General features: G+C 30.2%; 61 protein-coding genes and 2 tRNA genes (2 of these 63 only partly in view). 49 read left to right on the top strand and 14 right to left on the bottom strand.

Annotated features, from left to right (window positions below):
• From ABNT22_RS10150 to ABNT22_RS10165, 4 genes are all read left to right on the top strand, one after another.
• On the top strand, positions 1-1,285 hold the 3' portion of the coding sequence (locus tag ABNT22_RS10150; protein WP_348727090.1) for a tyrosine-type recombinase/integrase. The gene continues 137 nt to the left of window position 1, outside the view; 1,285 of the gene's 1,422 nt are visible here — the last part of the coding sequence; its start codon lies off the left edge, out of view; its stop codon occupies positions 1,283-1,285.
• Complete coding sequence (locus ABNT22_RS10155; protein ID WP_348716989.1) at positions 1,275-3,356, top strand: hypothetical protein; 2,082 nt, start codon at positions 1,275-1,277, stop codon at positions 3,354-3,356. Before ABNT22_RS10150 ends, ABNT22_RS10155 begins: the two co-directional genes overlap by 11 nt.
• A 1-nt stretch (position 3,357) precedes the next feature.
• On the top strand, positions 3,358-3,753 hold the full coding sequence (locus tag ABNT22_RS10160; protein WP_348716988.1) for a hypothetical protein: 396 nt from the start codon (positions 3,358-3,360) through the stop codon (positions 3,751-3,753).
• 295 nt (positions 3,754-4,048) lie between these two features.
• Positions 4,049-4,339, top strand: a complete 291-nt coding sequence (locus ABNT22_RS10165; protein ID WP_348716986.1) for a hypothetical protein — start codon at positions 4,049-4,051, stop codon at positions 4,337-4,339.
• A gap of 139 nt (positions 4,340-4,478) precedes the next feature.
• On the opposite strand, the gene ABNT22_RS10170 is transcribed toward ABNT22_RS10165, so the two are convergent.
• Positions 4,479-5,447 (bottom strand): succinylglutamate desuccinylase/aspartoacylase family protein, encoded by a 969-nt coding sequence (locus tag ABNT22_RS10170; protein WP_348716985.1) that lies wholly within the window; start codon positions 5,445-5,447, stop codon positions 4,479-4,481.
• Entirely contained in the window at positions 5,447-6,871 is a 1,425-nt protein-coding gene (locus ABNT22_RS10175) for a hypothetical protein (protein WP_348716984.1), read from the bottom strand. The genes ABNT22_RS10170 and ABNT22_RS10175 overlap by 1 nt, the downstream gene beginning before the upstream one ends.
• A gap of 336 nt (positions 6,872-7,207) precedes the next feature.
• Between ABNT22_RS10175 and ABNT22_RS10180 the strand changes: the two genes are divergently transcribed.
• From ABNT22_RS10180 to ABNT22_RS10275, 20 genes are all read left to right on the top strand, one after another.
• Positions 7,208-7,549, top strand: coding sequence for a hypothetical protein (locus ABNT22_RS10180; protein ID WP_348716983.1), 342 nt, complete (start codon positions 7,208-7,210; stop codon positions 7,547-7,549).
• Between the two features lie 55 nt (positions 7,550-7,604).
• The gene (locus tag ABNT22_RS10185; RefSeq protein WP_348716981.1) at positions 7,605-8,096 is read left to right on the top strand and encodes a mechanosensitive ion channel domain-containing protein; all 492 of its coding nucleotides are present in this window, start codon (positions 7,605-7,607) and stop codon (positions 8,094-8,096) included.
• A gap of 408 nt (positions 8,097-8,504) precedes the next feature.
• Positions 8,505-9,896: an arginine decarboxylase gene (locus tag ABNT22_RS10190; protein ID WP_348716979.1), complete on the top strand. Its 1,392-nt coding sequence runs from the start codon at positions 8,505-8,507 to the stop codon at positions 9,894-9,896.
• Between the two features lie 55 nt (positions 9,897-9,951).
• Positions 9,952-10,884 (top strand): agmatinase, encoded by a 933-nt coding sequence (gene speB, locus ABNT22_RS10195; protein WP_348716978.1) that lies wholly within the window; start codon positions 9,952-9,954, stop codon positions 10,882-10,884.
• A gap of 2 nt (positions 10,885-10,886) precedes the next feature.
• Positions 10,887-11,657 (top strand): RMD1 family protein, encoded by a 771-nt coding sequence (locus ABNT22_RS10200; RefSeq protein WP_348716976.1) that lies wholly within the window; start codon positions 10,887-10,889, stop codon positions 11,655-11,657.
• A 2-nt stretch (positions 11,658-11,659) separates the two neighbouring features.
• Complete coding sequence (locus tag ABNT22_RS10205) at positions 11,660-12,628, top strand: deoxyhypusine synthase family protein (protein WP_348716974.1); 969 nt, start codon at positions 11,660-11,662, stop codon at positions 12,626-12,628.
• A 1-nt stretch (position 12,629) separates the two neighbouring features.
• On the top strand, positions 12,630-12,887 hold the full coding sequence (locus tag ABNT22_RS10210; RefSeq protein WP_348716973.1) for a hypothetical protein: 258 nt from the start codon (positions 12,630-12,632) through the stop codon (positions 12,885-12,887).
• Entirely contained in the window at positions 12,874-13,167 is a 294-nt protein-coding gene (locus ABNT22_RS10215) for a hypothetical protein (RefSeq protein ID WP_348716971.1), read from the top strand. The genes ABNT22_RS10210 and ABNT22_RS10215 overlap by 14 nt, the downstream gene beginning before the upstream one ends.
• Before the next feature lie 2 nt (positions 13,168-13,169).
• Positions 13,170-13,580 carry a VOC family protein gene (locus ABNT22_RS10220; RefSeq protein WP_348716969.1) on the top strand — a complete coding sequence of 137 codons (411 nt, stop codon included), beginning with the start codon at positions 13,170-13,172 and terminating at the stop codon, positions 13,578-13,580.
• An 18-nt stretch (positions 13,581-13,598) separates the two neighbouring features.
• Positions 13,599-14,024 (top strand): TerB family tellurite resistance protein, encoded by a 426-nt coding sequence (locus tag ABNT22_RS10225; protein WP_348716967.1) that lies wholly within the window; start codon positions 13,599-13,601, stop codon positions 14,022-14,024.
• A 12-nt stretch (positions 14,025-14,036) separates the two neighbouring features.
• Positions 14,037-14,870: a universal stress protein gene (locus tag ABNT22_RS10230; RefSeq protein WP_348716965.1), complete on the top strand. Its 834-nt coding sequence runs from the start codon at positions 14,037-14,039 to the stop codon at positions 14,868-14,870.
• The gene (locus ABNT22_RS10235; RefSeq protein ID WP_348716963.1) at positions 14,867-15,268 is read left to right on the top strand and encodes a hypothetical protein; all 402 of its coding nucleotides are present in this window, start codon (positions 14,867-14,869) and stop codon (positions 15,266-15,268) included. The genes ABNT22_RS10230 and ABNT22_RS10235 overlap by 4 nt, the downstream gene beginning before the upstream one ends.
• Complete coding sequence (gene corA, locus ABNT22_RS10240) at positions 15,269-16,324, top strand: magnesium/cobalt transporter CorA (RefSeq protein ID WP_348716962.1); 1,056 nt, start codon at positions 15,269-15,271, stop codon at positions 16,322-16,324. It begins immediately after the preceding gene.
• Between the two features lie 285 nt (positions 16,325-16,609).
• The gene (locus tag ABNT22_RS10245) at positions 16,610-17,053 is read left to right on the top strand and encodes a hypothetical protein (protein ID WP_348716960.1); all 444 of its coding nucleotides are present in this window, start codon (positions 16,610-16,612) and stop codon (positions 17,051-17,053) included.
• A 67-nt stretch (positions 17,054-17,120) separates the two neighbouring features.
• Entirely contained in the window at positions 17,121-17,678 is a 558-nt protein-coding gene (locus ABNT22_RS10250; RefSeq protein ID WP_348716958.1) for an RNA polymerase sigma factor, read from the top strand.
• A gap of 2 nt (positions 17,679-17,680) precedes the next feature.
• Complete coding sequence (locus tag ABNT22_RS10255; protein WP_348716956.1) at positions 17,681-17,851, top strand: hypothetical protein; 171 nt, start codon at positions 17,681-17,683, stop codon at positions 17,849-17,851.
• Positions 17,852-17,862: 11 nt separating this feature from the next.
• Positions 17,863-18,696, top strand: a complete 834-nt coding sequence (locus tag ABNT22_RS10260) for a mechanosensitive ion channel family protein (RefSeq protein WP_348716954.1) — start codon at positions 17,863-17,865, stop codon at positions 18,694-18,696.
• Positions 18,677-19,057 (top strand): hypothetical protein, encoded by a 381-nt coding sequence (locus ABNT22_RS10265; RefSeq protein ID WP_348716952.1) that lies wholly within the window; start codon positions 18,677-18,679, stop codon positions 19,055-19,057. Before ABNT22_RS10260 ends, ABNT22_RS10265 begins: the two co-directional genes overlap by 20 nt.
• Before the next feature lie 34 nt (positions 19,058-19,091).
• A complete protein-coding gene (locus tag ABNT22_RS10270) occupies positions 19,092-19,259 on the top strand; it encodes a hypothetical protein (protein WP_348716950.1) in 168 nt (55 codons plus the stop codon).
• Entirely contained in the window at positions 19,256-19,594 is a 339-nt protein-coding gene (locus ABNT22_RS10275) for a polymer-forming cytoskeletal protein (RefSeq protein ID WP_348716948.1), read from the top strand. The genes ABNT22_RS10270 and ABNT22_RS10275 overlap by 4 nt, the downstream gene beginning before the upstream one ends.
• A 362-nt stretch (positions 19,595-19,956) precedes the next feature.
• On the opposite strand, the gene ABNT22_RS10280 is transcribed toward ABNT22_RS10275, so the two are convergent.
• Together ABNT22_RS10280 and ABNT22_RS10285 are read right to left on the bottom strand one after the other, a co-directional pair.
• Entirely contained in the window at positions 19,957-20,445 is a 489-nt protein-coding gene (locus tag ABNT22_RS10280; RefSeq protein ID WP_348716946.1) for a GNAT family N-acetyltransferase, read from the bottom strand.
• Positions 20,446-20,448: 3 nt separating this feature from the next.
• The gene (locus tag ABNT22_RS10285) at positions 20,449-20,988 is read right to left on the bottom strand and encodes a lysophospholipid acyltransferase family protein (protein ID WP_348717615.1); all 540 of its coding nucleotides are present in this window, start codon (positions 20,986-20,988) and stop codon (positions 20,449-20,451) included.
• An 80-nt stretch (positions 20,989-21,068) separates the two neighbouring features.
• Here ABNT22_RS10285 and rmuC point away from each other — a divergent pair, with 80 nt between their 5' ends.
• Complete coding sequence (gene rmuC / locus ABNT22_RS10290) at positions 21,069-22,445, top strand: DNA recombination protein RmuC (RefSeq protein ID WP_348716945.1); 1,377 nt, start codon at positions 21,069-21,071, stop codon at positions 22,443-22,445.
• 302 nt (positions 22,446-22,747) lie between these two features.
• Here rmuC and glyA read toward each other — a convergent pair whose 3' ends face one another.
• A complete protein-coding gene (gene glyA, locus ABNT22_RS10295) occupies positions 22,748-24,019 on the bottom strand; it encodes a serine hydroxymethyltransferase (RefSeq protein ID WP_348716944.1) in 1,272 nt (423 codons plus the stop codon).
• A gap of 178 nt (positions 24,020-24,197) precedes the next feature.
• On the opposite strand from glyA, the gene fahA reads away from it, so the two are divergent.
• A complete protein-coding gene (gene fahA / locus ABNT22_RS10300; protein ID WP_348716942.1) occupies positions 24,198-25,478 on the top strand; it encodes a fumarylacetoacetase in 1,281 nt (426 codons plus the stop codon).
• 70 nt (positions 25,479-25,548) lie between these two features.
• Here the strand turns inward: fahA and ABNT22_RS10305 are convergent, their stop codons facing one another.
• The 3 genes from ABNT22_RS10305 to ytxJ form a co-directional block, all read right to left on the bottom strand.
• On the bottom strand, positions 25,549-27,273 hold the full coding sequence (locus tag ABNT22_RS10305) for a hypothetical protein (RefSeq protein ID WP_348716940.1): 1,725 nt from the start codon (positions 27,271-27,273) through the stop codon (positions 25,549-25,551).
• Between the two features lie 202 nt (positions 27,274-27,475).
• Positions 27,476-29,068 (bottom strand): DEAD/DEAH box helicase, encoded by a 1,593-nt coding sequence (locus ABNT22_RS10310; protein ID WP_412766892.1) that lies wholly within the window; start codon positions 29,066-29,068, stop codon positions 27,476-27,478.
• A gap of 28 nt (positions 29,069-29,096) precedes the next feature.
• A complete protein-coding gene (gene ytxJ, locus ABNT22_RS10315; RefSeq protein WP_348716936.1) occupies positions 29,097-29,492 on the bottom strand; it encodes a bacillithiol system redox-active protein YtxJ in 396 nt (131 codons plus the stop codon).
• A 164-nt stretch (positions 29,493-29,656) separates the two neighbouring features.
• On the opposite strand from ytxJ, the gene clpB reads away from it, so the two are divergent.
• From clpB to ABNT22_RS10335, 4 genes are all read left to right on the top strand, one after another.
• Positions 29,657-32,260 carry an ATP-dependent chaperone ClpB gene (clpB, locus tag ABNT22_RS10320; protein ID WP_348717614.1) on the top strand — a complete coding sequence of 868 codons (2,604 nt, stop codon included), beginning with the start codon at positions 29,657-29,659 and terminating at the stop codon, positions 32,258-32,260.
• Between the two features lie 105 nt (positions 32,261-32,365).
• Positions 32,366-32,935 (top strand): DUF4956 domain-containing protein, encoded by a 570-nt coding sequence (locus tag ABNT22_RS10325; RefSeq protein WP_348716934.1) that lies wholly within the window; start codon positions 32,366-32,368, stop codon positions 32,933-32,935.
• On the top strand, positions 32,925-34,829 hold the full coding sequence (locus ABNT22_RS10330; protein ID WP_348716932.1) for a PEP/pyruvate-binding domain-containing protein: 1,905 nt from the start codon (positions 32,925-32,927) through the stop codon (positions 34,827-34,829). The genes ABNT22_RS10325 and ABNT22_RS10330 overlap by 11 nt, the downstream gene beginning before the upstream one ends.
• Positions 34,830-34,832: 3 nt before the next feature.
• Complete coding sequence (locus ABNT22_RS10335) at positions 34,833-35,330, top strand: phosphoglycerate mutase family protein (protein ID WP_348716930.1); 498 nt, start codon at positions 34,833-34,835, stop codon at positions 35,328-35,330.
• 3 nt (positions 35,331-35,333) lie between these two features.
• On the opposite strand, the gene ABNT22_RS10340 is transcribed toward ABNT22_RS10335, so the two are convergent.
• Positions 35,334-36,059, bottom strand: a complete 726-nt coding sequence (locus tag ABNT22_RS10340) for a DUF6503 family protein (protein WP_348716928.1) — start codon at positions 36,057-36,059, stop codon at positions 35,334-35,336.
• Between the two features lie 117 nt (positions 36,060-36,176).
• Complete coding sequence (locus ABNT22_RS10345) at positions 36,177-36,812, bottom strand: OmpW/AlkL family protein (protein ID WP_348716926.1); 636 nt, start codon at positions 36,810-36,812, stop codon at positions 36,177-36,179.
• 134 nt (positions 36,813-36,946) lie between these two features.
• On the opposite strand from ABNT22_RS10345, the gene smpB reads away from it, so the two are divergent.
• The 5 genes from smpB (at position 36,947) to ABNT22_RS10370 (ending at position 40,643) form a co-directional block, all read left to right on the top strand.
• The gene (gene smpB, locus ABNT22_RS10350) at positions 36,947-37,405 is read left to right on the top strand and encodes an SsrA-binding protein SmpB (protein ID WP_348716924.1); all 459 of its coding nucleotides are present in this window, start codon (positions 36,947-36,949) and stop codon (positions 37,403-37,405) included.
• Between the two features lie 67 nt (positions 37,406-37,472).
• A complete protein-coding gene (locus ABNT22_RS10355; RefSeq protein WP_348727299.1) occupies positions 37,473-38,306 on the top strand; it encodes a UbiA family prenyltransferase in 834 nt (277 codons plus the stop codon).
• Positions 38,293-38,874, top strand: a complete 582-nt coding sequence (locus tag ABNT22_RS10360; protein ID WP_348716920.1) for a Maf-like protein — start codon at positions 38,293-38,295, stop codon at positions 38,872-38,874. Before ABNT22_RS10355 ends, ABNT22_RS10360 begins: the two co-directional genes overlap by 14 nt.
• 75 nt (positions 38,875-38,949) lie before the next feature.
• Entirely contained in the window at positions 38,950-39,903 is a 954-nt protein-coding gene (locus ABNT22_RS10365; RefSeq protein ID WP_348716918.1) for a transketolase family protein, read from the top strand.
• Positions 39,904-40,013: 110 nt separating this feature from the next.
• Complete coding sequence (locus ABNT22_RS10370) at positions 40,014-40,643, top strand: porin family protein (RefSeq protein ID WP_348716917.1); 630 nt, start codon at positions 40,014-40,016, stop codon at positions 40,641-40,643.
• A 55-nt stretch (positions 40,644-40,698) separates the two neighbouring features.
• On the opposite strand, the gene ABNT22_RS10375 is transcribed toward ABNT22_RS10370, so the two are convergent.
• Positions 40,699-41,571, bottom strand: coding sequence for an FKBP-type peptidyl-prolyl cis-trans isomerase (locus tag ABNT22_RS10375; RefSeq protein WP_348716916.1), 873 nt, complete (start codon positions 41,569-41,571; stop codon positions 40,699-40,701).
• A gap of 79 nt (positions 41,572-41,650) precedes the next feature.
• On the opposite strand from ABNT22_RS10375, the gene ABNT22_RS10380 reads away from it, so the two are divergent.
• Positions 41,651-42,025 (top strand): RNA-binding S4 domain-containing protein, encoded by a 375-nt coding sequence (locus ABNT22_RS10380; RefSeq protein WP_348716914.1) that lies wholly within the window; start codon positions 41,651-41,653, stop codon positions 42,023-42,025.
• Positions 42,026-42,051: 26 nt separating this feature from the next.
• On the top strand, positions 42,052-42,555 hold the full coding sequence (locus ABNT22_RS10385) for a phosphoribosyltransferase family protein (RefSeq protein WP_348716912.1): 504 nt from the start codon (positions 42,052-42,054) through the stop codon (positions 42,553-42,555).
• Here ABNT22_RS10385 and ABNT22_RS10390 read toward each other — a convergent pair.
• Entirely contained in the window at positions 42,547-43,065 is a 519-nt protein-coding gene (locus ABNT22_RS10390; RefSeq protein ID WP_348716910.1) for a shikimate kinase, read from the bottom strand. The two genes, ABNT22_RS10385 and ABNT22_RS10390, sit on opposite strands and share 9 nt — an antisense overlap.
• 109 nt (positions 43,066-43,174) lie before the next feature.
• On the opposite strand from ABNT22_RS10390, the gene ABNT22_RS10395 reads away from it, so the two are divergent.
• The 12 genes from ABNT22_RS10395 (at position 43,175) to ABNT22_RS10450 (ending at position 54,603) form a co-directional block, all read left to right on the top strand.
• Positions 43,175-43,250 (top strand) — tRNA-Lys (locus ABNT22_RS10395).
• 36 nt (positions 43,251-43,286) lie between these two features.
• Positions 43,287-43,370 (top strand) — tRNA-Leu (locus ABNT22_RS10400).
• A gap of 129 nt (positions 43,371-43,499) precedes the next feature.
• On the top strand, positions 43,500-44,096 hold the full coding sequence (locus ABNT22_RS10405) for a hypothetical protein (protein WP_348716908.1): 597 nt from the start codon (positions 43,500-43,502) through the stop codon (positions 44,094-44,096).
• Between the two features lie 106 nt (positions 44,097-44,202).
• Positions 44,203-44,802: an SMI1/KNR4 family protein gene (locus ABNT22_RS10410; protein ID WP_348716906.1), complete on the top strand. Its 600-nt coding sequence runs from the start codon at positions 44,203-44,205 to the stop codon at positions 44,800-44,802.
• 99 nt (positions 44,803-44,901) lie between these two features.
• Complete coding sequence (locus tag ABNT22_RS10415; protein WP_348716904.1) at positions 44,902-45,816, top strand: alpha/beta hydrolase; 915 nt, start codon at positions 44,902-44,904, stop codon at positions 45,814-45,816.
• A gap of 189 nt (positions 45,817-46,005) precedes the next feature.
• On the top strand, positions 46,006-46,428 hold the full coding sequence (locus tag ABNT22_RS10420; RefSeq protein ID WP_348716902.1) for an AraC family transcriptional regulator: 423 nt from the start codon (positions 46,006-46,008) through the stop codon (positions 46,426-46,428).
• An 11-nt stretch (positions 46,429-46,439) separates the two neighbouring features.
• Positions 46,440-46,835, top strand: a complete 396-nt coding sequence (locus tag ABNT22_RS10425) for a VOC family protein (protein WP_348716900.1) — start codon at positions 46,440-46,442, stop codon at positions 46,833-46,835.
• Positions 46,836-46,840: 5 nt separating this feature from the next.
• Complete coding sequence (locus ABNT22_RS10430) at positions 46,841-47,365, top strand: carboxypeptidase-like regulatory domain-containing protein (RefSeq protein ID WP_348716898.1); 525 nt, start codon at positions 46,841-46,843, stop codon at positions 47,363-47,365.
• A 228-nt stretch (positions 47,366-47,593) separates the two neighbouring features.
• Positions 47,594-48,385, top strand: coding sequence for a carboxypeptidase-like regulatory domain-containing protein (locus ABNT22_RS10435; protein ID WP_348716896.1), 792 nt, complete (start codon positions 47,594-47,596; stop codon positions 48,383-48,385).
• A gap of 87 nt (positions 48,386-48,472) precedes the next feature.
• Positions 48,473-52,135, top strand: coding sequence for a phosphoribosylformylglycinamidine synthase (purL, locus tag ABNT22_RS10440; RefSeq protein ID WP_348716894.1), 3,663 nt, complete (start codon positions 48,473-48,475; stop codon positions 52,133-52,135).
• Positions 52,136-52,295: 160 nt separating this feature from the next.
• The gene (locus ABNT22_RS10445) at positions 52,296-54,002 is read left to right on the top strand and encodes an AraC family transcriptional regulator (RefSeq protein ID WP_348716892.1); all 1,707 of its coding nucleotides are present in this window, start codon (positions 52,296-52,298) and stop codon (positions 54,000-54,002) included.
• A 190-nt stretch (positions 54,003-54,192) separates the two neighbouring features.
• A complete protein-coding gene (locus ABNT22_RS10450; RefSeq protein ID WP_348716890.1) occupies positions 54,193-54,603 on the top strand; it encodes a hypothetical protein in 411 nt (136 codons plus the stop codon).
• A 55-nt stretch (positions 54,604-54,658) separates the two neighbouring features.
• Here ABNT22_RS10450 and ABNT22_RS10455 read toward each other — a convergent pair whose 3' ends face one another.
• Together ABNT22_RS10455 and ABNT22_RS10460 are read right to left on the bottom strand one after the other, a co-directional pair.
• On the bottom strand, positions 54,659-55,390 hold the full coding sequence (locus ABNT22_RS10455) for a GIN domain-containing protein (RefSeq protein WP_348716888.1): 732 nt from the start codon (positions 55,388-55,390) through the stop codon (positions 54,659-54,661).
• Between the two features lies 1 nt (position 55,391).
• Positions 55,392-57,671, bottom strand: the 3' portion of a protein-coding gene (locus tag ABNT22_RS10460) for an ABC transporter permease (RefSeq protein ID WP_348716887.1). It continues 117 nt past the right edge of the window; only the last 2,280 of its 2,397 coding nucleotides appear in the window; the start codon falls outside the window, past its right edge; its stop codon occupies positions 55,392-55,394.

Consider the following 57,671-nt stretch of genomic DNA (forward strand, 5'->3'; position numbering starts at 1 on the left):
TCGGACAAAGGAAATATTAAAACTATATTTAATATATCGACAACGTGAGTTATCAATTGAATCTATTTCTAAAAGTGAAGTAGGGTTTATCAATGCTTTAAAAAAGCAAAAAATGTCCATACCTTTTATGCCTAAAGAAGTTTTTTATTTCTGTATTCATTGCAAATATGTTTGTCATATTTACTCTCTTAGAAAGTTATTTGAATTTGGTTTTTTAAAGTTTGAAAATTTATTCTTAAAATACGCTTATGATGAAATAAAGGAGTATAATATACCAAAAAGAAAACCGTATGATAAAATTTTCTTAAATCAAGAAGTAGTTGACTCTAAAGGTATTGAAGAGGTAAAAAGAATCACAAAGTCGGTTGACGAGAATGAATTAGATTTTGAAATTTTGAGGGATAATATAATTTTACAGTTTTGTCTTGAATTAGCCCCTAGACCATATCAATTTTATTTGTTAAACAAATCAGATTTTGAAGTAATTAAAGGTTCGAGTAAAGACTATTATTCTTTGTCTCTCCCAATGTCTAAAAAAATCAAATCTAATAATATTGAAAAACGAAATAGAAGTATTTCAACGAATTTGGGACGAAAAGTTCTGAAACTTTTATTGTTTAAAAATTATAAAAAAAATAGTAATAATGCTTTATTTATAGATAAAAAAGGAAAAAGATTGACTTCATCCAATTTTACTAAAATTGTAAAAAAAGAGACTTTAAAAAAAGGCATTATATTAAAACCCACAGATTTTAGACATAGTTTAGGGCAAGCTCTTGCAGATCAAGGCGCATCTGCTGATATAATTGCTGAATTACTTGGACATAATTCTACAGTTCCTGCGAGAGCCTATATATCTTCAACACCAAAAATTGCCGATATCAAAGCTAAAGCTTTAGCCAAAAATATAACATATCAAAAGTTGAATGAAATGTTGACAGGTAATTTTGTAGAAGATAAAGATATAGAAGGTGAAAAAAGAATTAAAGGAATTATTGGAAATCAATACATTGGAGGTATAGGTATGTGTGGTTTACCTAATGATACCTCTTGTAAAAAAAATCCTGTATATTCTTGTTATACATGTATAACGTTTCATCCTTTTAGAAACAAGAAACAGCATATTGTAGTAAAAGAAGAACTTCAAAAACAAGCTCAATATTTTATAGATATTTCAGAGAAAGGCAATGATATTGAGTATAATAGACCCATAACTCAACTAAATGAAACGATTAGAGCCGTAGATGATATACTTAATATCCTTAAAGAGAAGAATGAATACTAAATTACATATATTTTGTTTTGAGGAGCGAGAAATCTTTTCTGCATTAGATAATCAAATTGATTGGGATAATCATGACTGGAATATTACTAAATGGACTCCTCATAGGGGGGCCATCAAAGTAATTTCTTTTCGTACTACTAAAAAATTTAGCAAGAAAGTTCCAAATACTTATCTAAAAACTAATGGAGACCCCTTACCTACTTTATACATGGATTTTACTAAGTCTTGTCTTAGTTATTTTAAGAGAGTTAGAGGTTCAAAATTTGCTTCAGTAAACGCTTTTTTAATTGAGTTAAAGAGATTATACTTTATAATGTATCAGCGAGGTGAAAAAGATCCAACATTACTTACAAGATGGCATTTTGAAGAGTGTATTAATTATCTAAAAATTATTGAATATAAAAATATATATAACTCTGCTACAAATTTGAAAGTTATTTCAGATTTAATTGATGAAAAAAGACTTACCGAAAAGCCTATAAATTATACAATTAATATAAAAAACAATCATCGTTATTATTCTAAGAAAGACATTTCTTCTGATATAGACTTAAGAGAAAAAAGTAAGCTTCCTAGTTTTGAAGCTATGTCATCATATGCTATTTGTACCAACAATCCGATAAATGAAAACGAAGAGATATTATTGAGAACGATTGATTTACTAATAGTTACTGGAATGAGAGCTAATGAAGTGTGTTATATTCCATATGATTGTTGGGTGGAAAAATTAAAGTTAGATAAGAAAGGGAGTCCAATTTTAGATATGAATGGAAATGAATTAAAAAGCTTTGGAATTAGATATTATGCGGAGAAAAAATTTAAAGATAGGGTTCATTGGTTAGCTCCTCAAGATGTTCCTTTTGCCAAACGAGCCATTGATAGATTAAAAATTTTAACAAAAGAGGCAAGAGAGACAAGTTTATGGCAAGAAAATAATCCTGGAAGATTATGGAAATATGATAAAAATAAAAGTGTTAGTGATTTCGAATTATTGAATACTTCATTAGGCTTTAACAAAATAATATACTTACAAGGATATTTAAGGAGAAAAGGTATTAAGAGTTTGGGAACAAATAAAAATTACTTTGAGTATAGATCGAAAAATAGTAAGGAAGTTTTTTATTCTAAATATTACAACGTCGGTGATATTGAAAAAGAGTTATTAAATACTAAACTGATGCAACGAGATGTACTAATAGATGATAATGGAAAAGTAATATTAAAATTAAGTGAAGTTTTAGCTTTAAGATTTGATGGCGCTTTTAGGTTTAAAAGAAGTTCCAATATTTTATGGGTATATCCAGGTTTAGTTTCAGTAAAGGAAATAAATGAAGCTTTAGGAGCCAATGATTCGATAGAGTCAATTTTTGAAAGAAGAAACTTGACTGAAGCTGATGGTAGTAAAATAAGACTAACAAGTCATAAACCTAGACACTGGAGAAATACTTTATATGAACTAGCAGGAATGTCAAACGTTCAGCAGGCTCTTGCATTGGGAAGGCAAAATTTAACCCAAAACAAAGCATATCAGCACACTACAATAAGAGAAAAAACAAAACTTCATCAACAGTATCTTAGTTTTAATTCAGTAACTGAAAAAATTAGGTTTCTTCAAGAAGGAATCAGAAATAAAAATATTTTAGGCGAAATGACTGAAACTTATCATCTTCTTAAAAATAATAAAAGTATCGAAGATGCTGAAACGTTTTTAAAAACTCATGGTCTAGCTTTACATCTTACACCATTTGGAGGATGCACTCATGATTTTAGTCAATCTCCATGTTTAAAACACCTTCAATGTTGGAACGGTTGCTCACATTTACATAGGACTAATACACCAGGTGAAACTGAACGATTGTTAGAGCAATTAGAATTCGCTAAAAAAAATCTTAATAAAATACGCGGGGATAAACATAATAATAAAAGTAAATGGGAAAAAGATATTCTAAATAAAATTAAGAATATAAAAAAAGCTATCGACCTCTCTCCAACTACAAACCCAATCCAAATGTTTCCGGACGGAATTGAAATGACAAAACCGAATTATATAACTAGAAAAGAATCACTATAGCATGAAGAATTTAAGAGGAAAAGCCCTGGACTTAAGTCTTAAGAAAGAGTTAGACAAAATGATAGATACGGGATATAAGCTTGCTCCAATAACTAGGTCTAACTTACAAAGACGATTAGGGCTTAACAGCAGAGGAACATTAGCTGTTAAGCATAGAGCAGAAATGATTAGAAAGGCGAAAGAGGTTCAACTTAATAATGCAGGGTTAGATATTAGAGGTAAAAAAAAGAGAAACACTTTAAAGCAACAAAATGAATTACTAAAGAAAAAAATAATTCAATTAGAAAGTCAAAGAGATCAATTAGTAGAGCAAATAGCTATGATTATTAATGGGGCTCAAGCTAGAGGATATAATGTAGATGAAATAATGATGCCAATAATTAAAATCGATTCATAATCTTAATAAATATTTTCGTATCAATTTAAGAAAATTGTCAATTTTAAAAGTAAATGTAAATTTACATTAGTTGATGATAAAATAGTAAAGTCTATTTTATTAACAAAACACCTTAAAATAAGCCATTAACAGAAACTAAACAACAAGAAATATATTTTAATGAACTATATAAAATACTAACCTTATAAAATTCAACTTGTCTATATTAAATGGTAAGAAAATAACTATCTTTATTATATATTCCTTATTAAAACAATTATTTAGATAATATTCTTGATAAATAAACTTATGGAAAATGGAAATGATTATTAAAGCAAAGAAATTGATTAATTCTGGAATAATCAAAGATGAATTAACATTCCAGAGAGCAAATATTATTAGTAGAAATCTACGTTTATTAAGTAAAGAAAATATAGAGGCTAAAGAAACTCGTAAAGCTTTAAATGAGTTACTTTATAAATATGAGCAAGCTAATTGGGAAGATTTAAATTCAATTACTGAAGAACAAATTATAGAGAGTGATAAAGCTTTAAATCAAGCAGAACAAGAACGTTTGTTTTATAAGAAACGTAAAGAACTTTTATAAAAAAGTAAATCAGGAGATATAGTCAAGTATAAGGTTATTACGATTAAATTAATCATTGATGAGACAAAATAAAATAGGAGTTAATGACATATTTAATTTAGATTTTTCTGCAATTTTATATATGTTTTTATACCTAACGTTACAATATTCCTAAATGTATTATTCGACTACCAGTTTGCCCTACTGGATTAATACTTTTCCCTATAACTATTCCATCTTCTGGAGCATAATACTCCTTTAAAACCCTACCAAACACATCACGAACTGTTGCTATTAATTCTCCTTTTTTAAGTTTTTGAGTTAGTTGAGAATGTACTTGAAGAACTCCTCCTACGTGGCTATAAATCCAATATGATTTTTTACATATAATAGCAGGGGTTTCAGCTTCTTCCATCTCGGTATCATACATATTTAAAAAAGATAATGTATTATAAACCCCTGTTAAACCAGACCGAATCATTCCCTTCTGAAACTTATCTGGATCACCTACTTCAACAGTTATTGAATCAATACCTAAATCTGCCGCCGCTCCTCGAAGAGTTCCATCTTTCGGAGGTGCATTTAAAATAATTTGAGGATTTTGAATCATCGCTAACTGCTTAGCTACTTTAGAAGATAAATCTGCTCTAATATAATAGGAATTAATTCTTCCAAAACTTGCAGTATGTAGGTCTAATAAAAAATCAAAATTTTTAACTATTCTATTCACAACCCTACTAGCATAAACTTGACTCCTATTCCCTTCTTTATTTCCAGGCATAATTCTATTTAAGTCTTCTCCATCAATAAAACGTCGTTCATTAACTAAAATAGAAGGCACATTAACTACAGGAACACCAATAATAGTTCCTGATAGTTTCTCCAAATCAATTGAGTTAAATAGACGCTGAATAACTGGCATTCCATTTAATTCATTACCATGGACTACAGCCGTTATTCCAAGTGTTGGCCCATCCTCTACTCCTCTTCCAACAATTATCGGAACATAAACAGGCTGACCAATACCATTCGATACTATATGTAACCATCTATATGATAATGTGTTTTTCTCATATGAATCTATCTTGATTCTTTTGATGACAGGTATTTTCTTAAACTTTTTTGCCATTATAGAATTTCCTTAATTAATAGCTCATCATCATTTAACGACTTAAATAACTTTCTCTTAAAACCTCCTTTTGTATTAATCAACCTTATAGCCATTTTATCAATTGCTATGGACGTTAATACTGTTTGAATATAGGCTTCAACCAAATCATCTAAACCTATCCCTAAATTGTTAAACTCTTTTCTTTCCATTAGTAACAATCTATTAGTATCTGACCCCCAATCTCCATTCTCTTTCCTAAAAGATAAATTAGTTCCTAATATATCCCATGACGCTTTCCCATCTTCTAACACATCTTTTAATGGGGATTTTGCTCGTCTAGAATAAATAGATAGTGGTTTATAGCCTTCTTTTGTGCCATGAATCATCATTCTAAAATCTAGTACATAAGACTGCCCTTTTTGGTTTGGAACAGTTCCAACATGATAAAACTTTCCTTCAGAAGTAACAGAACTCCAATTATAATTCCCAACTAAACTTTGGACTATAAATTTATCATAATCAAAATCAAGTTCCATAAAGTCTGTTAATTCCTTCTCATTAACGATAGTATATACCCCTTGTCCTGCATTGCTATAAGGATTTTTTACAACTGCCTTTCCTCCCATATTATTAACCCACAGTGGAATTTCATTTTTATTCACATCCCAAATGGTATGCGGAGTCAAAATTTTAAGATTTTTGTTTAACAGCTCAGCATTGAAGAATGAATAAGCTTTTGATGCTATCATTTTATTTCTACCTCCTGCTAGACAAACTATTGTCGGGTTTATAATTTTTGTTTTCGAACTAATAGGTAATCTATTCCATGGTTTTTGAGTTAAATATCTAAAAACCAACCCTAACTTTATCCAACTACCATCTATTTTTAATTGGATATAGTCTCCACTTGTGTCAATATGGGATTTATCTAATTGGTTGTAAAAAGGAACTAGAAAAACTTCTTTTTTTAATACATCGGCCATTGCATGAGCATAACCAGAGGCTTCCATAAAATTTTTATCATAAATAACTGCCACAGCATCATTAACCTTCTTTTTCAATAAAGGTTTAATCGTTTGTTCCATAAACTTTTTATATCCTCCCTGCTCATCAAACTCATTAAGTAATGGCATAGATTTTTGACCTGACGGACAAGAGTTATTTTCAATAATCACCATTTGTCTTTTTCCTTTCTCTGTAGTTACATGCAATAAATCAGCTCCAGATAAATGATAATGTCTTGGTTTATATCTTAAGATTTCATTTAAATCATCAGGGTTAACTTTTGGGTTTAAATGACAATATCTTTTTACAATTCGATCCGTTGAAAGATTTAAAAAATAGCTTACCATTGGATGTATAGTTGCATTAAGCGACTTTTCATACCAGTGATTCTCAGGTTCAAAAGTACCTGGTAATATAACTTTAATTTCTTCTCTCATTTTGTTTTATTTAATTATTTTATCTTTCCAATAATACGCCAAAAAACAATTAGTTGTATATAAAATCCAAAAACATTTAAACACACTTCAAACCCTTAATAACCAACAAATTAAACACGTATTGAAAAATATTATTTTCATAAAAAAAAATTAAATATTTTTTTTTAATTATATTAAAATTAAAGAGTATTTTTGATTATATAAAATTGAAGCTTATGTAACATCATTTCCTTTGAACCACGAGCATAATTATCGTTTAATTTTTGCTAAAAGCAACTTGGACTTGTTGTGGTTAATTTCCAAGATTTATTATTATTAATTAAAAACTAAAAGGAAATGAATATTAAATTTTTAAAGTTTACGCTTATAGCTGTTTTATCTTCAATATTAATGGCAAGTTCTGTCTTAACTTATTATAATACACTTGATCCTATTAAAATAATTGGAAAATATGAAGGATTTGATGAAATGGGATACAGTTTTTCTTTTGACACCAATGGAGAGGTAGAAACTATCACTTTCGAAAAAGTTAAAAAGGAGTTTATAATAGAATTTAAATTAGATGAAGAAATCACAATAGGTAAAAAATTCGAAATCATTTATTCAATAGTCGAATCTGAAGATGATGAAGATTACTCCATGGAGTTAATCTTAGAATCTTTAAAACTAGTTGAATAATTTTTATAAACAGACCTCATTCAAATTGAATGAGGTTTTTTAAGCATACAAAAAAATGTACACTATAGTTATTCAAATTTCCATACTATTATTAGCTTTATTTACGGTAATAAGCCTAACAAAAAGATTAACAAAATCCTATATTGTTAAAAATTCAATAGAACCACATAGAAGAAAATTAATTCTTAATTTGTTTTATCTCTTTTATCTTATTACTTCATTTTTTCTACTCTTGTTAATTTTAGGAATTGAGTTTAAACAATTTGGTGTATTTGCTACATCAATATTAGCTGTTTTAGGGGTAGGTTTTTTTGCTCAATGGTCAATGTTATCAAACCTAACTGCAAGTATTATTCTATTCTTTTATCATCCTATGCGTATTGGAAATACAATAAAAATTCTGGATAAAGATTATGATTTAACAGGTGAAGTAAAAGATATTACAGGTTTTTATACTCTACTCTTTCTACCTGAAGACAATAAACATATTACTATTCCTAATATTATCATCTTATATAAAGGAATAGAATTAATAACTCCCAAATAACCAATTAGTTATTTTTTTTAAAAAAAATATTAAAAAAGTTTTTTGTATTAAAAAATAGTTTACATTTACCGCAATCTTATTAGATAAGTTAAATGTTACGTTTTGCTTATTTCGTAAACAACTTTTATGAGAAGACAAAAGGTTGTTTTGTATTAGGAAAATACAACGAAAAAATTAAGGTGTCTTCATCTTCAAAAAAATACTCTTTACCACTGAATTTTGACATTCAGTGCGGTGGTTGTTTAGCACTACGAGTCTAAGTATCATTTTATTTTTTTATAACAAACTCGCTACAAGGTAGCAGTAACGTTTGTTTCCAATGCATTTAAAAAAGTTTCAGCAATATGCCGAAACCATTTTTTGAATTATCTGTCCGTACAGGAAATTCAAGCAAAATAAACCTAAAAAATGAATACTAGATATAAAGATTTAATAGAGCAAACATTTGATTTTCCTCAAGCGGAATTTCATACAGAAAAAAACAATTTATTTTTTCACAACATTGATATTATGGAATTAGTAAACCAGTATGGGGCTCCTTTAAAGTTTACCTACCTTCCTAAAATATCAGAAAACATTAACCGTGCAAAACAATGGTTTTCAAATGCTATTGAAAAACACAATTATAAAGGAACATATAATTACAGTTACTGTACTAAAAGTTCACATTTTAAATACGTGTTAGACGAAGCACTAAAAAATGACATTCATATTGAAACATCATCTGCTTTTGATATCGATATTGTTAAAGCACTAAAAAATGAAGGAAAACTTAAAGACAACGCGTATGTGCTATGCAATGGTTTTAAACGAGATCAATATATAGCAAACATTATCAGTTTAATTGACGGAGGACATTCAAATTGTATTCCAATTATTGATAATTATGAAGAACTTAACTTGCTATTAGATGAGACAAAAAGCAAGTTCAAAGTTGGTATTCGTATCGCTTCAGAGGAAGAACCAAAATTTGAGTTTTATACAAGCAGACTGGGTATTGGCTATAAAAACATTGTATCATTTTATGAACGTGAAATAGCTAATAACCCACAGGTAGAACTAAAAATGCTACACTTTTTTATCAATACAGGTATTAAAGACAACGCATATTATTGGAATGAGTTATTAAAATGTCTAAAAGTATACATCAACTTAAAAAAAGTATGTCCATCCTTAGACAGCTTAAATATTGGAGGAGGGTTTCCAATTAAAAACTCATTAGCTTTTGACTATGATTATGAATATATGGTAGATGAAATCATTAACCAAATAAACAAAGCTTGTGAAGAAGCAAAAGTTGATGTTCCTCATATTTTCACAGAGTTTGGAAGCTTTACAGTAGGCGAAGCAAGTGGAGCAATTTATGAAGTATTGTATCAAAAAAAGCAAAACGACCGTGAAAGATGGAACATGATCAATTCATCTTTTATTACCACAATGCCAGATACTTGGGCTATTAATAAACGATTTATTATGCTTCCTGTGAACAAATGGAATGATAAATATGAACGAGTTTTACTAGGTGGATTAACATGTGATAGTGATGATTATTACAATTCAGAGCAGCACACTAACGCAATTTACCTTCCTGTTTACGAGAAAGAAAAACCACTATATGTGGGCTTTTTTAACACGGGAGCCTATCAGGAAACTATTGGAGGTTTTGGCGGATTACAACACTGTTTAATTCCACACCCAAAACATGTGTTAATAGACATAAACGAAAATGGAAAGCTCACAACCAAACTGTTTAAAGATCAACAAAAAAGTGAAGAATTTTTATCAATTCTTGGGTATTAAAACGTTTAGTTATTCTGAAAATTTTAAGAGTAATAACACAACAATTAAAACTAAAATGAACACGAAAAATTACGCTGGTATACCAGACCAATACGCAAAGTTAGAAAAAGCAAATATTGTACTTATTCCTGTGCCTTATGACGGTACTAGTACTTGGCAAAAAGGTGCAGATAAAGGGCCTGATGCATTCTTACAAGCATCAGAAAATATGGAATTATACGATATCGAAACCAATAGCGAAGTATATAAAGAAGGAGTGTATTTAACGGAAGCTATAACTGAAAATTCTTCACCAGAAGCGATGGTAGAGGCAGTACATTCGGAAGTAAAAAAATACATTAATAAAAAGAAGTTTGTAACTATTGTTGGTGGAGAACATTCTATATCTATAGGTACTATCCGTGCCTTTGACGAATGTTTTAATAACATCTCTGTTTTACATATTGATGCTCATGCCGATTTACGAAAAGAATACGAAGGTTCGACTTGTAATCATGCTTGTGCAGTTTATGAAGCAAGTCAAAACACCAATTTAGTACAAGTAGGTATTCGTAGTATGGACGTCTCTGAAAAATCCTCAATGAACATGGAAAAAGTTTTCTTTGCACATGACATGGCTGTAAATGAAGATTGGGTTGACGATGTACTAGATCAATTAACTGATAATATCTTTATAACATTTGATTTAGATGCTTTAGACCCATCAATTATGCCTAGTACTGGAACACCAGAGCCAGGAGGATTACTTTGGTATGAAACATTAGATTTTTTACGTCGCGTTTTTGAAGAAAGAAACGTTGTAGGATTTGATATTGTAGAGCTATGTCCCAATGAACTTGATAAATCATCAGATTTTTTAATGGCCAAATTATACTACAAGATGTTAAGCTATAAGTTTTACTTAAACGAAGAAGATGAAGATGAAGAAGACAAAAAGGAACATAAAGCTATCTCTAAGTTTAGAGAAGACGAATACGAAGAATATTAAAAATGTTAGTCAAAGCATATCATTTAGAAGTTCAAATAGATCTGAGTAGAATCCGAAATTGGTTTTCCAAGTATCAATTGTTAAAAAGGGAGCATACTTTTATTCTATATAAAACAAATAAGGAATCTTACATCTACTTAAAAAACTATGGCAGTGTAGTGTTTTTAAATTGTGAGAATTTTGAAATAGTAACTGTTTTAGAGTATTTAAATGGAACTAAAAACAATATGGAAACAATGCTTTCTGAAGAGTATGAAATAACCATAAATGACGATATAGAAGTTGATTTTGGAAGTATACAAATTAAAGAGCTCCATGATGATATAGCGCATATTATTATGTTGAATTTGGCACAATCAGTAGCGCTAATGAATTATGTGAACAAGGCTTCTGATTTGCATGAGAAAACCATGGTGTATTCTCGACAGCTTGAGCACACAGGAAACTTTAAACTATCAAAAACAAAAATGCGCAAGTTTATAGGCAGAACTTTAAATCTAAAAAACAACATAGCCGAAAACTTGTTTGTATTTGACTCACCAGAAGTAGCTTGGAGTGACAAAGAACTGTCAGTTTTAGATTACAAGTTAAAAGATGAGCTGGATGTTGCAAAAAGACATCAGGGTATTGAAAATAGTCTAAACGTAATAAAAGAAAATTTAGACCTATTTAGTGATATCATCCATCATAAATATAGTAGCATGCTAGAATGGATAATCATCCTTCTTATCTTATTTGAAATCGTACAAGTTTTAATCGAAAAAATATTATAAAAATGAACAAACCAATTACAAATTTTATAGAAAAATACTTTTTACACTTTAATGCAGCATCGTTAGTAGATGCTGCCAAAGGTTACGAAACTCAATTAGAACAAGGAGCTAAAATGTTAATTTCTTTAGCTGGTGCTATGAGTACTGCGGAATTAGGAAAAATTTTTGCTGAAATGATTCGTCAAGACAAAGTGCACATTATTTCATGCACAGGAGCCAATTTGGAGGAAGATATCATGAATTTAGTGGCACATTCTCATTATAAAAGAGTTCCAAACTATCGTGATTTAACGCCTCAAGATGAATGGGATTTATTATTAAAAGGCTTAAACCGAGTAACAGACACTTGCATACCAGAGGAAGAAGCTTTTCGAAGATTACAAAAGCATATTTTAAAGATTTGGAAGGATGCTGAAAAAAATGGAGAACGCTATTTTCCGCATGAATTTATGTACAAATTATTATTATCAGGAGTATTAGAAGAATATTATGAAATAGATATTAAAGATTCTTGGATGTACGCTGCAGCTGAAAAGAATTTACCAATGGTAGTTCCAGGATGGGAAGATTCTACTATGGGAAATATTTTTGCTTCCTATGTTTTAAAAGGAGAATTGAAAGCTTCTACGATGAAAAGTGGAATTGAATACATGACCTTTTTAGCAGATTGGTATACTAATAATTCGAACAATGGAATTGGCTTTTTCCAAATTGGAGGAGGAATTGCTGGCGATTTTCCTATTTGTGTAGTACCAATGCTTTATCAAGATATGGAACAAGAAAACACTCCTTTTTGGAGCTATTTCTGTCAAATTTCAGATTCGACAACAAGTTATGGTTCTTATTCTGGAGCAGTTCCTAATGAAAAAATCACTTGGGGTAAACTAGACATAGATACTCCAAAATTCATTATTGAAAGTGATGCCACTATTGTTGCTCCATTAATTTTTGCGTATCTTTTAAACATGTAAAATGAAAAGAGTTATTGTTGAATATAGTAAGCTAACAACTAATATATTAGATTTATTAGTAGCAAAATATCCAGATGGATATGAGTATGAAGATATTATTTCCTTTCAAAACTCTCAAGGACAAACCACAAAAGCTGTAGAGGTTAAAACAGAGGATACAATTTACTTAGTCAAGATTAACAAACAACTTAATCAAACTATAGAAGATTATTCCGAAGACAGAGAATCGTTTAACGATTTTGATAATGAATATTTTTAAACCATTACGGATGGGATATTACAGTTCTTTTCAAGATGCAAATACTCAAGGAGTGTTTTTACGTCACGAGAGTGGGTACTATTATTTCAGAAATACTCAAAATGATGAACATGATGAAATTGTTTTTGAAGAAGTAAATAAAAAAGTTTTAGAAAAATACGATTTAAGAACATTAGAATTCAAAGGAAAAAAATTTCAATTGTACTATACTGAAATTATGGAGGATTTAGACGATGAAGATTTTATCGTTTTAAGATTAGATGATTTAGAATTAACTTAATTATGGAATTAAACTTTCACATATCCCTTCCTTGTAAGGATCTAAATGAGACCTTACAGTATTATACGGAAGAATTAGGACTAGAAATAGGTAGATCTACTAGTAAATGGGTAGATTTTAATCTATACGGAACGCAATTAACTTTTGTTAAAGTAGAGGAATATACTTTCCAATACCCATTTTATGTTTTAGAAGATAATCAATTACCGACATTTCATTTTGGTATTATACTAAACTATGAAAACTGGGAAAGTATTTATGATAGAATAAATAGATGGTCTACTGACACAATTATTAAAACAACGTTTTTTGAAGATCAAAATGGAGAACAAAGTTCGTTTTTCGTTCAGGATCCAAACAACTATCATATTGAATTTAAAACCTTTAAAGAGAAAGGTGAAATTTTTATGTAAATAACTAAAAAATAAACAATGGGAATAATAGATCTTTTTGAATCAAGTATTCATAGAAACAATATGGCACACTTTTCTGCAATATTAAATATAGCATTAGTAGATGGTGAATTGAACTCGGATGAACAATTAATCATTAATCGGTTTGTTAAAAAATTGGATATAACTGAGGAAGAATATAAAGAAGTCCTAAAAGCTCCAAACAAATATCCAATTATACCTCAAAACAATATAGATGATAGACTTGAGCGTTTGTTAGATTTGTTTAAAATCATTCTTTCTGATCATAGAATTGATAAAGAAGAAAGTGATTTAGTCCTACGATACGCAATTCAATTAGGATTTAGTGAAGACTCTGCTAAATCTATTATAAAAAAATCATTGAATATATTTAATGCAGATATAGATTTTGATGATTACAAAAAAATATTAAGTATTATTTAATAAATAAATCAAATGAAAAATATTTTAATTCCTTATGATTTCTCAGAAACAGCAATTAATGCATTAAATTATACTAAAAAACTTTTTGCAGAACAGAATATAAATATCTTTTTATTGGATGTTTATATAGGCGAAAGATCTTACTTATTAAGTGAGGAATATAATGAGAAATGGTTTAGTCAAATGGACGATGAAATTGAAGATGAATTGAAATATTTGGTTGATATTCTCAATAGAGAAAATAAAGGTTTTTCATATCATGCTATTGCCGATTCTAACTCTTTAACAAATGCCATAAAGGAAACTATTAAAGAAGAGAAAATTGATTTGGTGATATGTGGTACAAAAGGCGCCAAAAGTTTGGCGCAAACCTTTATTGGAACGAATACAGTTAAAATAATCAGAGCAATTGACTATACACCTATATTGGTAGTTCCTACAGAATATAAGTATAAAAATATAGACAGGATTATCCTTTCTACAAACTATAAAAGACCTTTTAATAAAACAGAACTTCATCCATTAATTAGATTGAGTAATATGAAACGCTGCAATGTGGAAATTGTAAATCTTTCTATCGAAGAGGCTTTAACAAATAAGCAAAGAACTCATAAAGTAAATCTAAGAGAATTATTACAAGATTTACAAACTCATTATAAAAAGCTTAGCTGGGAAGAATCTGAATCATACACTCTTCAAAAATATGTGGAAGAATCTAACGGACAATTACTAGTTCTCATCAATCATCATTATAATTTCTTTAATAAATTATTAAACGAAGATGTTATTAAAAAAGTTACTTTTAGTAGTAAAATACCTTTACTAATTTTACCAGAAATGTCATGAAAAGTTTAAATTTTAATGAAGATTTTTATATCGCAATCACCCACCTTTTTTATTCTTTCTCTATGATTGACAAAACCATAACTATTCAAGAAAAAAAGGAAATAGTTTGGGCTATAAAAGAAGAATGGGCTACAAATGAATATGGATTTAATAGTGAAGAGTTAATTTATGAAACTATGAGAAATTTAATTAATGGTAATTTATCAGCAGAAAAAGCTTATGATTTTTTTAAAAGTTTTTTCTTAACTAATAACAGCTTTTTTAATAATGAAGTTAATATTGAACTCTTGGATACCTGTTATAAAATTTGTAATGCAAATAATAGTAAAAACAAATCTGAATTAATTCTATTGGCTAAATTGCAGAAACTAATAGAAGATAGAAAAATTATAAATTAAATGAGATTTACTACCCGTCAAAAGAATAAAAGTGAAATCCCTGGCAAACCAATATTTATAGGTACGCAAAAACAGGATAATATTTATATTACTCTAATTGCTTTTGATGATAACCAATTTATAGAAATTGAAATATTAGAAATTGAAGAAATTTTTAGTTACCTATCCCAATATAAAAATGCATGGATTAATATAGACGGTATTCATGATGTAGAATTGATTAAGATGATATGTGAACGCTTTGATATACATTCTTTATTGATTGAAGATATTGTTAACACTGGAGTACGATCAAAGTCTGATATAGAGGATGATTTTATTTTTACAGTCATAAAAATGATGTTCTTAGGTAAAGATCAAACATTACACTCTGAACAGCTATCTATGTTTTTAACCAAAAATGTATTACTAACTTTTCAAGAAAAAAAAGGAGATGTTTTTGATCCAATTAGAGAAAGGATTAGGAATAAAAAGGGTAGAATTAGAAGTTATAACCTCAGTTACTTAAAATACTGCTTATTAGATGTTATTATCGATAACTATAATTACTTAATAGAAATATTCGGTGAAAATGTAGAAGAACTAGAAGATCGAATTTTATCTAATCCTAGCAAAAATGTCCTAGAAGACATTAATAAAAATAAAATAGAACTTAATTATTTTAAAAAAAATATTAGACCTGCTCGTGAAACAATTAATAACTTTAAGAATTATAAAACACCCTTAATTACAAAACGTGAACAACCATTTTATAATGACCTTAATGAGTTGATAAATAGAATATATGAAACATTGGAAAATTATAAGATGATGTTAAGTGAACAATTAACCGTCTATTCTACAAATGTTAACTATAAACTCAATGAAATTATGAAACTTCTTACTATTTTCTCTGTAGTCTTTATACCAATAACATTTATAGCAGGTATATATGGTACTAACTTTAACAATGTTCCTGAATTGAAACTAGAATATGGATATTTTTATATGTGGGGAATTATAATTATTGTGACAATTTCAATGCTTGTATTTTTTAAAAAAAAGAAATGGTTTTAAATAATAAATTAGGTTTAATTCCAAATTTTAATAATAGCTCACAATATTTAAAATTAAAGTGTGACCAAATAATAATTTAATCGTCTAAAAAGAGATTCCCCTGCTTTTTAAAAAAAGGCAACCATTTTTCTCTATTTGAAAATAGAGAATATTTTCTTTTTCATTACAATTCCCTACCCACTCCTTGGAGTGGGTTTTTTAAAAAACAACAATATCTCTTAATGAATTTTATGTGACCAAACAATTCAATTATCGTCCTTATAATAACATCTTTTTACTCATATTATGGCGAAAATAAATTCTGTTCAATTAACAAATATTCCTAAAGAAATAATAGTAGGAAATAAATTATTTAACCTCAATGTCCAAATCGAAATTGAATGTCATAAAATAGACTTACAATTAGAAATGGAATATTATCTACATGCTTTTATTTATGATGTAAAAGGAAAACTAGATACACCTGTATTAGTTCCTAACTGGAACAATAGTTTTGTTTTCCCCATAGCATTTGAAAATTCGGATGAATATTTAGGAAAAACCCAATGTCTTTTTACTACAAATAAAAAAAGTATTTCAATTTCACTCAATATTGATCTCATGCTAGGCAAATTAAAAGAATCTAGTTTTCCTATTACAAAAAGATTAGAAGCTTATGTCGCTATAATACCCGCAATTGGGGTTGCTGGAAAACATTCATCAATTCACAGCGTAAATATGCTTCATTGAAAAAAATAGAATATAAAGTGACCAATACAGTTTTTGCCCGTCTAAAGAATAAATTAATCAACCTCTTATGTTCGCTCGAAAAAAATCAGATATCTACTTAATTAAAAAGTTTTTAAGTAAAAAAGATGTCAGCGCTTTTGGTGAATTGTATGACAGATATACTGATCGTGTTTATGCTAAATGCCTTCGCTTTTTTCAGGATGAAAATAGAGCTAAAGATGCAACACAAGATATTTTTATTAAAATTTTATATGAGTTGCACTCAATTAAGGAGACGGAATACTTTTCTTCTTGGCTATATACTGTTACGTACAGATATTGTATAGATGAATATAGGAAAGAGAAAAAGAATTTCTTTAAAGATTCAGATATACCGTTAAAAGTTTATTATGAAGAAGATGAAAATGTTTTTAATAATTTCTATTCTGAAATTCTTGAGAAAGGATTAGAAAAACTAAACATAGAAGAAAGAACAATTATCATGATGAAATATATTGACGAAATGAACATCAGAACAATTTCAGAAATATTAGGTATTGGCGAATCTGCTGTAAAAATGAGGTTAAAACGAACCAGAGAAAAATTAATTAATATCTGTAATATACTTATAAACAAAGAATATTAGTTATGGACAAAGGATTTAAAAATATAAATACCAAAATAAAGACGCCTAAATCTGTAAAAGATGATGTTATGTGGCATGTTGAAAAAGTCTTTTTAGTTGAAGCTATTTTTAAACATTTTACGATAACCTTTGGAAAATCGCTGATATCACTATTTAATAACAAACAAAAATAAACGGAAATAAAATGAAAAATGAACTAACAAACTGGCCTGAAGTTTTCAAAAGCTCTTTTTATAGCCTTTGGGAGAAAATTACACAATCTCTACCAAATATAGCCGCAGCACTCCTAGTAATTTGTATAGGTATTATTGTTGCTAGAATAATAAGTAAAATTATATCAGCTTTATTGACAAAATTTGGTAATACTAAAATGGGTAGTGTATTATCTATAGATGATAATAAATATGAAGAAAAAAGTAAAACAGAAATAATAGCATTGTTTTCTAAATTTTCTTACTGGATCGTTGTCTTATTCTTCTTAGTAGTATCATCTAACGTCCTTGGATGGACAATAGTATCACAAGAAATTGGTGAGCTATTTAGATATATACCTAAGCTTTTGAGTGGAATAATCATTGTTATTATTGGGTTATATATTGCTCGTTTTATTAAACATACTATTCTAAAAGCTATGAGTTCATTAGAAATGTCTGGATCAAAAGCATTAAGCTCAATGGCCTTTTATATAGTCTTAATATTTGTTGTAATAACCGCTTTGAATCAAATTGGTGTAGATACATTAATAATCAATCAAAACCTTACCATAATTATAGCATCCACTATTCTATCATTTGCAATAGCCTTTGGATTTGCATCAAGAAATATATTAGAAAGCTTTATTTCTGGTTCATACAGCAGAAAAAATCTCGAAATAGGTACAGAAATTATCATAGATGGATTTCAGGGTGAAATAGTGAAAGTTGATGCTGTAACTTTTAATGTTGATAATGGTAAGACAATTAAAGTTTTTCCTTTAAAGATATTAACTAATATAAACTATGAAATTATTAAGAAATAAATTCACCATTATTATTCATATGAAAAACAAGCTAATTCAAATGCTTTTTTTATCTGTTTTACTACTTAATTCGATAATTACAAAAGCTCAAGAGAATCAAGAGAACAAAGATCAGTTAACAGGATACTATTTAGGTTTTGAAGACGATAAATATAAGTTTTTATTTACCGAAGAAGCAACTGGAGAAAAAGAAACTATATTTTTCAATCAAGTAACAAACGAAGTTTTAAGTAAAATAGATTTAAGTAAAGAATATTATCACGGAGTTAAATTTATAATTACCTATAAAATAATTGAGAATTCTATAAGTAATCAGAAGAAAATTTATCGAATAATTAATCTCAAGGAAATTGATGAATAATAAAAGGTTTAACTACTATTTATAAGAAAACACAATGAGAGTTCCCACAAACAAGATAGAAGATCCCCCTATAAAAAAATCGACTGATTCAAAAATTAATGGAACGAATGAAGAGTCATTATTAAAGTTAATAGGAGAAATAACTTTACTCTTTACCGAATGTTTAGGAGAAGTAGCTGTAAGCTTCTTTAAAAAAAAATGAAACCGCACAAAAACGAATACAGTTATTCTCTTTTTAGTAGAAATACCTTAATTAATGGAAAAATTAAAAGTGATTTTGATTCGATAAGATTTGAAGGTAAAATGAAAGGAGAAATTATATCCTGTAAGAAAATAGTTACTGCTGCTTCTGCAGAAATTATTGGTAACCTAAAAGGAAAGTCAATAGTTCACAATGGATTATTGGAAGGTACAATTAAATCTGAAGAGTTATATTTGAAGGAAAATAGTATTACAAATGGAGAAGTCGTATCTAAAGTTATATCCATAGAAAACGCTATTTTTAACGGAGATTTAATAATTTCAACAAAAAAATAACAAATATTAAAGAGAGTATTAGGTTTTAAATCAGTAGTTCCAATAATCTAAACATTTCTGAATTTTAAAATTAAAACGTAAGTAAAGTTTTCTCAACCGATTTTAAGATAAGAATCATTAATTAATGTTTTTTCATGGCTCCTGTATTAAAATCAATATAACAGGAGCTAAAACGTTATGAACATTAAATATGAACTATTTTTTTAGTAAATTTCGCTTAGCTATTCATTTTTCTTAGCTTACCACTTCTTATGAACAAACTACATTCTGTACTTGTTAAATAGAGTATAAATGAACTCAAATTGTTTTCCTCTCATAAAACATTTCTTCAGCCCCATGTCCAGAAACAAAATTCTAAATAATTAAGTAATTAATGATCGATGCATGATATACGTATCTACAAAACCAAGTTGTACATGTCTAAATCCATTTGGTGTAGTTCCAATAATCTTAAAACCAAAACGTTCCCATAATTTTACAGCACCAATGTTTGTGCTAACTACAATATTAAATTGCATAGCTTTAAATCCGGAATTCCTAGCCGTTTCCAAAGAATGTTCACATAATTGTTTTCCAATTCCTTTTCCTTGAGCCTCTGGATGTATCATATAACTTGCATTGGCTACATGATTTCCTAAATCTAATTGATTCGCTTTAATTATATAGGTTCCTAATACACGAACACCTTCCTCATATACAAAGGTTTCCATATAATTCGCAAACCAATGTTTTGCTAAGTCTCTTTTAGGTGTATTCGGATTAAAAACATAGGTATCTCCTGTTTGAATCACCCTTGAAAAAATGTTCCAAACGGCATCATAATCGGCTAAAGTAGCCTTTCTTATCCCCATAACTTATTGTAATTCAGGGGTTGCTCCCACAACATCTTTATAGTAGTCTTTTAAAAAAGCCAAATCTTTGTCAAAATCATCTGTCAAATAATACGGTTCAGATACCGCTATTTGTTTTCTACCAAAGTCTAAGGTAAACATGATAATTGGTACATTCGCCCCTTTGGCTATATAGTAAAAACCTGTCTTCCACTCCTCTACTTTCTGGCGGGTTCCTTCTGGTGATAATGCCAAACGAAACTCTTCTCTACTATTAAAAATAGCGACTATAGAATCAACTAAGTTGGTGCTTTTACTTCTATCTACCGGTGCTCCACCTAACCATCTAAAAATAAAGCCAAATGGTGGTTTAAATAACGACTTTTTACCAATAAAGTTAATTTTGGTACCCCATGAGTTTCTGGCTAAAATAGCCATAGGAAAATCCTTCCAACTGGTATGTGGCGCTCCAATAACGACGTATTTTTTTAAATCTTTCGGAAATTCACCTACCAACTTCCATCCTAATACTTTCGAAAAGATAAATTTAGATAACATGCGTATTCATATTTAGTCTCAATGATACGGTTTTCAGTATAAACATCAAAAAAAATCAGATATATTTGTCTAAAAGAACTCAACGAATGCAAGACCTTGTTATCTATCTTATTATCGGTATTATAGCGATTATCATTGGAATCATTATTGGTAACTTATTAGGTAAGCTGGCTTTAAAAAAGGCTACTACTACCCTAGAAAGTGAAAATAATGGCTTAAAAGCTTCTGTAAGCAACCTAGAAATTCAAAAACAAGAAAAAGACAAGGCTTTATTACAGTTTCGTGAAGATGTTGCCAAACAATTGGAAGAAAAAACCAAGGAAAACAACGAGTTACGTCGCGAAAAAGAGTTTTCTTCGATAGAATTGGCTAGAAAAAACGAAGAATTAAAGAATTTACAGCTAAAACTCAACGAAAACAAAGAAGAAGTTGGCAAATTACAAGAAAAATTCACCAAAGAGTTTGAAAATTTGGCCAATAAAATCTTAGATGAAAAATCCAATAAGTTCACAGAGCAGAACAAAAAGAATATCAAAGAGATTTTGAATCCGCTTCAAGAGAAGATTCAAACCTTTGAAAAAAAGGTAGAAGACACCCAAAAAGAAAGTATTTCTATGCACTCTGCTTTAAAAGAGCAATTGCTAGGTTTAAAAGAGTTAAATGCTCAAATGAGCAAGGAAACCATCAATTTAACGAAAGCTTTAAAAGGAGACTCTAAAACTCAAGGAAATTGGGGTGAATTGGTGTTAGAGCGTGTGTTAGAAAAATCTGGATTGGAAAAAGATCGTGAATATTTTGTACAACAGTCTTTTGTAAATGATGATGGTAAACGTATCATGCCCGATGTGGTGATTCATTTACCAGATAACAAAAAGATGATTGTTGATGCTAAGGTATCGTTAACGGCTTATGAGCAATTTGTAAACTCCGATGACGATTTAGAGAAAGAACGCTTCTTAAAAGAGCATATTGGTTCTTTAAAACGACATGTAGAACAACTTTCTGAAAAGAAATACGAAGATATTTACAAAATTGAATCGCCAGACTTTGTATTGCTATTTGTTCCTATAGAACCGGCATTTGCTGTTGCATTAGCAGAAGACAATACTTTGTATAACAAAGCTTTTGAAAAGAATATTGTAATTGTAACCCCTACTACGCTACTGGCTACCTTACGTACCATAGATACGATGTGGAATAACGAAAAGCAACAACGAAATGCCTTAGAAATTGCACGTCAAGCAGGAGCTTTATACGACAAATTTGAAGGATTGTTAAAGGATTTAATCAATATTGGTAAGAAAATAGACGGAACAAAAGCTGATTACTCAGCGGCAATGAATAAATTAGTTGAAGGACGTGGAAATTTAATTACCAGTGTAGAAAAACTAAAGAAAATGGGTGCAAAAGCAAAAAAAGCCTTGCCACCAACCATTATAGAAAGAGCCAACGAAGCAGAATAAATAATAGTACGCTATATAAAACCCAAAAGCCTGACCACTTGATTGTGTCAGGCTTTTTTTGATATGAAAAATGAACGAATTTCTTATTTAATTTATAAGAAAATACTCTATTCCGGCTACGATGAGCGCGATATACATCTTTTTCAAAAGCAATTTTTCTAAGTTATGTACTCAAATTTATGCCTTTACTCAACATAAAGAGTTATAAAGTTTCCCAACGGAGAGAATTACTTGCCGAATGGCATCAATAAAAAAGGCTACCATAACGGTAGCCTTTTTTATAATATATCAAATGCTTGTTGTTATACAAACAATTTTCTAAAGCTCATCATATCAAATACCTTCTCTCCTATTTGCTCTAATACTTCGTCATTGTTGGCATTGGTAATAGCTTCATCAATTAAATCAACAATTTGTACCATATCTTCCTCTACTAAACCACGTGTTGTAACCGCCGCAGTACCTACACGGATACCTGAAGTTACAAATGGCGATTGTGTATCGAAAGGAACCATGTTCTTGTTAACGGTAATTTCAGCCTTTCCTAAAGCCTCTTCAGCCTCTTTACCAGTAATATCTTTATTACGTAAATCAATTAACATACAGTGGTTGTCTGTACCTCCAGAAATAATATCATATCCTTTTGCTACAAATGCATCTGCCATTGCTTTAGCATTTTCACGTACTTGAATAATATATTCTAAGAAATTATCAGATAAAGCTTCACCAAAAGCAACTGCTTTTGCTGCAATTACATGCTCTAAAGGTCCTCCTTGGTTTCCTGGGAATACTGCCGAATTAATTAAGGTAGACATCTTCTTTAATTTTCCAGACTTTAACTTTAATCCAAATGGATTTTCAAAGTCCTTTCCAATCATAATCATTCCTCCTCTTGGTCCACGTAACGTTTTGTGTGTTGTAGTGGTAACAATATGACAATGTGGTAACGGATCAGATAAAATTCCTTTGGCAATTAAACCAGCAGGGTGAGAAATATCGGCCATTAAAATAGCTCCAACGCTATCTGCTACTTCTCTAAAACGTTTAAAGTCCATATCACGAGAATAAGCAGATGCTCCCGCAATAATTAACTTTGGTTTATGTTCTTGAGCTTGTTTTTCTAAATGATCGTAATCAATTAATCCCGTTTCTTTATCTACACCATAAAACACCGGATTGTATAATTTTCCTGAGAAGTTTACAGGTGATCCGTGCGTTAAATGTCCACCATGAGATAAATCAAAACCTAAAATAGTATCACCTGGTTGTAAACATGCTGCAAACACTGCTGTATTTGCTTGAGAACCTGAATGTGGTTGTACATTTACGTATTCTGCACCAAATAATTCTTTAGCTCTATCAATAGCTATTTGCTCAACGATATCTACTACCTCACATCCACCATAATAACGTTTGTTTGGATATCCTTCAGCATATTTATTCGTTAAAACCGAACCTTGTGCTTGCATTACTTGCTCACTTACAAAGTTTTCAGAGGCAATTAACTCCAAACCATTAGTTTGGCGCTCTTTTTCAGCTCTTATCAATTCAAAAATTTGACTGTCGTGTTGCATTGTTGTCTAATTAATAATAAAACCTCAAAAGTAACAAATTCATTTCATGTTCAAACAAGATTCTTCTTATAAAATTATACCAAAATTTACGATTATTTTACCTTGATTTTTTTCAGAATTTACAAATTAAATGCAAAAAATTATGTAGGTTTGATGAAAATAAAAACTACACGATTAAATGGAAATAACTGCAAATAATCCGAATAGAAAGTCATGGATTAAAGTTGATGAAAATTCAGATTTCCCTATTCAAAATATTCCCTTCGGCGTTTTTTTAACAAAAGACGACATTATTACTATTGGTACAAGAATTGGTGATTACGCTATTGATTTAGGTGCATTACACCAATTAGGATACTTCGAAGGAATCCCGTTAACGGATGATATCTTCTTACAAGATACTTTAAACGATTTTATTGCCGATGGAAGAAAAACATGGCGCTTAGTACGTAATAGAATCGCAGATATCTTTGATGTTACTAACAGTGCTTTACGTGACAATGCAGAGCACAAAGACAAAATAATTTTTAGAATGGAAGACGTAGAAATGCAATTACCAGTGGCTGTTGGTGATTATACAGATTTCTACGCTAGTAAAGAACACGCTACCAATGTAGGTTCTTTATTTAGAGATCCAGAAAATGCTTTACTACCAAACTGGTTACACATTCCTATTGGATACCACGGAAGAAGTTCTTCTATTGTTCCTTCAGGAACTCCAATTCGTCGTCCATTAGGACAACAAAGACCTAGTGAAGGTGAAGTTACTCCTAATTTCGGACCATCTAAACTATTAGATTTCGAATTAGAAATGGCTTTTATTACCACTGTAGCGAATGATTTAGGAGAAAGAATTCCTATTGAAGAAGCAGAAGATTATATTTTCGGATTGGTATTATTTAACGACTGGTCAGCACGTGATATTCAAGCTTGGGAATATGTACCATTAGGGCCTTTCTTAGGAAAGAACTTTGCGTCTACAATTTCACCTTGGATTGTTACTTTAGATGCTTTAGAGCCTTTTAGAGTAGAAAATCCAAAGCAGGTACATGAACCATTACCTTACTTACGTAAAGAAGGTAAAGATAGTTATGATATCAATTTACAAATGGCTATCAAACCAGAGAATACCGAAGAAACTGTAGTTTGTAATTCAAACTTTAAGTATATGTATTGGACTATGGTACAACAATTAACACATCATACTGTAAATGGATGCCCAGTAAACTCAGGAGATATGATGGGTAGTGGTACTATTTCTGGACCAACAAAGGATAGCTTCGGTTCTATGTTAGAATTAACTTGGAGAGGACAAAATCCTTTAAAAATGAATGATGGTACGGAGCGTAAATTTATCAATGACCACGATACTGTAATTATGCGTGGATATTGTAAAAACGACAAAATACGTATTGGTTTTGGAGAATGTACAGGTAAAATATTACCAGCTGAAGAGTAAGGTTAACTACATTTAAAATATAAAAACTCGCTATTATCTAGCGAGTTTTTCTTTTATAACCACTTACCTCCTATTTTAAAGTAGCTATAAGTTCTAATATGGTTTTTAATGCTTTGTCTTTACCTTCAAAATAATCTTTCCCTTTTACAGCTATAGGAACATGTGGAGCAATCCAATGTCGATGATCTTCTGCACTAGAAGTTTGATGAAACTGAGAAGAAACTAGTCCCATTAATCCAGAATATGGCAATTTAAACCAATTTGCTTCTCCAATATGGTTTGGACTTGAACCACTGGGTTCTCCCACTAAAATAGCATTTGTATACTTTGTTATTTCCGTTAATAAGTTTTGAGCAGCTGAAAAAGTTTCTCTTCCCATTATTATAAATATTTTTCCTTTTGGATGTGTAATCTCAAAATTCAAAATCATTTTTATTAAAGGTTTTAATAAAGAACCATTCCCTCCATGATTAAACCTTATATCTAAAATTAAATGTTCTATTGCTTTTTTTTCAATTTCTAAAGAAACTCGAGCAGCATAATCTTTTATACTTTCTTCTTTTTTATTAGCTACAGCATTAAACTGGAGATAAAGTACTTTTTGCTTTGCAAATGAAGTATGCCAATATATGTCTTTTTGCCTCGATAAATATAGAGGTTGTACTTCTTCATTTAATTCAGGAAGCTTAGGAAAGTCATAAAAGTTCCATGCTCTTGGTTTCAATTTTAGTTCTTTCGTAATTCCTGCCCTGTTTTTTAAAAGTAGCGTAACCTCTTTGCTTGATTTGACAAGGTTTAATTCTTTTAAAACATCTGGTAAACTTAAATAATACGGTCCCAACCACGAAATTTGCATATCATTGTCTCTAGCGTTCACAAGGTTTGTTCTTGATAAAGCTTCTTTTACGGGAGTTCCTTCTATTGATACAACTTTATGACCAATCCATTCTTTATATTCCTTTTTAGCATTTACAACGAACATACCATCTTCAAAAACATAAAATTGCATTGGCAATTGCTTTAAGGCATTTTGTTTTAGTGTTGTAGGGATTATTAAATTATGTCCATTTCCTAAATATCCCAATACTTTCATCAACTTTGCAACGATTTGTTGATCTGTTAATTGATCAATATTTGATTTCATTTGATCTGCCAATTCATCAATCAACTTAATTGTAGTAGTTCCTGTAATCTTATAATGAGTTTGTTTTATATTCTTTATAAAGTAATTGATGTCTTCAATCCAAGCCGCTTTTCTATCAAATTTTTCGTTTTTATAAGTTCCTATAAGCTTCTTAAAATCATCATCATTTTCATAAGCCTTAAACGCCGAAATACTGCTTAAGAATGGTTTTTCATCATAACGAGATTCAAAGGCCATTTTGAGCCATTTCAACATGTTTGGTTTATCCTTGTTTAAGGCATAGGCTTTTGATATTTTAATCATAATATCATTCGAAGGTGAAGAACCTGTTAGAATTTCTTTTAACACAGTTCCTCCTTTGTCTAAACATGCTTTAAAGGCAATGATAGACTTGGAATAGGCTTTCGTTTGAAATAAAGCTGTACCTAACAAATAATACAAATCTCCGTCATTTTGATACTGAGAAGTTAAGTTTTCTAACAATTGAACTGCTTTTAACCATTGCTTATTTTTTACCAATTGAACCGCACGTTCCCTTTCTTTAAAATATTCAATAGGATTTACTACTTTATTATTCAGTATTTGTGAATTCAAGGCCCTTATGTTTAATAACATTATGAATAGAATTCCGATGATTTTTAATAATTTCATTCTAAGATTTTATAATTTATATAATAGACAATACTTGTATGTAAATAGTTGCCTACAGCTGAAAGTTTATTGGAAATAACAAGTTTATTCTAGTCTCTTTATTGTATTTTATAGTTGTTAATCATGACGATACCCCTATAGTTTTGTTACAAAAAAAAATCCACTTCAAACGAAATGGATTTTTATAATTTATACTAGTATTTTATTCTTCTTCAGGTGGTGGATGTCCGTGAATTTGCTCATAAACTTCATCAAAGTTGTTACGTAAATACGCATTTAACTTCTTTCTATAATCATCACGTAACCAATCAATAAAATTGTGTGTACTCTTAGAAATACATTTTGAATAACGGTGAATTCTATCATCAATATCTCCACCTAATAATTTCGCTAAAATCAACGCATCAAAAACATCTTCACTATTTTCAATACACATCTTTGCATGATGCTCAATTGACTTTTCTAATACACGCTTTGAAGATTCTCCTCCTTGTATAGTATCTCTATATACTTTTTTAACATCGAAATACAAGTCTTTAGAATTCGCAAACTCCGCTTTTACATCTGCAGGAAGCTCATATTTAAAGCTACTTTCTATTTCCTCATCAGTTAATAAGTTATCTAAGTAGAAACCAGGAGCTCTAAACATCTTTTGCCAGTCTAAATCTGCTCCCCAAGGTCCAAAACGATGGAAATTGTTCCCTAAATCAATAACATTAAAAGTTCTCTTGTTTTCTAAAATACGAGAACCACGTCCTATCATCTGATAGTATAAGGTTAATGATTTGGTTGCTCTGTTTAAGATAATTGATTCAACCGTTGGCTCATCAAATCCGGTGGTTAAAATACTTACTGAGGTTAAAATAGCATTCGGTGTCTCTTTAAACCATTTTAAGATAGCTGCACGCTCTTTTTTTGAATTTGTGTTGTCTAAGTGTGCAATTGGGTATCCGGCTCTTCTAAACGTATCGTATACGTATAATGAAGTATTAATACCATTGTTAAAAATTAAGGTTTTGGTTCCTTTAGCTCTTTCTTCATATGCTTTTACAAGCTTTCCTAACATATCGGTATTCGTATATAAATCTTCAGAAGATTTAACCGTATAATCTCCGTTAGCTCCTACTTCTAAAGAAGTCAATCCAACGTTATAAGAAAATACTTCCGACTTAGCCAAATACGTCTTTTCAATTAAAGAAGAAATTGATTCACCAACAATCAATTGATCATAGTTTTGATTCATTGGCAACTTAATATTTGAACTTAAAGGAGTTGCCGTAACTCCTAAAATAAACGATTTATCAAAGTATTTAAATAGCTTTGTAAACGAGTTATAGTGCGCCTCATCAATAATAACCAATCCAACATCAGAAATGTCTAACATATCGTCATTCAAACGGTTATTTAACGTTTCTACCATAGCTACAAAACAATCGTAATTCCCTTGGTCGTCTAAACTAGCTTTACTATCAATTATTTTGTTTTCTACATTAAATTCTCCTAGCATTCTAGCCGTTTGTTTACATAACTCAATACGGTGAGTCATGATCAACACTTTCTTTTGATAGTGCTTTAAAAACTGACGTGCTATTTCAGAAAATATAACTGTTTTCCCTCCTCCTGTAGGGAGCTGGTACAACAAATGATAATTTTGGGGAGCGTCTTCAAAAGCCTTAAAAATCTTGTGAAGAGCCTCCTTCTGATAATCATATAATTGTTTCCCTACTTTCTTATTTACGGTAGTGTTTTCGCTCAATGTATACTTAGTTTTTGAAGCGTACAAAAATACGAGCATTGATTAGAAAATCGAAGAAAAACCTGATTTATTTTACAAATCTTTCCATTGGAATCTCCGTAATCCCATAATGTGAAGCATGCGCTACGGCCTTTCCATTTTTAATTATCAGCAACTGAGGTGATTGATGTAAAACCTGAAACTTATACCCTACTTCATCAGAAATTTGGCGATAATTCAATAAGTCTAAATAGTATACTTTTATCTCATTCATGTCTTCTGTAAAAGACTCCTGAAAACGATTAATTACCATTCTACTAATCCCACATCTAGTGGAATGTTTAAATATAGCAATCGGTTCTTTTTTAGATTGTGCAACTATTTGATCTAACTGTTGCAAAGAGCTTAGAGGAATCCAATTTACATGATACTTTTTTTCCTCTTTCTTTTCTTTATTATTTTTAAATATGTTAAATAATCCCATGTATAAAATCTTTTTAGTGTGGTCGAATCAAATTCATAAAACTTTCACGGTCAAAACGTCAGTAAAAACAAGGTTTTAAACGACAAAATGTCTGCTATTTTAAAAATCTCATGATTGGTATCGAATTTGACTCTTCAATTACCGATAGTGAAAAAGGCAATATTATGAATTTTAACAATTATACAATAAAATCTCAAGAGACTATACAACAAGCACAACAATTAGCGCAGAGTTATAGTCATAATCAACTGGAAAATGAACATATATTCAAAGCTATTTCTATAGTAGATGAAAATGTGTTACCATTTATATTAAAAAAGCTGAATATTAACCTAGATATTATTCAGCAAATTGTAGACAAACAATTAGAAAGTTTTTCTAAAGTATCTGGAGCAGATTTAATGCTTTCTCGTGAAGGAGGAAAAACGCTGAATGAAGCTGCAATCATTGCTAAAAAGATGAATGATGAATATGTTTCTATTGAGCATTTAATTTTAGCCATTGTAAAGTCTAAAAGTGGTATTGGTCAGGCATTACGTGATCAAGGAGCAACAGAAAAGCTAGTAACAGCAGCTGTTGAAGAATTACGTAAAGGTGGTCGTGTTACCTCTCAAAGTGCCGAAGAAACCTACAATTCTTTAAACAAGTATGCAAAAAACTTAAATCAGTTAGCACAAGACGGAAAATTAGACCCTGTTATTGGGCGCGATGAAGAAATAAGACGTCTGCTACAAATTCTTTCACGTAGAACGAAAAATAATCCAATTTTAGTAGGAGAACCTGGTACAGGTAAAACCGCAATTGCTGAAGGATTGGCGCATCGAATTATTCGAGGCGATGTTCCTGAAAACCTTAAGGATAAAGTTATTTATTCTTTGGATATGGGAGCGTTAATTGCCGGTGCAAAATATAAAGGAGAATTTGAAGAACGTTTAAAATCGGTCGTAAAAGAAGTAACCACTTCAGAAGGTGATATCGTATTATTTATAGATGAAATTCACACTTTAGTAGGTGCTGGAGGCGGACAAGGAGCCATGGATGCTGCTAATATTTTAAAACCAGCTTTAGCTCGTGGAGAGCTAAGAGCTATTGGAGCCACTACCCTGGACGAATATCAAAAGTATTTTGAAAAAGACAAAGCTTTAGAACGTCGTTTTCAGAAAGTTTTGGTAGATGAGCCTGATACAGAAAGTGCTATTTCCATATTACGTGGTATCAAAGACAAATACGAAACACATCATAAAGTACGTATCAAAGACGAAGCTATTATTGGTGCTGTAGAGTTATCGCAACGTTATATTACCGATCGTTTCTTACCAGATAAAGCTATTGATTTAATGGACGAAGCAGCTTCTAAATTACGTATGGAGATCAATTCAAAACCAGAAGAATTGGATGTGTTAGATCGTAAAATAATGCAATTAGAAATTGAAATAGAAGCAATTAAACGTGAAAACGATGAAACAAAGTTAAAATCGTTGAATGCTGACCTAGCCAATTTAAAAGAAGAACGAAATGAAATCAATGCCAAATGGCAATCAGAAAAAAGTGTGGTGGATGCCATTCAACAACTAAAAACTGATATTGAAAACTTTAAATTAGAGGCTGAAAAAGCAGAAAGGCAAGGAGAATATGGTAAAGTGGCGGAATTACGCTATGGTAAAATTAAAGAAGCACAAGAACAATTAGAAGAAAAGCAAAAAGAACTAGCTTCTCAAAGTGAAAATGCATTGATCAAAGAAGAAGTTACCTATGATGATATTGCAGAAGTGGTAGCAAAATGGACAGGTATTCCAGTTACTAAAATGCTACAATCTGAACGTGAGAAATTATTAAACTTAGAAGATGAATTACACAAACGTGTTGTTGGACAAGAAGAGGGAATTGAGGCTGTATCTGATGCTGTAAGACGTTCAAGAGCTGGATTACAAAATCCTAACAAACCTATTGGTTCTTTCTTATTCTTAGGAACTACAGGAGTTGGTAAAACAGAATTGGCCAAAGCCCTAGCATCTTATTTATTTGATGATGAAAATGCCATGACTCGTATTGATATGAGTGAATATCAAGAACGCCATTCTGTGAGTAGATTGGTTGGAGCACCTCCAGGATACGTTGGATACGATGAAGGTGGACAATTGACGGAAGCAGTTCGTAGAAAACCATATTCTGTAGTGTTATTAGACGAAATCGAAAAAGCACATCCAGATACATTTAACATCTTGTTACAAGTATTAGATGAAGGAAGATTGACCGATAATAAAGGACGTGTAGCTGATTTTAAAAACACCATCATAATTATGACTTCAAATATGGGAAGTCATATTATACAAGAGAAGTTTGAAAACTTTAAAGGAGATATTCATACTTCTATGGAAGTAGCTAAAGGAGAAGTTTTAAGTTTGTTAAAACAAACAGTTAGACCTGAGTTTTTAAACAGAATTGATGATATTATTATGTTTACACCGCTTACAGAAGCGAATATAAAAGACATTGTAAAAATTCAATTAAATAGTATTAAAAAAATGGTGGCACAACAGAATATTACCTTAGATGCTACAGAGCAAGCTATAAAATATTTAGCTAAAAAAGGATACCAACCAGAATTTGGTGCAAGACCTGTAAAAAGAGTAATTCAAAAGGAAGTATTAAATCAACTTTCAAAGGAAATCTTAGCAGGTAAAATAACGACAGACAGTATTATTCTATTGGATGAGTTTGATGATACTCTAGTATTTAGAAATCCAACAAATTCAGAAGAAGAATAGTTTTTCATAATGGTTAGTTTGGAAGAAGCAAGATGTAAACTTTACATCTTGCTTTTTTGCTTTTGGCAAAGAATGTTCATAAATTAGTAGCAAACAGCTAACTAAATGATTGAATTTATATCAAAACTACTGTTCAACCTACTAATTACTTTGTTCATTGTACGATTTATTTATTATAAATCTACAAAAGACAATGCCTATTTTTTTACATATTTAGTTATTGGGCAAGTCGTATTTTTATTGTGTTATTTACTTAAAAACATTGAACTTGAACTTGGGTTTGTGTTAGGACTTTTTGCTATTTTCGGAATTATTAGATACCGAACCAATTCTATTAATATTAAGGAAATGACCTACCTTTTTTCAATTATTGGTTTGGCCATGATAAATTCTTTAAGTGGTACAAACTTTTATATTGAATTAATAGCTTCAAATATTATTATTTTAGTACTTATTTGGTGTTTGGAGTATTACTTAGGAAAATATAAAAAATACAGTGCTACCCTAGTAACACTAACGAATTTAGAAGAATTGAGTTTGACCAATAGAACAAAATTGATGGATGAATTGGAGGGAAAGTTAAATATGAAAATTGAAAAAATAAATGTTAAAAAAATCAATTACTTAACCGACTCTGTCGAAATACTGATTTATCATGTAAATAATGAAAACTAAAGCGCTCATATTATGCTTATTACTGTTTCTTTTAGAATCTGTTGCTCAGAATTATAAAACTGAACTATCCAATTCAGATGATTTTATTTTACTAGCACACAAACCTTTATCTAACAAATATGGCTTCGTAAAATCACTTAAAATTTTATATGATTTAAAGACCAAAAAACTATACTATACCAATAGTAAACGTTTTAAATACCATTTTGAATTCGTTATTAATTATTTAGAACTAGATGAAAGCTTAGATAATTTTAATAAGCATAACTACGCAGCAACTCATAAAAAGAAACGTTTTTTACTAGCAAATATCAACTTTTATGAAAGTTTAGACACCTATACGCTAGAACTCTCTCCTGCGGATCGTATGACGCTAAAAGACATTCGGTTTTTATATGATTTAGTAAAAAAGAGCTCGTATTTTAAAGAATTAAAGTTCTTTTTAAACACCGAGAGACTTATTGAGCAGAAATCAACCATTGCATTACCTACAATAGAAGCGGGTGCTATTTATAAAAATCAGCAATACCAAGCTATTTCCACTGAGAAATCTTATGGAAGACTTCGTTTTATTGATATGGATAGTTTAAATTCAGCTAAAATTCAACGAACTGATATTATTATAGTTAACAAACCTGTTTTGAATTTACCCATTGTAAATGGCGTGATTACTACCAGAATGCAAACTCCATTAAGTCATATTTCTGTATTGGGTATCAATCGAAAAATCCCTGTAGCTACTTATAAAAATGCTTATAAAACAGCATATATCAAAAACTTGAATGAGCAATACGTGTCTTTTGAAGTAGCACTCGACACTTTTTATCTAAAACCCATTTCTAAAGAGAAGTTTGAACGAAAAACAAAACGTAGAAAAAATAAAATAAAAACCTTAAAGCTTGACTTAACAACTAATACATTGATTTCGGGAACTAATCTACATCATAAACGTATTCAAACTGTAGGTGGCAAAGCTGCCAATTTTGGCGAATTATTTAAAATTGCTCAATCTTCTAATTTTAAAGTTCCTGAATGTTCCTTTGCAATTCCTTTTTACTTCTACAATCAACATATTAAAACACATAAAATAGAACCACTGATTGCTAAAACAATAAACAACTATGCACTACAAAAAAATGATAGTTTGTTAAAGATAGGCTTAAAAAAAATAAGAAATCAGATTAAGAACACTCCCATAGATTCCTCGTTAATTAATCAAGTTCATGAATACCTGAATAACAGCAAATGTCCTTATGATAGGATTCGGTTCAGAAGTTCTACAAACGCAGAAGATATTGTTGGTTTTAGTGGTGCTGGTTTATACACTTCTAAAACAGGAATTCGAAATGATTCAAAAAAGAATTTTGAAAAAGCCATCAAAACAGTATGGGCTAGTTTATGGAAAAAACGTGCCTTTTTAGAAAGAGATTTGTACAATATCAATCAAAACTCAATTGCAATGGGTGTTTTAGCTCATCGCTCTTTTCCTAATGAATATGCTAATGGTGTAGCTATTACAAAAAATTTATATCGTAAGAACTTTTACGGAAATGTAATTAACTTACAATTAGGAGAAGAGCCCGTGGTTAATCCAAAACCCAACATAGTAAGCGAACAAATTATATGTTATGAAGGCGCTGAAGTAGATTTATACAAAGACAAAAAAGTAATTGAGGTTATTAGTTATTCTAGCCTAAACAACAATCAATTAATCTTGTCTCAAAAGGAAATTTTAAATTTATCTCAACAATTGTACAAACTAAAAAGACACTTTCATAAAAAAGTTTATAAAAGACGAAAAAGCTTTCTTAATTTTGGCTTGGACGTTGAGTTTAAAATTGATGGTCCAAACAAAGATTTATACATTAAACAAGCCCGTTATTTTAACGATTAACCTATGAGATATTTTAAGCTATTTATAATACTATTTGCTATCAATGCGTGTACACCGGAGAAATTAGAAACCACTACCTATTACTTGATTCGCCATGCTGAAAAAGATAGAACTAACAAAGAGAATAAGAATCCTGACTTAAATACTAAGGGCTTAGAAAGAGCAGAAAATTGGGCAAAAGTGTTTCAAAACATTGATTTTGATATGGTATATAGTACCAATTACAACCGCACAAAACAAACAGCTTCACCTACTGCTAAAAGTAAGAATTTAGAAGTAGAAATGTACGATCCAAGAAACATGTATTCTGACGACTTTCAAAAAGATACAAAAGGAAAAACGGTATTAATTGTTGGACATAGCAATACCACTCCTCAATTTGTAAATAAGATTTTAGAAGAAGAAAAATATACCGATATAAACGATCTTAACAATGCTAACTTATATATGGTAACTATTATAAATGATATTAAAAACAGTAGTTTACTAAAGATTGATTAATAATTAATTTACTTTAATATCTTCTAAAACAATTTCAGATACCTTTTGTAATGCTCCAGCTTCATATAAGGCATCAATACTAAAAAAATCAATGTCTTTGGTTGTCGGTTTGTAGTTATTATAATCAACTAAACGGATACCTTTTACTGTATGCTCTTTTAAAACATCTCTAAAGCGTACTCCTCCTCCATTGGTATGATATTTATAGGCCATATAATCTAACGTAAAGCTGTCTTTTGCAAACCAATAAATAAAGACATCGTCAAAATCATCACCTCCACCTTCTTCTGAAAACGTAACTTGAATTTTAAAATACTCTTTTCCTTTTATAGTTACAGGTGCTAAAAGTTTCTTTTGAACTGCGCTATCATTTAAACCTAATGGTAAAATTGAAAAATAATGTACCGAATTTACAGCGTTCCCAAACCTACCTTTGTCCTTTTCAGAAAGTGAAACTAAACTGTCATTTACAAATCGTTCAAAACCATTATTAGACAACACATCTTTAATGTGTACTGAATCTTTTTGGTATTCTTTGGTAAAAGTAAATATACCTTTATTTCTGACTGCTTTATATGCTTTGTTTCTAAAGTTAAAAGCTAAAGTAGCTTCATTTAAAACATCTAGTTTAGCTGCTTTAATAGAATGATCTACTACTTCTTGAGCAGTGTACTCTTTGGTACAAGATTGTAAAATTAAAGCAATAACTACAAGGACTGTATAACGCATATTTGAAAATTTAAAGCTCAAAATTACAAGAATATTTTATCCTTTCTATTTAAAGTTTCGTTAATAAAAAAAAGGATAGTTAAAAACTACCCTTTTAAATTTTATATTGTTTGTCTATTAGAATCGCATTCCAATACCAAAACCAATTAATAACGGATTGATATCTACTTCTGCAGGTACAGTTGCTATTCCAGCATTTACAGTTACATCGGTACTTAATCCAACATACTTTGCGTCTAAATTTAAAAACCAGGTATCATCTAAATCGTAATCAAAACCAACTTGAAAAGCATATCCAAATGAGTTTTTATAGTCTACATCAACAACCGCTCCTGGATCAGCATTATAAAAAATAGTATAGTTACCCCCTGCTCCAACGTATGGTCTAAAATTATTGAAATTAAAGTGATATTGAATCGTAAGTGTTGGTGGTAATAACCAAACATGACCTAAATCTACATCACCTAAGGCTGTCTTTACAGCGTTTACATCATGTTTCGATGTTCCTAAAATTAATTCTGCTGCGATATTTTCTGTAAAGAAATAAGTAAAATCTAATTCTGGAATCATTGATTTACTAATCTCAACATCTCCTCCTATTGTACCAATAGTAGCGGACTCATTAGGAAGTACGGTTACCCATCTAAATCTTGCTTGCCATTTTTTAAAATCATCATTTTTTGAAGTCTCTTGCGCATTTATAGAGCTAAAAAATAACATCCCTAAAACAACACTTAATACAATTTTTCTCATAATCTTATAATTTATAACTTGTTTAATGTTAGCGCAAAATTATTGCCTAAGATTGCTTTAAAAGATGACTAAAATCATAGTTTATTATTTATTATAAATAAGCTTAACAATTATATTTATCTTTGCTTTTACTTATGCAAAAAAATATCAATATACAAAATAAGAAAGCTCGTTTTGAATACGAGATTTTAGATAAATACACGGCTGGAATTCAGTTAACTGGTACCGAAATAAAATCTATTCGTCAAAGTAAAGCTAGAATTACTGAAAGCTTCTGTGAGTTTAATGATAAAGGCGAACTTTTTGTCGTGAATATGTATATTGAAGAATATGCTTTTGGTCATCATTACAACCATAAACCTAAAAGCGAACGTAGGTTATTACTCAATAAAAGAGAACTTAAAAAATTAGCTCGAGAAGTTGAAGCTAAAGGAAATACGATAGTACCTTTACGACTTTTTATCAATGAAAATGGTTGGGCTAAATTAGATATTGCTTTAGCAAAAGGTAAAAAGACGCACGATAAAAGAGAAAGTATAAAAGATAGAGATAATAAAAGAGATTTAGCTAGATTGAAGAAAAGTTTTAACTAATATGTTAACTCACTTTTTAAATATAATTAAGTGGAAAAACTTGCTACATATTACTGTAGTACAGTTTATGTTGAAATACTGCTTTTTATATGGCTACAATTTTGAAACGAAATTAAGCTTCGTAGACCTTATTTTACTATCTATAACTACAACAAGTATATTAGCTTCCGGTTATTTATACAGCTACTATATTGATAACAAGAAAAGATACATGGAAATATTTTCTAAAGATCATGCAGTAAATATTGCAATGATATTTGGAATTGTAGGCGTCTTTTTAGGCACCTATCTCTCTTTTTTTGTTGGAAAACCTTATTACAGTTTTATTTTTATTATTGCCTTGTTTGCACTAATCAGTTACTATAAAACTGTTCGAACCAAAACCTTCTTTTCTAATATTGTTAATAGCTTCATTCGTATTTTTTCGGCTTTACTAGTTTGGTGGTTCGATTATCCAGTAAGTTTAGACTCTCTTCAACTCGATTTATTTTTTCAAGTAGAAGTGATTGCTATGTCCTTTATTGCATACTCATTCTTTGCCAATATAATTCGTGGTATTTTATATAATATCAAATATATTGATAAAGACCATCAAAAAAAGCAACAAACACTACCTGTATTATTAGGAAGAAAAAGAGCAAAAAATATTGCCAATGCTATTTTGATTGGGTTACTTATTCTTACTGTAGTTATTTTGGTATTATTTATAAAAGATAAATTCATTAAAGCCATCATATTCATAACGGTAATTGTTCCACAATTATGGCTTATTTATCATTTATCCAGTGTAGATACACCAAAACAATATGAATCATTGTTTAAGAAGAGTAATATAGCCTATTATTTCACTTTTTTAAGTGTTCCCTTATTTACGTATTATTTTAAGTATGTTATCCAATAAACTATCTAAGTACAACATTATTTTAGCCTCAGGTTCTCCTAGAAGGCAGCAATTTTTTAAAGATTTAAATCTAGACTTTGAAATTCGATTAAAAGAAGTAGATGAGGTTTACCCTGAGCATTTAAAAGCAAAAGAAATCACCGATTATTTAGCCGATTTAAAGTCAAGAGCTTTTGACAATGAATTAACCGAACAAGATTTATTAATCACCTCAGACACCATTGTTTGGTTTGAAAATAAGGCATTAGGAAAGCCTAAAACCTATGAAGATGCATTTAAAATGCTAAAAAGTATGGCTGGTAAAAAGCATGAGGTAATTACTTCTATTTCTATAAAAAGTAAAAACTTTCAGCAAATTGTAAATGACACCACTACAGTTTTCTTTAAAGAATTGACCGATGATGAGATTCATTATTATATAGAAAACTATCGTCCTTATGACAAAGCTGGCGCCTATGGAATACAGGAATGGATTGGAAAAATTGGGATTTCAAAAATAGAAGGAAGCTATTTTAATGTGGTTGGATTACCTACCCATCAATTATATAAAGAATTGATGAAATTATAAGTGCCCTCCTAAAATAATATTCTTATTTTTGGGGCTTACAAAACACAACATAACAGCGTAAGAAAATTAATTTCAATGAAAAAATATACCTATACAGAAAAAAAGGATACTAGATCTGGTTTTGGTGATGGTTTAACTGAATTAGGAAAATCTAATTCAAATGTAGTTGCATTATGTGCAGATTTAACAGGCTCGTTAAAAATGGGAGACTTTGCAAAGAACCACCCAGAGCGTTTCTTTCAAGTAGGAATTGCTGAAGCAAATATGATGGGAATTGCAGCTGGTATGACCATTGGAGGAAAAATTCCTTTTACAGGTACATTTGCAAACTTTTCTACAGGAAGAGTATATGATCAAATCCGTCAATCAATTGCATATTCTGATAAGAATGTAAAGATTTGTGCTTCACATGCTGGATTAACTTTAGGTGAAGATGGAGCTACACACCAAATTTTAGAAGATATTGGTTTAATGAAAATGTTACCTGGAATGACTGTAATTAATACATGTGATTACAATCAAACTAAAGCAGCTACTATCGCTTTAGCAGAACATGAAGGTCCAGTATATTTACGTTTTGGTCGTCCTAAAGTACCTGTATTTATGCCAGAGGATCAAAAGTTTGAAATTGGTAAAGCAATTGTGTTAACTGAAGGAACTGATGTTACTATTGTAGCTACTGGACATTTAGTTTGGGAGGCTTTACAGGCTGCTGAGCAATTAGAAGCAAAAGGAATTTCTGCAGAAGTAATTAACATTCACACTATTAAACCTTTAGACGAAGAAGCTATTTTAAAATCTGTTGCTAAAACGGGTTGTGTAGTTACTGCTGAAGAACATAATAAATATGGTGGATTAGGAGAAAGCGTTGCACGTTGTTTAGCGGTAAACAATCCTACACCTCAAGAATTTGTTGCAGTGAACGATAGTTTTGGTGAATCAGCTACTCCGGCACAATTAATGGAGAAGTATGGTTTAAATGATGCTGCCATTGTAAAAGCCGCAGAAAAAGTGATTACTCGAAAGTAAACTTTTATATAAAATAATATTAAAAACATCATTATGTACATAATGATGTTTTTTTTGTCCAACATTTTAAGAAAAAAAACGTTTAACATTAAAATACTAAAATAAAAATTATGAGAAAATTTGTTCTTTTATTATTATTTCTGGGTGCGTCCCAAGTTGCCTTTAGCCAAATTCATTTCGGAATAAAAGGTGGTATTAACTATAATTCTGACACATTTGTAGAAGTGAAAGATGATGTTTTATCTGGAGCTAAAAGTAAAGCGGGTTTTCATGGTGGATTTTGGCTTAGGGCTAAAATACCTGCTATTGGATTATACATTCGTCCAGAACTTATTTACACCAAACTAAGTTCAGAAACCACCTATAAACAAAGTAACGGAGCGCCGACACCTGTTTTTCAAAACAAATCAGTCACCTATGATTTACAAAAGATTGATATTCCTGTTTTAATAGGAAAGAAATTTTTGAAAATAGCTCATGTCTTTGCTGGACCTTCTTTTCAATATATCTTAAGTTCAGATTTTAACCTTAGTGATTTAAGTGAAGTAAAATCAGATGGTTTCTCATTAGGACTGCAATTAGGAGCTGGAATTGAACTAGGCAAGCTAGGACTTGATGTGCGTTGGGAAAGAGCTTTAAATGATACAGAAACAAGTTTTGTGAATAACAATGTTTCTCAAAACGTAAATTTCGATACCCGTGTAAATCAAATTATCATTGGGCTTTCATATCGATTCTAATTAAAATACATAGTAAAAAAAAAGACCGAAGCTTAAAACTTCGGTCTTTCTATTTTTATCGTGTATCTCTATCTAAGTAATTCGGAACTCCATCTCCATCTGTATCATCATTTCTAGGATCTCCATCTTTGTTCGTGTCTTCATCCTTTGTCAATTTACCATCTCCATCATCATCAGAATCTAAGTAATTAGCCACTCTATCTCCATCTGTATCATCATTTCTAGGATCACCATCTTGATCTGGATCTTCATAAATTGAAGGAACTAAATCGTTGTCATGATCCGTATCTTCAACAATATCATGTAAATTAAAATAGAAAATTAAATTAGCGTTGGCAGGTACTCCCCCACCACTACCTAAATTTCTATAGGCTAATCCAGAAGGCATAAATAAAATTCCCTTTCCATCATTTGCAAAAGTCAACGGACCTCCTGTAGTAGTTACATTCTCTCCTCCTTTGAATTCAACAAAACCTTGTCTCCAACCTTCTATTACTCCAGCCAATGTAAACCAAATATGCTTATTACTATCAAAAGTATTTCCAATAGTTGTAGCATTAGAAATTAACTTTCCTCCATACGTTACTAAAATAGAATCCATTTTTGTTGGATTTCCTTTCACCGGATTTGGAGTACCTTCTCTGTTTACATAGTAATATAATTTATAATCTACATCATTAAATGAAACATCTTTAGTAACCAATTTCGAATCGTCGAATAACGAAGTTTGTCCACTATCAATTAACTTCACAGAATCCTTTACTGCATCATAGTAATGATTCTTTAAAAACTTAACTAATGAATCATTATCTTTTACTGCTTGCCCTGCATGGTCAAAGTTAGTAATTGTAGTTCCACTATCACTACCACAAGCATATAATACAGTACCAATTATAGCTACTAATAAAATGTGTCTAAATTTTATCATTTATTTTTTGAATTTTGACGCGCAATTTACCATTTTTATACCTTTGTAAAAAGAGAAACGACAAAATTTAACTTTTCTTATGAGAATTGATAAGTACCTTTGGTGCATCAGACTTTTTAAAACCAGGAGTTTAGCTACAGATGCCTGTAAAAAAGGACATGTTAAAATTGATGGAACAAATCTAAAACCTTCGAAAGAAATTTATGGAAATGAGGAAATTATTGTTCGAAAAAATCAGATTAACTACAAAATAAGGGTACTAGACATTCCACCAAATCGTGTTGGTGCCAAATTGGTTGATCTTTATAGAAAAGATATAACACCGAAGGAAGAGTTTGAAAAAACAGCGCTTTTAAAGTACTCTAAAGACTATTATCGTAAAAAAGGTACTGGTAGACCTACCAAAAAAGATAGAAGAGATATAGATGACTATTATGACGCTTCTGAAGAATAGAATTAAAACAATCTAAATTTTTATAAATGATTACTGAAGAAAATATTATTTTAAATAACCTTCAAATAGAACAAAAAATAAAGCGTATTGCTTATCAAATTTATGAAAGCAATAGTGACGAACACGAGATTGTTTTAGCAGGAATAAAAGAGAAAGGAATTCAACTTGCAGTTAAGATTGGAAAAGTGCTAGAAACTATTTCTGAGATTAAAGTTATTCTTTGTGAAGTAACAATAGATAAGAAAAACCCAATAGGTTCTGTTGCTACATCAATACCGGCTACTGCCTATGAAAACAAAGCTTTAGTACTTATAGATGATGTACTTCATTCTGGAACAACATTAATCTATGGAGTGAAACATTTCCTAGAAGTACCTTTAAAAAGGTTTAAAACAGCTGTTTTAGTCAATAGAAATCATAAAAAATACCCTATTAAAGCAGACTTTAAAGGGATATCATTGTCAACATCTATTAAAGAGCATGTTGTGGTTAAATTTGAAGAAAATAAAACTACCGCTTATTTAACTTAATAAGCGGTCTACTTCTTCTACCAATATCTCTACTTCTTTATCGTCTCCATTTACAATTATATTGGCCTGATTATAGTAATAACCACGTTCAAACAAATGCTTGGCTATAAACTCCATGATATCATTATCTTCTAAATCGGCTACCAATGGGCGTTCAGACTTTTCTTTTGTTAGCCTATTGAATAGTGTTGTTATTTTTAATTTTAAATATATTGATAGCGTATTTGCACTTTCTAACAACACATTCATATTATTAGCATAACAAGGAGTTCCTCCTCCTAAGGCTAACACAAAGTCTTCTTCTAATTGTAATAATTCCTTTAAATACAGGTTTTCTTGTTTTCTAAAATAAATTTCTCCTTTAGATTTAAATATTTCGGTAACCGACATTGCTTCTTTTTCTTCAATATACGCATCAAGATCAATAAAATTTAAACCTCTTTTTTCTGCAAACAACCTACCAATGGTTGATTTACCGCTAGCCATGTATCCTAAAAAAATAAACTTCATATTGTAAATTAAGGTTTTACAAATATTATAAAAAAAAAGCATAAAAAAGTTTTTGAGAAATAAAAAACCGTTGTATATTTGCAACCGCTTTCACAAATAAGCAAACAATGACCGGGTAGCTCAGTTGGTAGAGCATCTCCCTTTTAAGGAGAGGGTCCTGGGTTCGAGCCCCAGCCCGGTCACCAAAAGTTAAGCAATCACGCTTAACTTTTTTTGTTTAAGCACGTATGGCGGAATTGGTAGACGCGCAGGCTTGAGGGGCTTGTGTTCGTAAGAACGTGTGGGTTCGACTCCCACTATGTGCACAGAAAAAACACTTATAGATGATCATCTGTAAGTGTTTTTTTACTTTTCTCTTTTTGCTTGTAAAGATTATTACTCTCTTATTGAATCATATCAAAGCAATTAATTATTTTCGTTGTTACTTAAAAAAAATGAAGTTAGAACAAGAAAATAGAGGCGAGAAAAAAGTTTTTTTAATTCAAAAAACGAGTTTAAAAATTACGGAACAAAGTTCTTTAGGTTATAGAAGTAGAAATATTCCCTTTGAGAATATAACCAATGAATTTGTCTCGTTAAAATTTAACCCGATACACTACTTAATTATATTTGTTTTATTTGTTCTTTTGGTTTTTTCCTTTTTAGTTTTAAAGTTGTATGCTATTGAAAGTTTAGAGAAAATTTATGGAACCTTAATAGTATTTTTAATTGGTGGTGCATTTGGTATATTTAATTACAAAATAGCTTCAACTGTACTAAAATGTATAGATTATGAAGGGATTGAGTTTTATAAAGATTACCCTTCAAAAAAAGAAATGGAAGAGTTTATAAATGAGCTATTTCAACGAAGAAACAAATACTTAAAAAGTAAATTCAATAGTGTAAACCCGAATTTGAACTATGAATACCAATATATCATGTTTCATCACTTACATACACTTGAGGTAATTGATTTCAAAAAACTTACCGAATTAACAAATGAATTAAATCAAGTTTTCACTAATAGATTTATCCCTTTTAGTGAGAATTAACTTTGTTTAAACATTAAAAAATAACTCAGACTGTTTTAATCTTTGCTTTTGTTTAAGATATATTCTTAAGTCAAAAATATGTTCAAAAAAATAACTGCTTTACAATATGAAAGAAAAACAAATAGAAAAATTGACAAACACCCCTCAAGATTTTAAAGCTTTAAAAACGGCTAGTGAAAAATTTTGGTCAAATATAGAACTAGAAGAAGTTTATGGTTATCAAATACAATCGGGGTCTAAATGGAAAGAAGGATTAAATGAAGAGGATTTAGAAATATTTCAGAAAGAATTAGATATTGAATTTCCTGAATCGTTAAAAACATTTTATCGAACCATGAATGGTTTGGACAAACCAGGGATCAATATTCTTGCAGAAGAGGAAGAGTGTAAATTTGGTACAACTTTCTATTCTTTTCCAGACGATTTACAGGAAATGAAAAGATATATTAAATGGGTACATAAAGAAAATAACTCTGCTAATTATGATAAAGGAAAAGTTCCTTCTATTATACCTTATTACAGTCATAGGTTTTTAATTATTGATAAGTACGAACAAGTCCTCTCAATGTATGGAGACGATATAATCCTTTGGAGTGATAATTTAATTCAAGGAATTGCGCAAGATATTTTTGATGTTAACTATAGAAAAATGAAAACTATCGAGTTAAAACCAATTGATTTTTGGAAAGATAAAGTACTCACCTAATGATTAAATTATTCATAATGTCCTCCATTTGTAACATTATTTTCGATGGTATCATTATTTTAGCTACTTAAATTAATTGCAATAACTTAGAAATTGGAAATGACAAATTTTAAATTAAAAATAGCAGTCCTAGTCTTTTTATTCTTATCCTTAGGTCTATTTGCACAAATTACGCACCAAACTCCATTAGGAGCTAAAACTATAAGTCACAAAATCTATTCTAAAAACAAAAAAGAATATGTTTTAAATATTACTTTTCCTAGAAACTATGATGCCAAGAAAAACTATAAATCTCTTTATTACTTAGATGCCTTTTGGCTTAAGGATTTAACTTTAGGTTCTTACACTATACTTGAATTATGCGATTATGTTGAAGATGTAGTTTTTGTTGGAATCTCCTTGAATGGTTCTCAAGAAGATTGGCACAAACAAAGAGACTTGGACTTTACCCCTTCTCCTTTTAGAAATCTTGGCCTTCTTCAAAAACTAAAAAACAAGCATACAGAAAATAACATTGAAATATCCGTCAAAACGGGTAAAGGCAATCAATTAAATAAAAACAATACTGGTGGAGCCAATGTTTTTGTCAACATTTTAGAGAATGATATTATTCAATATATAGAAAAGAAATACCCAAATCTTAATAAAAGTCGCGGCTTACTTGGACATTCCTTTGGAGGACTTTTCGGATTTTATGTACTGCAAAATCGACCTGACTTGTTTCAGGATTTATTATTAATATCTGGATCTTTATCATGGAATTCATCGGAATTAGTAAATAATGCAAAATTCACCAAACTAAAAACTAGTAAAAATAATATCCAACTTTATCATAGTTACGGTACGAATGAAGTCAAAGGTATAAGAATCGCAAATGATCAAATTAAGGAACTCATTACGTCCTTACAACTAGAAAACTTAAAATATAAGTTTGATCCTATTCCAAATACCAATCATCATTCGGTCTTATCAAGAGCTATATATGATGGACTATTGTATTTATATAAAAAGTAACTAGACTTTTTTTACCAAGACCACATTAATAATAGCTTAAATTACTTCTGCAGTTTATTTGGTAAACAACAGGGAGTTTTCCCTTTTTATTGGAGGTATTTTATTTAGTAATAGTGAGAAGTGATGTTTTATGGAAAACCTTTAGTTCTAAGAAATAATGTTGTAACTTTATGGATAAGGTATATATGAATGACTAGTTATCAGGAAAAAATAATTCAAATAAAAAATAATTGCTATTCGAACAATAAGCAAATCAAAGCAATTATTGAAACCAAAAGGTTTATTGACTCGAACTATGATAAAAAAGTAAGCCTAACATTATTATCCCATGTTCGTTTTACTTCTAAATATCATTTATTACGACTTTTCAAGAGGTATTACGGACAAACACCACGACAATATTTAATTGACAAACGTATAGAGAAATCTAAAGAATACTTAAGAAAAGGCATGAGTGTTACAGAAACCTGCTTCTCTGTTGGATTTGAAAGTTTAGGATCATTCAGTAAATTATTTAAAACTAAAACCGGAAATACACCTAGTAATTATCAAAAACAGCAATTTTCGAGAAGCATAATAGCTTCTAAGTTGAGAACTTTGCCCAATAAATAAACGCATTTACAATGAAAGTAACACTTATTAGTATTCCTGTTCTAGACCAACAAAAAGCATTAGAGTTTTATACTAAAAAATTAGATTTTCTAATAAAAAAAGATGCTCCTTTAGATGGAGGAAATAGATGGATCACATTGGTTTCTCCCGAATGGCAAGACGGACCAGAATTATTATTAGAACCTGCTCCTCTACACTTTGAACCTTCAAAGGTTTATCAAAATGCTTTAATGGAAGCAGGGATTCCATATACACAATTTGAAGTAGAAGATGTTGAAGCTGAATATGAAAAATTGGTTAAACGAGATGTCGAATTTAGTTTAAAACCGACACAAATGGGAACGGTTAAATTTGCCGTTTTTAATGATACTTGTGGCAATAATATTCAAATTGTAGAGAACCTTTAGTACTTATGAAATTCAGCTATCCAATTTTAGTAATAGTGATGTTAAGTATTTTTTTAAGCTGTACTCGCAAGGTGTATCATTGCGGAATGGCATCATACTCATACAAAGGAAAGGATGAATATTTTCTTTTGAAATCTGACACATTACCTTCTTTAAATTTTATTAGTAAAATTTTGATTTTAAAAAGACTAAAACCATCCAATTCTAACTTAACATCTATTACAGGAAAAGTTTTTGATAATTCAATAGATGAAAATGATACCTTGACCCTACCTTTTGCCAACGTGGTCGCTAAAAACCAAGTAACTGATTCAATTATTGGAACCATAACCAATGAGGAAGGAATGTTTGAATTAAACCTACCCCCTTCCAAATATAATTTAGAAATTGAGTTTATTGGTTTTAATACGTTAATTATAAAAAACGTAAAAATTTCAAAAGGTAACCATATGTATTTATCTTCAATTTTGGGCTCTGGAAGAGGTACATCTTTGTATGATTTAAACTATAATCAAAACTTTTTTAAATAAAACTGGATAAAATTAGTAAGTATCAAAAATAATTACTATATTACAACTAATTAGGAGACGTCCTAATTTTCTTTTTCATAGCAATTTTCCCACTCAATTTGTTGAGTGGGTTTTTTCTTTCTATCTACTTCTCTTTTTTTATAAAATAAACGGAACAATATTTGTTTATTATGGTAATATTCACAGAATATTAACGACTATCATTATAAATATACTTATTATTGCATCATGCAAAAAAAACTATTCTTATTAGTAGCCATTCTTTGGAGCATCTCCTTTCAAGCTCAAGAAACATTGAAAGGTCAAGTTGTTCATTCAGAGACTAAAAAACCGTTAAGTGCAGCACACATTTTAAACCTAAATACAGTAGTTGGTACCATTACCAATGAAAAAGGTTTATTTGAGCTTACGGCAAAAGCTAATGATACAGTTTTAGTATCTTTCTTAGGGTTTTCTTCTATTAAACTTAAAATTACGAATGATTTATTAAAAGGAAATGAGGTAATTATTTCTTTGGCTGAAAAACCAGAAGAAGTAAAAGAAGTAGTTATTCGTTCTACAAAATTAATTGGAGTATTGGAAGTAGATGTAAAACAAGTTCCTAAAGATCGTTTCTCTAGAATTCATATAAATGGATTACCACAAACATATGAAGTAGGAAGACCTCAAAAGATAGTTTCTCCTCTGTCAAAAATTTTGAACCCCGTTGATTTAGTATATAACCTCTTCGGAAAAAAGCCCGGACAACTTAAAAAGCTTAAAAAGCTTAAAAAAGAAGACGATTTACGAAAAATGTTGGCAGGTAAATTTGATAGAGAGGTAATGATGGAGTATCTAGAAATGGACCGAGCCGAATTAAATAAACTTTTGGGAGATTGTAATTACTCAGAGTACTTTATAAAGAAAGCCAGCGATTTACAACTTATAGAAGCAGTACTAAACTGCTACGAAAGTTATAAAGCAGTAAAAAAAGGAAAAATCGAACGAAATAGAATTCCTGAAAAGACTAAATTAGAGTAGCAAAATATTGCTACTTTTTTTATGCTTTTTCTCATCAGAATAAACTAAATTTACGCCTTTAAAAACAACAACACAAACACAACTATAATGATTCATTTCTTTGGAAACACAAACAGCAAAGTTTTTGCTGTTCAAACAACAGAAGAATTAACTACAGCAACAATTTCAAAACTTACTTGGTTATTTGGAAACCAACCTAAAATAAACACGGCGTCTCTTGACGCCTTTTTTGTTGGCCCAAGAGCAGCTATGATTACTCCTTGGAGTACCAATGCTGTTGAAATTACTCAGAATATGGGAATTACAGGTATTATTCGAATTGAAGAATTTGAAAGCGTTGAAGAAACTTTTTCTGACTTTGATCCAATGATTTCTCAAAAATTCAATGGACTAAATCAAGAAACTTTTACTATTGATATACAACCAGAACCAATTTTAGAAATTGAAGATATTGCTAGCTATAATGAGCAAGAAGGTTTAGCTCTTAGTGAAGAAGAAATCAAGTATTTAGAAGAAGTTTCTGAAAAAATCGGTAGAAAGTTAACAGATTCAGAAGTTTTTGGTTTTTCTCAAGTAAACTCTGAGCACTGTAGACACAAAATATTCAACGGAACTTTTGTAATTGATGGTGAAGAACAACCTACTTCCCTATTCAAATTAATCAAAGAAACATCTAAACAAAATCCAAATGATATTGTTTCTGCGTATAAAGATAATGTAGCATTTATTAAAGGACCTAAAGTTGAACAATTTGCTCCAAAAAGTGCTGATGTACCAGATTATTATGAAACAAAGGAGTTTGAATCTGTAATTTCCTTAAAAGCAGAGACACATAACTTTCCAACAACGGTAGAACCTTTTAATGGTGCTGCAACAGGATCAGGAGGAGAAATTCGTGATAGACTAGCTGGAGGAAAAGGATCATTGCCATTAGCAGGTACCGCGGTGTATATGACCTCTTATTCTCGCTTAGAGGAAAATCGCCCTTGGGAACAAGCTATGAACGAACGTCAATGGTTGTACCAAACTCCAATGGATATCTTAATCAAAGCCTCAAATGGAGCTTCTGATTTTGGTAATAAATTCGGACAACCTTTAATTTGTGGTTCTGTATTAACTTTTGAACACGAAGAAGAAGCTCGTAAGCTTGGTTTTGATAAAGTAATTATGCAAGCTGGTGGTATTGGATATGGTAAAAAAGAACAAGCTTTAAAAGATACTCCTAAAGAAGGAGATAAAATAGTAATTCTTGGAGGTGAGAATTATCGTATTGGTATGGGAGGTGCTGCTGTATCTTCTGCAGATACAGGTGAATTCTCTACAGGTATAGAATTGAACGCAGTACAACGTTCGAACCCTGAAATGCAAAAACGTGCAGCAAATGCAGTGCGCGGAATGGTAGAAAGTGAAGAGAACTTTATTGTTTCTATTCACGATCACGGAGCAGGTGGACATTTAAACTGTTTATCCGAATTAGTTGAAGATACAGGAGGAAAAATTGATTTAGATAAGCTTCCTGTTGGAGACCCTACTTTATCTGATAAAGAGATTATTGGAAATGAATCTCAAGAAAGAATGGGATTAGTAATTGCCGAAAAACATATTGAAACACTCAATAGAATTGCAGAACGTGAGCGTTCACCAATGTACACAGTGGGTGATGTAACCGGTGATCATAGATTTACTTTTGAATCTAATACCAATGGTAACAAACCAATGGATTTAGCTTTAGAAGATATGTTTGGAAGTTCTCCAAAAACAATTATGAATGACAAAACTGTAAATAGAAATTACAGTGAAGTAAGCTATAGTAAAGAAAACTTTACTAACTATTTAGAGCAAGTATTACAACTAGAAGCTGTAGCTTGTAAAGATTGGTTAACTAATAAAGTAGATAGATGTGTTGGTGGTAAAGTAGCAAAACAGCAATGTGTTGGTGCTTTACAAATTCCTCTAAATAATGTGGGTGTAATGGCCTTAGATTATAAAGGAAAAGAAGGTATTGCTACTACAATTGGACACTCTCCTATTTCTGGATTAATTGCTCCAGAGGCAGGAAGTAAAAACTCTATTGCAGAAGCTCTATCTAATATTATTTGGGCTCCTTTAAAAGATGGTTTACAATCAGTTTCTTTATCGGCTAACTGGATGTGGCCATGTAAAAATGAAGGTGAAGATGCTCGTTTATATAAAGCTGTAAAGGCTATTTCTGATTTTGCCATTGATTTAGGAATCAATGTACCAACAGGAAAAGATTCTTTATCAATGAAACAAAAGTATCCTAATGAAGAAGTAATTTCTCCTGGTACAGTAGTTATCTCAGCAGCAGCAAATTGTAATGATATATCTAAAGTAATAGAACCAGTTTTAAAACCAAATAAAGGAAGTATTTATTATATCAACTTATCACAAGATGAGTATAAATTAGGAGGTAGTTCTTTTGCTCAAGTGGTAAATAAAATTGGAAATACTACTCCTACTATTACCAATAATGATTTCTTTAAGTCTACCTTTAATGTACTTCAAAGTTTAATTAAAGAAGACAAAATTGTAGCGGGTCACGATGTTGCTTCAGGAGGGTTAATTACCACTTTATTAGAATTGTGTTTTGCGGATGTAAATATTGGAGCAAATATTGATTTGTCTCACATCAACGAAACGGATAGTATCAAATTATTATTTGCAGAGAATTCAGGAATCGTATTCCAAGCTGATACTTCTGTTGAAGAAGTATTTAACACTAATAATATTGAGTTCTTTAAAATAGGTGATGTTACGGAATCTGATCGCTTAAATATTAAAAATAGCTCTGATGTATTTGCTTTATCTGTTTATGAATTAAGAGACACTTGGTATAAAACCTCGTTTTTACTAGATAACAAACAGACAGCAAATGGTTTAGCAAAAGACCGTTTTGATAATTATAAAAATCAACCTTTACAATATACTTTCCCAAGTCATTTTACTGGAAAATTAAGTGATACTGTAGGAAATATTAAAAAGAGACCGAAAGCAGCTATTATCAGGGAAAAAGGATCAAACTCTGAAAGGGAAATGGCCAATGCTATGTATTTAGCTGGTTTTGATGTGAAAGATGTACACATGACAGATCTAATTTCTGGAAGAGAAACTTTAGAGGATATTCAATTTATTGGTGCTGTTGGAGGTTTTTCTAATTCAGATGTTTTAGGTTCTGCGAAAGGTTGGGCTGGAGCATTTTTGTATAACGAAAAGGCAAATACCGCTTTAAAAAACTTCTTTAAAAGAGAGGATACATTATCTGTAGGTATCTGTAACGGATGTCAGTTATGGATGGAGTTAGAGCTGATTAACCCAGAACATAAAGTTCATGGAAAAATGGTTCATAATGATTCTAAAAAACATGAAAGCTCATTTACTTCAGTAAAAGTTCAAGAAAATAATTCGGTTATGTTATCTACATTAGTAGGAACTGAATTAGGTGTTTGGATTTCTCATGGTGAAGGTAAATTTGACTTACCAGAAGCTGAAGAGAATTATAATATTGTTGCTAAATATGGTTATGAAGGATACCCTAATAATCCTAATGGCTCTGCTTATAACACAGCAATGATGTGTGACAAAACAGGGCGACATTTAGTAACCATGCCTCATATTGAGCGCTCTACATTTCAATGGAACTGGGCTAACTACCTTGATGGAAGAAACGACGAAGTTTCTCCTTGGTTAGAAGCTTTTGTGAACGCTCGTAAATGGATTGAAAATAAATAATCATATCGTTCATTATTATTCAAGATAAAAAAAGGGACTCTTATAACAAGGGTCCCTTTATTATATCCATTACTCCTATCGTACATGAAGATAAAAAATGCTATTGTATCTTTCCATGATGATTTTTCATACATTTACCAATGATTATAGGTCCTTACTCATGAAAAAGAACTACACATATTATGCTTTCTTACTGTTTATATGCTCTGGGCTCACTACATTTAACTTGAATGCACAAGAAAAAGACACATTATTTCATAAAAGCTATACGGAATTAAGAGTTCTTATAAACCAACATACTTCAATTAATATTGTCAAAGCTGAGAAACTAGCACAATATTATATCAACAAGGCTAAAACAGATAAAGAGCTTAAAGAAGAGTTTTATGGGCTTAATCAATTGATCAATTTTCGAATTAAACAGCGAAATTTTGATGGTTTTGTTTATGAAAAGGAGCGTCTAATTTCAATTGCTGAAACTCTAGATTTAAAGAAAGAATTGACACTGTGCTACTTCTATTTTGGTTATTCCTATTTTCTTCAAGGTCTTTGGAAAGAATCGATAGATGATTATAATAATGCTCTAACTATATCTAGAGAAATTGGCTTCACCTCAATGGAATCTGCTTCCTTGACCCAATTAGGAACCATCAAATCTTACATTGGTGATTATAATGGAGCTTTAAAAGCTCAAAAAAAGGCTTTACAGTTGAACTTATCTGCCAAAAAGGATCCAAATAACCATATAGAAAAAGCACGATTACGGTCGCAAGTAGCCTCTCTCTATTATATTTCTCTTAGTTACCTTAAAATAAAAGAAAAAGATTCAGCTTTGTGGTATGTCAATAAAGCATTGTCTCTCAATACTACCGTAAAAGACACTTGTTTAAACAAAGCTTTGTATAGAAACCTTGGTTTGGTAAAAATATTACAACATAATTTTGATGAGGCTATTCTTCAATTTGATCGTTCAAAAAAGATTTGTTTACCTATTTCAAAAAGTGAGAAATTAGCACTTTCTTCAAACTATGGTCGTGCTTATATTGGTAAAAAGGAATATCATAAAGCTATTCAAATATTACAAAAAGGATTAGATGATTATGTTGTTAAACCTGAAGAAGAAGGTTTAATGGAAGATCATTATAAATTACTAGCTAAAGCTTATAAATACTACGGAGACATTGAAAAATCAAATATATATTTTGAAAAATACATACATACCACTAATGAATTTCGGAAAATTCAGGACAAAGCAATTTTAAAATTTAAGGACGAAGAACTTGAAAATTTTAAAGCAGAGTTACATACCATTAATTCTGAAAAAAACTCTTTGCAATACGCTATTTGGTTAACTTTATTAATCTCATCTGCACTTGTGGGAGTAATACTTAAGCTATACAACAATCAAAAAAAGCACAATAGAAACTTTAAAGAAACCATAGAAACCAATAATAATGTTAGTGATAACTCTTCTAAAGAAAGTGGTGATTCAGAAGTTAATAATACTATTAAAATTAAAATTCTTGAAAACCTCAAAAGATTAGAAGAACAAGAATACTATTTAAAAAAAGAGTGCAACTCTTATAATCTTGCAAAAAAAATAGACACAAATACTACCTATTTATCCAAAGTAATTAATTCACATTATCAAAAAAACTTTAATGGCTATATTAATGATTTGCGTATTAATTATGTTATAAAAAGATTGAAAAACGATACACAATTTAGACAATATTCTATTCAATCTATTGCTGAAGAAATAGGATATAAAAGTGCAGATTCATTTAGTAAATATTTCAAAAAGAAAACAGGGTTAAATCCATCTTTCTACATAAAAGAACTGAATAACCCACCTTCAAATCCTTAAATTTATAAATTTAGGGTTCCATTTTTCAAGTCTTCTACTTTTTTACCAGAAAGAAAATAAACCTCTGTAAACCAAATAGAAACATCTTTAACAACTCTCCTTTTTTCTTTAAAACAGGGAAGTAATCCTTGTATTCACTATTTTTTCTAAGGTAATTTGAATTCAGATATGAATTTTAAATTAACTAAAAATGAAAAACCAAATGACATTAAAATATAAGTTAACCATTGCTTTCTCAGTCTTCATTGCAACCTACTTTGTTGGGCTTTTAGACTTGTATAAAAAAGAGTATGATAAGGATCAATTTACTATTCAAAAAATAAAAACTTTACTTACTAAAAATTGTAATTGTGAAACAGTTTCAATAAATACTTACTATAAAGGAATACAATTTGATTCAAAAGGTAACTTTACTACCGAAAAAGTAGAATACACACTTAATAATTGTTCATACAAATCATTGAATCAAGAAGCTCAAAAAATTAATACCGTCTTAAAAAATAATATAGAAAACTATAAAAGGTTTGATTGTATAGAGCTTAACTTTGTTTCAGCTCAAGATCATAAAAGTATTTCGATTAACAATGGAGTGGTGAATTAAGTATAAAATTGTAAAGAGATGGAAATAGAATTCCATCTCTTTTTTATTAACTATTCTATAAAGCTTCAATCAGGGTATCTCCTATCACAATTCCTTTTGATACCTTTGGACTACCTCTATAATACACTTTTGTTTCACCATAGGAAGTAACCTTCAATCTATCAGAAACATTGATTTTTACATTAGCAGATCCATGTGCTACTATTTTAGTTTGTGAACTTTTAACTTCAGCTACTTTTATTCGAGCTTCCCCATAAACTGTATATTTTTGTTCTTTTACACTTCCTTTTTTTATAGTAAACTTACTAGCTCCATAAAGAGTGGTTTTCATCTTATTTACTTGAACTTTCTCAATAACCACCTCTGGTTCTCCATAAACTGTTAAAGTTAATTTATCTTGCTCTAATGCACTTGCAAAATAAAAATCTTCTTCGCCTCTTAGAGCAAATGTTTCTACTTCTTTATAAGTAATAACCGCTTTGACCAATCTTCCTTTATAAATTGGCACCTTTTGCATATACCCATTCACCTTCATTTTTTTGGTTGGAGAAGTTATTTTTGCATCATTTAAATATAAATGCAATGTTTTTCCTTTTACATCAATATTCAAAGCTGAATGATTCTCTATAATTTCAACAGATTCTTTAGTTCCTTTTTTAAATTCAACTTCTATATGAGGACTCACAATCACTTTTTTAAAATTTTCTACGGTCAGGGTTTTACTTTGCCCTAATAACCATAACGGTGTGCACATCCATAAGAGAAGTACTATATATTTTGTTTTCATATTATTCAAATTTTAAATATTTAATCAAATCTACCTTTGTTGCATTATATGCTTTTATTCCCACTACTGTAACAACTAGCAAAATCAATATTATCGGTGAAATAACATATGGAAAAATAGGCATATCAATACGATACGCAAAATTATTCAGCCAGTTTTGCATTAAATAATAAGCTATTGGAATTAAAAATACTGATGCTATTAATACGTTCTTTACAAAACTTATAATGAGTTGATACATAATTTCTTTCACAGATGCTCCCAAAGTTTTGCGAATAGCTACTTCTTTTAATCGCTGCTGAATTGTTAAGCTCGCCAATGCAAATAACCCCAACAAAGCCACTAATATTACTACAAAAGTTAAGATTCCGAATAATGTTTGTTGTTGCTTATATTTCTCATAGGTTACTTCAAAAGCTTTATTAACGAAGGAATGGGTTAACGGAAACCCTGGTTCTATTTCTGTTCTCCAGAAATTCTCTATCCTAGCAATTGCCTTTTCTTCACTCCCTTTTTTTATTTTAAAATGTACTGAATTCAAACTATACTTCAACCAAGGTATCGATTTAAAATGTAAATAAAACGCAGGTCGAATTTTTTTATCAAATCCGTCCAAATGATAATCTTTTACAACTCCCACAATGTTACATTCTTTATCGAAAGTTCTTACTTTTTTCCCTATAGGGTTCTTAATATTTAAAAGCTTTACAGCAGTTTCATTTAAAATAATTCCATTGATACTATCAGAAGCAAATTTTTCAGAAAATGGGCGTCCAAATTTCATATCCGTCTCAATCATTTCTAAATGACCATAATCCATAGGTATAAATTTAGTATCAACATCTTTGTTATTGTAGGATACTCCATTTGAAAAGTCATTATCTGCTCCAGGAGAAGTCATGCTTGCAGAAATTGATATTATGTTTGGATCATTCTCAAATACTTTTTTTACTAATTCATAACGTTCCCATTTACGCGCATTATCTGCAAAATTTACTACTAAAATTTGGTCTCCAGAAAATCCTAAATCTTTAGAACTCATATAGCTCACTTGATTGTACACTACTAAGCCTCCTACCAAAAAAAATCCAGAAATTATGAACTGTAAACCTAGCATTACATTTCGTAAAAAAACCATGTTTTTACTTCTAGAAAAATTACCTTTTAACACTTCTATAGTACTAAACTTATGAAGGTACAATGCATATATGCCACCTATTAATAAAGAAATCACTAGCGTTAACAAGCTAATTTGAATAATCAGTTTTACATTTTTAAGATGTAGCGTTGTTTTAAAATATGTATTAAAACTTGGCAGAAGAAGCTCTGTTATTAATAATGCTAGTAATAGCGCAACAAATCCTTGAATTACAATTTCTAAAACATATTGTACATTAAAACTTATCGTAGTAATACCCAAGGTTTTCTTTATTCCTACCTCCTTCCCTCTTAAGCTAGCTGAGGCAATAGACAAGTTAATAAAATTAATGCTTGAAATAATGATGATAAAAACGGAAAGTCCCATCATTATCAATAATAACAAATAATTTCCTTTCCCTTCTAAAGGTCCAACATCTCCTCTGGCGTGCAATCGTAATCCATCTAATTTCTCCAAAAAAGGAATTGAAGCCTCTTTTTCTAAATATTCATTTAAAGGCATTCCTTCCTTATTAGCACTGGTCTTATGGAGATTATCAATAAATACTTGTTGAAGCTTTTTCTCTACTTCTTTTATATCTGCGTCTTCTTTAATTTTATAATAAGTATGGTTAGAGAATGAATCCCAATTATTCACCATACTTTTATTGGCCATATCCCATACAATCACTTCTGGTTCAATAGTTGATGGTTTTTCTACTTCAAATACTCCAGAAATGGTATAGTTCTTTTTTCCATAAACAATTAGATTACCGACAGCCTTTTTCGTGCCGAAAAGTTTCTTTTTAACTTCTAATGAAATGGCCATGAAATCTTTAGAATTTAAAATTTCTTTTTTATTCCCTTCAATAATTTTATGCGGAAAAAACTCAAAAAAATTAGGGGTACTATATACTATTTTTGTTGCATAGGTTGTTTTATTATTAACTTTTAACAAAGCACTATAATACCACGATGGCATCGAAATATAATCAATAATCTCAGGAATAACTTCCATGCTTTTAGGACCTTCTGGATGTGTTGTATCGTCATATGTTTGACCATCTGGCCAAGAGTGACCTACTTTATAAATGACATCTTTATGAGGGTTCCATTTATCATATGAGTTTTCTTTATTATAGTA

This window comes from Tenacibaculum sp. 190130A14a (assembly GCF_964048965.1).
In the GTDB taxonomy this organism is placed as follows: domain Bacteria; phylum Bacteroidota; class Bacteroidia; order Flavobacteriales; family Flavobacteriaceae; genus Polaribacter; species Polaribacter polynesiense.

What these genes read in the sequence shown, in the direction of transcription:
- ABNT22_RS10155 (WP_348716989.1), top strand. Translation starts at nt 1,275, where the DNA reads ATGAATACTAAATTACATATATTTTGTTTTGAGGAGCGAGAAATCTTT.
- ABNT22_RS10160 (WP_348716988.1), top strand. Translation starts at nt 3,358, where the DNA reads ATGAAGAATTTAAGAGGAAAAGCCCTGGACTTAAGTCTTAAGAAAGAG.
- ABNT22_RS10165 (WP_348716986.1), top strand. Translation starts at nt 4,049, where the DNA reads ATGGAAATGATTATTAAAGCAAAGAAATTGATTAATTCTGGAATAATC.
- ABNT22_RS10170 (WP_348716985.1), bottom strand. Translation starts at nt 5,447, where the DNA reads ATGGCAAAAAAGTTTAAGAAAATACCTGTCATCAAAAGAATCAAGATA.
- ABNT22_RS10175 (WP_348716984.1), bottom strand. Translation starts at nt 6,871, where the DNA reads ATGAGAGAAGAAATTAAAGTTATATTACCAGGTACTTTTGAACCTGAG.
- ABNT22_RS10180 (WP_348716983.1), top strand. Translation starts at nt 7,208, where the DNA reads ATGAATATTAAATTTTTAAAGTTTACGCTTATAGCTGTTTTATCTTCA.
- ABNT22_RS10185 (WP_348716981.1), top strand. Translation starts at nt 7,605, where the DNA reads ATGTACACTATAGTTATTCAAATTTCCATACTATTATTAGCTTTATTT.
- ABNT22_RS10190 (WP_348716979.1), top strand. Translation starts at nt 8,505, where the DNA reads ATGAATACTAGATATAAAGATTTAATAGAGCAAACATTTGATTTTCCT.
- speB (WP_348716978.1), top strand. Translation starts at nt 9,952, where the DNA reads ATGAACACGAAAAATTACGCTGGTATACCAGACCAATACGCAAAGTTA.
- ABNT22_RS10200 (WP_348716976.1), top strand. Translation starts at nt 10,887, where the DNA reads ATGTTAGTCAAAGCATATCATTTAGAAGTTCAAATAGATCTGAGTAGA.
- ABNT22_RS10205 (WP_348716974.1), top strand. Translation starts at nt 11,660, where the DNA reads ATGAACAAACCAATTACAAATTTTATAGAAAAATACTTTTTACACTTT.
- ABNT22_RS10210 (WP_348716973.1), top strand. Translation starts at nt 12,630, where the DNA reads ATGAAAAGAGTTATTGTTGAATATAGTAAGCTAACAACTAATATATTA.
- ABNT22_RS10215 (WP_348716971.1), top strand. Translation starts at nt 12,874, where the DNA reads ATGAATATTTTTAAACCATTACGGATGGGATATTACAGTTCTTTTCAA.
- ABNT22_RS10220 (WP_348716969.1), top strand. Translation starts at nt 13,170, where the DNA reads ATGGAATTAAACTTTCACATATCCCTTCCTTGTAAGGATCTAAATGAG.
- ABNT22_RS10225 (WP_348716967.1), top strand. Translation starts at nt 13,599, where the DNA reads ATGGGAATAATAGATCTTTTTGAATCAAGTATTCATAGAAACAATATG.
- ABNT22_RS10230 (WP_348716965.1), top strand. Translation starts at nt 14,037, where the DNA reads ATGAAAAATATTTTAATTCCTTATGATTTCTCAGAAACAGCAATTAAT.
- ABNT22_RS10235 (WP_348716963.1), top strand. Translation starts at nt 14,867, where the DNA reads ATGAAAAGTTTAAATTTTAATGAAGATTTTTATATCGCAATCACCCAC.
- corA (WP_348716962.1), top strand. Translation starts at nt 15,269, where the DNA reads ATGAGATTTACTACCCGTCAAAAGAATAAAAGTGAAATCCCTGGCAAA.
- ABNT22_RS10245 (WP_348716960.1), top strand. Translation starts at nt 16,610, where the DNA reads ATGGCGAAAATAAATTCTGTTCAATTAACAAATATTCCTAAAGAAATA.
- ABNT22_RS10250 (WP_348716958.1), top strand. Translation starts at nt 17,121, where the DNA reads ATGTTCGCTCGAAAAAAATCAGATATCTACTTAATTAAAAAGTTTTTA.
- ABNT22_RS10255 (WP_348716956.1), top strand. Translation starts at nt 17,681, where the DNA reads ATGGACAAAGGATTTAAAAATATAAATACCAAAATAAAGACGCCTAAA.
- ABNT22_RS10260 (WP_348716954.1), top strand. Translation starts at nt 17,863, where the DNA reads ATGAAAAATGAACTAACAAACTGGCCTGAAGTTTTCAAAAGCTCTTTT.
- ABNT22_RS10265 (WP_348716952.1), top strand. Translation starts at nt 18,677, where the DNA reads ATGAAATTATTAAGAAATAAATTCACCATTATTATTCATATGAAAAAC.
- ABNT22_RS10270 (WP_348716950.1), top strand. Translation starts at nt 19,092, where the DNA reads ATGAGAGTTCCCACAAACAAGATAGAAGATCCCCCTATAAAAAAATCG.
- ABNT22_RS10275 (WP_348716948.1), top strand. Translation starts at nt 19,256, where the DNA reads ATGAAACCGCACAAAAACGAATACAGTTATTCTCTTTTTAGTAGAAAT.
- ABNT22_RS10280 (WP_348716946.1), bottom strand. Translation starts at nt 20,445, where the DNA reads ATGGGGATAAGAAAGGCTACTTTAGCCGATTATGATGCCGTTTGGAAC.
- rmuC (WP_348716945.1), top strand. Translation starts at nt 21,069, where the DNA reads ATGCAAGACCTTGTTATCTATCTTATTATCGGTATTATAGCGATTATC.
- glyA (WP_348716944.1), bottom strand. Translation starts at nt 24,019, where the DNA reads ATGCAACACGACAGTCAAATTTTTGAATTGATAAGAGCTGAAAAAGAG.
- fahA (WP_348716942.1), top strand. Translation starts at nt 24,198, where the DNA reads ATGGAAATAACTGCAAATAATCCGAATAGAAAGTCATGGATTAAAGTT.
- ABNT22_RS10305 (WP_348716940.1), bottom strand. Translation starts at nt 27,273, where the DNA reads ATGAAATTATTAAAAATCATCGGAATTCTATTCATAATGTTATTAAAC.
- ABNT22_RS10310 (WP_412766892.1), bottom strand. Translation starts at nt 29,068, where the DNA reads ATGCTCGTATTTTTGTACGCTTCAAAAACTAAGTATACATTGAGCGAA.
- ytxJ (WP_348716936.1), bottom strand. Translation starts at nt 29,492, where the DNA reads ATGGGATTATTTAACATATTTAAAAATAATAAAGAAAAGAAAGAGGAA.
- clpB (WP_348717614.1), top strand. Translation starts at nt 29,657, where the DNA reads ATGAATTTTAACAATTATACAATAAAATCTCAAGAGACTATACAACAA.
- ABNT22_RS10325 (WP_348716934.1), top strand. Translation starts at nt 32,366, where the DNA reads ATGATTGAATTTATATCAAAACTACTGTTCAACCTACTAATTACTTTG.
- ABNT22_RS10330 (WP_348716932.1), top strand. Translation starts at nt 32,925, where the DNA reads ATGAAAACTAAAGCGCTCATATTATGCTTATTACTGTTTCTTTTAGAA.
- ABNT22_RS10335 (WP_348716930.1), top strand. Translation starts at nt 34,833, where the DNA reads ATGAGATATTTTAAGCTATTTATAATACTATTTGCTATCAATGCGTGT.
- ABNT22_RS10340 (WP_348716928.1), bottom strand. Translation starts at nt 36,059, where the DNA reads ATGCGTTATACAGTCCTTGTAGTTATTGCTTTAATTTTACAATCTTGT.
- ABNT22_RS10345 (WP_348716926.1), bottom strand. Translation starts at nt 36,812, where the DNA reads ATGAGAAAAATTGTATTAAGTGTTGTTTTAGGGATGTTATTTTTTAGC.
- smpB (WP_348716924.1), top strand. Translation starts at nt 36,947, where the DNA reads ATGCAAAAAAATATCAATATACAAAATAAGAAAGCTCGTTTTGAATAC.
- ABNT22_RS10355 (WP_348727299.1), top strand. Translation starts at nt 37,473, where the DNA reads ATGTTGAAATACTGCTTTTTATATGGCTACAATTTTGAAACGAAATTA.
- ABNT22_RS10360 (WP_348716920.1), top strand. Translation starts at nt 38,293, where the DNA reads ATGTTATCCAATAAACTATCTAAGTACAACATTATTTTAGCCTCAGGT.
- ABNT22_RS10365 (WP_348716918.1), top strand. Translation starts at nt 38,950, where the DNA reads ATGAAAAAATATACCTATACAGAAAAAAAGGATACTAGATCTGGTTTT.
- ABNT22_RS10370 (WP_348716917.1), top strand. Translation starts at nt 40,014, where the DNA reads ATGAGAAAATTTGTTCTTTTATTATTATTTCTGGGTGCGTCCCAAGTT.
- ABNT22_RS10375 (WP_348716916.1), bottom strand. Translation starts at nt 41,571, where the DNA reads ATGATAAAATTTAGACACATTTTATTAGTAGCTATAATTGGTACTGTA.
- ABNT22_RS10380 (WP_348716914.1), top strand. Translation starts at nt 41,651, where the DNA reads ATGAGAATTGATAAGTACCTTTGGTGCATCAGACTTTTTAAAACCAGG.
- ABNT22_RS10385 (WP_348716912.1), top strand. Translation starts at nt 42,052, where the DNA reads ATGATTACTGAAGAAAATATTATTTTAAATAACCTTCAAATAGAACAA.
- ABNT22_RS10390 (WP_348716910.1), bottom strand. Translation starts at nt 43,065, where the DNA reads ATGAAGTTTATTTTTTTAGGATACATGGCTAGCGGTAAATCAACCATT.
- ABNT22_RS10405 (WP_348716908.1), top strand. Translation starts at nt 43,500, where the DNA reads ATGAAGTTAGAACAAGAAAATAGAGGCGAGAAAAAAGTTTTTTTAATT.
- ABNT22_RS10410 (WP_348716906.1), top strand. Translation starts at nt 44,203, where the DNA reads ATGAAAGAAAAACAAATAGAAAAATTGACAAACACCCCTCAAGATTTT.
- ABNT22_RS10415 (WP_348716904.1), top strand. Translation starts at nt 44,902, where the DNA reads ATGACAAATTTTAAATTAAAAATAGCAGTCCTAGTCTTTTTATTCTTA.
- ABNT22_RS10420 (WP_348716902.1), top strand. Translation starts at nt 46,006, where the DNA reads ATGACTAGTTATCAGGAAAAAATAATTCAAATAAAAAATAATTGCTAT.
- ABNT22_RS10425 (WP_348716900.1), top strand. Translation starts at nt 46,440, where the DNA reads ATGAAAGTAACACTTATTAGTATTCCTGTTCTAGACCAACAAAAAGCA.
- ABNT22_RS10430 (WP_348716898.1), top strand. Translation starts at nt 46,841, where the DNA reads ATGAAATTCAGCTATCCAATTTTAGTAATAGTGATGTTAAGTATTTTT.
- ABNT22_RS10435 (WP_348716896.1), top strand. Translation starts at nt 47,594, where the DNA reads ATGCAAAAAAAACTATTCTTATTAGTAGCCATTCTTTGGAGCATCTCC.
- purL (WP_348716894.1), top strand. Translation starts at nt 48,473, where the DNA reads ATGATTCATTTCTTTGGAAACACAAACAGCAAAGTTTTTGCTGTTCAA.
- ABNT22_RS10445 (WP_348716892.1), top strand. Translation starts at nt 52,296, where the DNA reads ATGAAAAAGAACTACACATATTATGCTTTCTTACTGTTTATATGCTCT.
- ABNT22_RS10450 (WP_348716890.1), top strand. Translation starts at nt 54,193, where the DNA reads ATGAAAAACCAAATGACATTAAAATATAAGTTAACCATTGCTTTCTCA.
- ABNT22_RS10455 (WP_348716888.1), bottom strand. Translation starts at nt 55,390, where the DNA reads ATGAAAACAAAATATATAGTACTTCTCTTATGGATGTGCACACCGTTA.